This window comes from Arenibacter algicola (assembly GCF_018860365.1).
In the GTDB taxonomy this organism is placed as follows: domain Bacteria; phylum Bacteroidota; class Bacteroidia; order Flavobacteriales; family Flavobacteriaceae; genus Arenibacter; species Arenibacter algicola_B.
This window is the reverse complement of record NZ_JAHKPO010000016.1, coordinates 57,945-111,133: the sequence shown is the minus strand read 5'-3', so window position 1 is coordinate 111,133 and position 53,189 is coordinate 57,945. Positions and strand designations below refer to the sequence as shown.

Below are 53,189 nucleotides of genomic sequence, written 5' to 3'. Positions count from 1 at the left end.
GCTACCACTTCACCGTTTATTGTATCGTTGCCGAGCACGTTGCTACCTGGTATAACACCACTCACACCGGTTTCTACGCCATAAGTGTCGTCCACCGCATCGATTACATTGTCCATATCGGGGCCTACCTGAATAGTTACGGTACCTGTATCACAATTGTCCGTATTGGCCACTTCACAGATCGTATATTCTATAGTGTAGGTGCCATCGGCAGTACCGGGGGCAACGCTAACACTGCCATCCTCGTTTATAGTAAGTTCGTCCGTTGGCGTAGAAGTAAGCACTACGTCCGTGGCGGCTACCACTTCACCGTTTATGGTATCGTTGCCGAGCACGTTGCTATCAGGGATTACACCACTCACACCGGTTTCCACGCCATAAGTGTCGTCCACCGCATCGATCACATTGTCCATATCGGGACCTACCTGAATAGTTACCGTAGCCGATGCACAAACATTGGGATCAGGAATAACGTTACACACCTGATAAATAATAGTAACAGTTGTATTGGATTCCGATTCAACAGGAGTATAGTTCAAGAAACCAGTTTCTTCATCAAAAAGAACAGTTCCTAAGGCGCTGCCACCAATCATGGATAAAGACGTAATACCCAAATTGTCAGGGTGATTATTAGGCAAATAATCATCATTTTCCAAAATATTGATCGCCACTTCTGTCAAGGCAGGGGTTGACCCAGAGTCATCCCTCGCAGTTGCAACAAGTGGATCAGGATCTGTTCCATTTGGATTACCGTCATTGTCACAATCAAGAACCTCCCAATCTACACTAGGTGTTAGGGTTACACTTTCGGGAAGGTAATCACATGGATCTAAAGGATCTGTACCATCAGTTTTCTCATCCTCATTGGTTACCCCATCCCCATCACAGTCAGTATCGTTCCATGTAATGGAAGGAGCTACAGTTTGGTGGGCCAAAACAAAATCGCAGGAATCCAACGGATCTGTACCGTCTTCTTTCTCGTCCTCGTTAGTTACCCCATCACCATCACAATCGGCTGTTAAATAGGCCCCATTTTGAGTTAAGGTCACACTCTCTGGATTATAATCGCAGGGATCAAGTGGATTAGTATCGTCCTCTTTTTCCTTTACCGTAGTTACCCCATCTCCATCATCATCAATATCACGATAATTTACATCATCAACGCCGTCAGTATTTGGAAGGTCGCTAGCTGGATTATCAATTTCATCATTTACGTCAAAGCCATCATTAATGTCCTCTCCCTCATAACCATCATCCAAGCCATCCCCATCACTATCAGTTCCTGTAAAAATTTGATCAGGAGTACCATCAAAATTGAAGTCATTCCCCTCTATATTATCAGGAACCAAATCGTTGTCCGTATCCAAGTCCAAATAATCTGGCATATCAGTACCGTCCGTATTCACAGGAATCAAGCCTTGGTTAACGGGTCCATCATAGGCATTATCCAAACCATCATTGTCACTATCCAAACCGGTTGGTGGAATATATCCGTCCGTTGTTTGGGCCTCCACATTATCAGGAATACCGTCATTGTCGGAATCTATATCTACCCTATCAGGGTAACTATCACCATCAGAATCTATATCCTTACTAAAGGTAATTGTTTGTGGATCAACAAAGTTATCCAGGCAAGAAAATTGAATTCCAGATTGCCTAGGAACATTGGTTGTAAAGTTCTCATTGGTTGACGCTTGTATCCCGAACCGGAAGACAAAAGTACTTATATTAACAAATTCGACCGCTACATTAACTGAAGGATGGGTATTGGATATTCCGTCATATTCCTTAACACCCCCATTTATTAACAATCCCCCAGCGGTATAGTTAACTCCTACCTCAGTAGGATTGTCATAGGTATAACTTACCGGGGTATCGAACCTATTGAATTCCTGATATTGACTATTACCATCTACGTCGATAAAATTGGCGATAAGCTCATCAAGTACTGCAGTTTCATTAGTTCCTGTTTTGACCATGGAGATCCGTAAATCCACATAAGGCCTTCTTACATCATCAGTTGTTGTAAACTCAATCTCGGGTTTAAAAAATTCAGAGTCGACCGAATTTTGATCCAAAGTGCTAATCCGGCCATTTACCACACTCTCGATAGTTACCAGAGCATCCAGTTCATCTGTAATATTAGAAAATCTATATACCGCACCTTCAGATAGGGCATCCCCAGATTCCAAGGTAGGGGCATTACTGAAATTTAAATTTGGTACTGTCTCACAATCAAAATCGGTACTCAGAACGCTGGATTCAAGACTATCGAGTATTCCATCATTATCAGAGTCCAAATCCAAATAATCTGGAACACCGTCACCATCGGTATCTACAGGAATAAGGCCACCACCATTACCAGGTGTGAGCTCATAAGCGTCATCCAGTCCGTTCTTATCACTATCCACTTTAGAAGGGGAAATATAATTTCTAGAAGCCTGCGCCTCAATATTATCCAGAATTCCATCATTATCCGAATCCACATCCAAATAATTCGCAATACCATCTCCATCGGAATCGATATCGCCCTCAATTGAATCTAATATCCCGTCACCATCAGAATCAATATCCAAAGAATCCGAAACCCCATCCCCATCGGAATCCAAATAAACCTGGCCTAATGATACAAATGAAGGAATATTGTCAAAGGAAGAAGTAAATAGCAACGCCAAAATCGCCAAAGCTAAACCTAAGGCGCCTCTTACTTTTTCCTTAATATTAAAGAAAGTAATTTTTTCCATAAATGATAGTTTTATATCAACTGATCACCATGGCATAATAGGTCATAAACAAATGTAAGAAGTTGGGGCCAACTCCAATATTACATGCAAGATATATCTAAAAAATCAATACTCATAAGGTTTTCAAGCCATAAATTATATAAAATCTGCCAATAACCGTATTACTCGACAAAGTGTTAATTATTTACAAAAACGACCTTGAAAAGGTTGTGATTATCAAGTAAAAATAGTGTGTAAAACAATATTACATTGTAGGTTTTTACTTATAAAAAAGTAAGTGGAAAGTTATAGCACAACAATGACCAACAGATAATTTCATCCATAATATCCAAAACCACCCTGCATTAAATCCGGAAAAGTGGTCTGCATAAATTCGGGATCTACCTAAAATAAACCCCGAAAAACAATTTCCCAACACCTAACAGTATAGGACGAAAAAAGCAAGCTTAAACATACCCCAAAATACACCCCAAACTGAAATGAACTAAAGCCAAGTATGTATGGAATACCCCGTCTAATCCAGAATATCCACCAATTAATATTTCTTTGCCTTATTTACGGGCATTTGCTGGTTGAAAAAAATTAATTTGACTTATTTTTGCCGAAATCAAATAATCAATGAGTTTTAGTGAACAAATTGAAAGAAGAAGGACTTTCGGAATAATATCGCATCCCGATGCGGGAAAAACAACACTAACAGAAAAACTACTGCTTTTTGGAGGTGCTATTCAGGAAGCAGGAGCCGTGAAAAACAACAAGATAAAGAAAACTGCTACCAGTGACTTTATGGAAATTGAAAAACAAAGAGGTATTTCGGTAGCCACCTCTGTTCTTGCCTTTCTATACAAAGACAAAAAAATAAATATCCTGGATACCCCTGGACACAAGGATTTTGCGGAAGATACCTTTAGGACCCTGACTGCTGTTGATAGCGTAATTGTTGTTGTTGATGTTGCTAAAGGTGTGGAGGAGCAAACTGAAAAATTGGTAGAAGTTTGTAGAATGCGCAACATCCCGATGATCGTATTCATCAACAAATTGGACCGGGAAGGGAAGGACGCCTTCGATTTATTGGACGAAGTAGAACAGAAATTGGGCCTTTCCGTAACTCCTTTAAGTTTCCCCATTGGTATGGGTTATGATTTTAAGGGAATCTATAATATTTACGAAAAAAACATTAATCTTTTTAGCGGGGACAGTAAAAAGAATATTGAAGACACTATTGCTTTCGATGATATAAACAACCCACAGCTTGAAAAAATCATAGGAACAAAAGCAGCCACAGAACTAAGGGACAATCTAGAACTAGTGAATGGAGTATATCCACCATTTGACAAGGAAAGTTATCTTAAAGGAACACAGCAACCCGTATTTTTTGGTTCTGCCCTGAACAATTTTGGTGTAAGGGAACTGTTGGACTGTTTTATAGATATTGCACCATCACCACGGGCCAAAATGGCCGAAGAGCGCTTGGTCCAAGCCAATGAAAAGGAATTAACCGGCTTTGTATTTAAGATACACGCCAATATGGACCCCAAGCACAGGGATCGTCTTGCATTCATAAAAATAGTTTCTGGTACTTTTGAAAGAAACAAACCCTATTTACACGTACGTCAAAACAAAAATTTAAAATTCTCCAGTCCCAATGCATTTTTCGCAGAGAAAAAAGAAATTGTGGATATTTCCTATCCTGGGGATATTGTTGGATTACATGATACCGGTAATTTCAAAATTGGGGACACTTTAACAGAGGGCGAAATACTGCATTACAAAGGAATTCCCAGTTTTTCTCCGGAACATTTTAGATATATCAACAATGCCGATCCCATGAAAGCGAAACAGCTAAACAAAGGGATTGATCAATTGATGGATGAAGGGGTTGCCCAGTTATTCACCCTGGAAATGAACAACAGAAAAGTAATAGGAACCGTGGGTGCCCTACAGTTTGAAGTAATACAATACCGTTTGGAGCACGAATATGCCGCCAAATGTACTTATGAAAACTTTCCGGTTTACAAAGCTTGCTGGGTAGACCCAAAAGATAAGAACAGTGAGGAATTTAAGGAATTTAAACGCGTAAAACAGAAGTTTTTGGCCAAGGACAAGAGAAAACAACTAGTCTTTCTTGCGGATTCCCAATTTTCGCTGCAAATGACACAGCAAAAATATCCCAATGTAAAACTACATTTTACTTCAGAATTCGACTAAATCACATCTCGATTCCCATAAAACTAAAAAACCTTCTGTAGATACAGAAGGTTTTTTAATTTTTAAGCCTCACCCGTTGGTCCAAAATTTAATGGAATTGGGGGCTGCTCATAATCCTTTATGGTTCCATGAGCTTTTTCGAAGCGACTAACATTATCGCCAAGCGCCTTTAAGAATTTCTTGGCATGCTGCGGGGTAAGCACAATTCTACTTTTAACCTTTGCTTTTGGAGCCCCAGGCATCATACTAATAAAATCTACTACAAACTCTGAAACAGAATGATTGATTATGGCTAAATTGGAATATATTCCCTCGGCCGTTTTCTCGTCCAATTCTATATTGATCTGTTTTTGGTTTTGATCTTTATCACTCATTACAAAAAATGATTATCTATTACTATTTGACTAAACGGTAATGAACAAAGAACAATTTAATTGCCAATTGTCCAAAAAAAAACCTCGGTGAATAACACCGAGGTTCTAATTATTTAGAATTTCAATTCCTCTTTTCGGGCCATGATTTCATCGTATTCCTCTTTGGAACCTACAATGATATTTTCATAATCCCTCATTCCCGTACCTGCTGGTATTTTATGACCAACAATTACGTTTTCTTTCAATCCTTCCAGAGTATCTACCTTACCGCTTACCGCAGCTTCGTTAAGTACTTTAGTCGTTTCCTGGAATGAAGCAGCCGAGATAAATGATTTCGTCTGTAAGGAAGCACGTGTAATTCCTTGTAGAATAGGAGTAGCAGTTGCTGCTACAGCATCCCTTGCAGTAACCAAATTCTTATCATTTCGTTTAAGAATAGAGTTTTCATCCCTTAATTCACGGGCACTTACAATCTGACCCGGTTTTAAGTTTTCGGAATCACCAGCATCTTCTACCACTTTCTGTCCAAAAATCTCATCATTCTCTTGGATGAAATCATCCTTGTGAACCAATTGATTTTCTAAGAAGATAGTATCTCCCGGATCCTCTATACGTACTTTACGCATCATTTGACGAACTACTACCTCAAAGTGCTTGTCATTGATCTTCACCCCTTGTAAACGATATACTTCCTGAACTTCGTTCACCAAGTATTGTTGTACAGCTGAAGGCCCTTTGATTGCCAAGATATCTTCAGGAGTAATTGACCCGTCGGATAATGGCATCCCGGCACGTACATAATCATTTTCTTGAACAAGAATCTGATTCGACAATTTAACCAAGTATTTCTTAACCTCACCCAATTTGGATTCGATGATTATTTCTCGGTTACCTCTCTTTATCTTACCAAAGGAAACAACACCATCAATCTCGGAAACAACAGCAGGGTTAGATGGGTTACGAGCTTCGAACAATTCGGTAACTCTTGGAAGACCACCGGTAATATCCCCAGCCTTAGCTGATTTACGCGGTATCTTAACCAAAATTTTACCTTCGTTGATCTTGTCTCCGTCATCTACCATAATGTGCGATCCAACCGGAAGGTTATAAGAACGCAATACTTCATCCTTATTGTTTTTGATCAATAGGGTAGGTATCAATTTCTTGTTCCTTGATTCCGAAATTACTTTCTCTTGGAATCCTGTTTGTTCATCGATCTCTACTTGGTAAGTAATACCTTGTTCTATATTTTCATATGCAATCTGTCCAGGGAATTCTGAAACAATAACCCCGTTATAAGGATCCCAAGAACAAATAACCTGACCTTTTTCGATTTTTTCACCATTCTTAATGAACAACTGTGAACCGTAAGGAATGTTATTGGTACTTAGTGTTATTCCAGATTTTGCATCTACAACTTTAATCTCTGATGTCCTAGAAATTACAATTTCAGATTTTTTACCTTCTCCATCCTGACTAGTAACTGTCCTTAAATCTTCAATCTCAGCAACACCAGCAAATCTGGCCTCCAATTTATTTTCTTCGGAGATGTTACCTGCAATACCTCCCACGTGGAAAGTACGCAATGTTAACTGTGTTCCTGGCTCACCGATAGACTGTGCAGCTACTACACCAACAGCCTCTCCTCGTTGTACCATTTTATTGGTAGACAAGTTTCTTCCGTAACATTTACCACAGATACCTTTCTGGGCCTCACATGTCAAGGCAGAACGCACCTCTACTTTTTCAACTGGGGATGCTTCTATTTTCTTCACATCCGATTCCATAATTTCCTGGCCTGCCTTTAAAAGCAATTCTTCAGAAATAGGATCATAAACATCATGTAAAGAAACCCTTCCAAGGATACGCTCCCCTAAAGTTTCAACAATCTCTTCATTTTTCTTAAGAGCTTCAACTTGAACCCCTCTTAGTGTTTCACAATCCTCAATATTGATAATTACATCCTGTGAAACATCCACCAAACGACGTGTTAGATAACCTGCATCCGCCGTTTTCAACGCCGTATCCGCAAGACCCTTACGCGCACCGTGAGTAGATATAAAGTATTCAAGAATGGATAGACCCTCTTTAAAGTTGGACAAAATAGGGTTTTCAATAATTTCCCCACCTCCGGCAGTAGATTTCTTTGGTTTTGCCATTAATCCACGCATACCGGTCAACTGGCGAATCTGCTCCTTGGAGCCCCTTGCACCAGAATCCAACATCATATACACAGAGTTAAATCCTTGCTGATCCTCACGAATACGCTTCATTGCCAATTCTGTCAACATAGCATTGGTCGATGTCCAAACGTCAATTACCTGATTGTAACGTTCGTTATTGGTTATAAGACCCATGTTATAGTTGGCCATAATACCATCTACCTGTGTATTGGCATCCGCAATCATTTCATGTTTCTCCGGCGGAATAATAATATCCCCCAAGCTAAAGGACAATCCACCTTTAAAAGCGAATTCATATCCCATAGTTTTTATTTTATCCAAGAAATCGGCTGTTGTTGGAACATCGGTAACATTTAATATATTACCAATAATATCCCTAAGCGATTTTTTGTTCAGTACCTCATTAATGTATCCTGCCTCCTCTGGAACTACCATGTTAAACAATACCCTACCAACTGTTGTTGGAATGATCTGATTAACCAATTCACCAGCCTCATTAAAATCTTTGGCACGTACCTTGATACCAGCGTTAAGATCCAATCTACCCTCATTAAAGGCGATAACCACCTCTTCATAGGAATAGAACGTTAAACCTTCCCCTTTTACTGCTACTTCTGGAGTGGATTTTCTTTCCTTGGTCATATAATATAGACCCAAGACCATATCCTGAGATGGTACAGTAATAGGCGAACCGTTTGCAGGGTTCAAGATATTATGTGATGCCAACATTAAAAGTTGTGCCTCCAAAATAGCCTCAGGTCCCAAAGGCAAGTGAACTGCCATTTGATCCCCATCAAAATCCGCATTAAATGCAGTACATACCAATGGGTGCAAACGTATAGCCTTACCTTCAATAAGCTTTGGCTGGAATGCCTGTATACCTAGTCTGTGCAATGTAGGTGCACGGTTTAACAATACTGGATGCCCTTTTAAAACATTTTCAAGAATATCCCAAACAACTGGTTCTTTCTTATCTATGATCTTCTTGGCAGATTTCACCGTTTTTACAATACCCCTCTCGATCAATTTACGGATTACAAAAGGTTTGTATAGTTCAGCAGCCATATCTTTAGGCAAACCACATTCGAACAACTGCATTTCAGGTCCAACGACGATTACCGAACGAGCCGAATAATCCACACGTTTACCCAAAAGGTTTTGACGGAAACGACCTTGCTTTCCTTTCAATGAATCTGAAAGTGATTTTAGCGGCCTATTGGATTCGGTCTTAACTGCAGATGCCTTACGTGTGTTATCAAATAAAGAATCCACTGCCTCCTGAAGCATACGTTTCTCATTTCTAAGAATTACCTCTGGAGCCTTAATTTCGACCAATCTCTTAAGACGGTTGTTTCTTATAATAACCCTTCTATAAAGATCATTCAAATCCGAGGTGGCAAAACGACCACCATCCAATGGAACCAAAGGACGTAATTCAGGTGGAATAACAGGAATTACCTTCATGATCATCCAATCCGGTCTGTTCTCCCTATTTTCTTGGGATTCCCTTAAGGCTTCAACTACTTGAAGTCTTTTCAAGGCCTCGGTCTTACGTTGTTTGGAAGTTTCAGTATTGGCTTTATGTCTCAATTCATAAGACAATTGGCTCAAGTCTATTCTTGCCAAAAGGTCAATAAGACATTCCGCACCCATTTTAGCGATAAACTTATTTGGGTCAGTATCTTCCAAGTACTGATTCTCTTGTGGAATAGAATCCAATATATTCAAATACTCCTCTTCGCTCAAGAAATCCATTTTTTGGATTTCCTCACCGTCTGGTCCCTTGGCAATACCTGGCTGAATTACTACATAACGCTCGTAGTAAATAATCATATCCAATTTCTTGGAAGGCAAACCTAATAGGTAACCAATCTTATTGGGCAGGGAACGGAAATACCAGATATGGGCAACAGGAACCACCAAATTAATGTGTCCTACCCTATCTCTACGTACCTTTTTCTCTGTTACCTCTACCCCACAACGATCACAAACAATACCACGGTAACGGATTCTTTTATACTTTCCACAGGCACATTCATAATCCTTTACAGGACCAAAAATACGCTCACAGAATAGACCGTCCCGCTCAGGCTTGTGCGTTCTATAGTTAATAGTTTCAGGTTTTAAAACCTCACCTCTTGACTCTGCCAAAATAGCTTCTGGAGATGCCAAACCGATTGAAATTTTATCGAACCTTTTAATGGTATTATTATCTTTTAGTCTAGCCATAACTATATTCTGATACTAATTTAATTCTTGTTATTAGGAATAGTGTTCAAAACCAATCCTTGTTATTCTTCCAATCTAATATCCAAACCTAATCCCTTAAGTTCGTGCATTAATACGTTGAAAGATTCTGGCAAACCAGGTTCTGGCATGGTCTCTCCTTTTACGATCGCCTCGTAAGTCTTGGCCCTACCTATAACATCATCCGATTTAACGGTCAATATTTCACGTAATGTAGCAGAGGCACCATATGCTTCGAGCGCCCAAACTTCCATCTCTCCAAAACGCTGTCCACCAAATTGTGCTTTACCACCCAATGGCTGTTGTGTAATAAGTGAGTATGGCCCAATTGAACGAGCGTGCATCTTATCATCTACCATATGTCCAAGTTTCAACATATAGATAACCCCAACTGTCGCTGGCTGATCAAAACGCTGACCAGTACCACCATCGTGAAGATAAGTATGACCAAATCTCGGAATTCCAGCTTCATCGGTATAGGCATTGATTTCATCCAAGGTAGCTCCGTCAAAAATTGGGGTCGCATATTTCTTCCCTAATTTTAATCCGGCCCATCCTAAAACAGTTTCATATATCTGTCCAATGTTCATACGCGAAGGTACCCCTAACGGATTCAATACGATATCCACAGGTGTTCCATCCTCTAGGAACGGCATATCCTCATGACGTACGATTCTTGAAACGATACCTTTGTTTCCGTGACGACCCGCCATTTTATCACCAACCTTTAGTTTACGCTTTTTAGCAATATAAACTTTGGCCAATTTCATAATACCGGCAGGCAATTCATCTCCTACAGAAATAGTGAACTTGTCCCTTCTAAGGTTACCTTGAAGGTCGTTCAACTTAATCTTATAGTTGTGCAAAAGATCGGTTACCATGGTATTGCTTTCCTTATCCGTAGTCCAACTTCCCCCAACCAAATGGGCAAAATCATCAACGGCGTTCAACATTTTCATGGTATATTTCTTCCCTTTTGGCAACACTTCTTCCCCAAGGTCGTTCAATACCCCTTGAGAAGTTTTGCCGTTGACCAATGTAAATAGCTTTTCAACCAATACATCTTTCAACTGTTGGAATTTTACTTCGTATTCCAACTCCAATTTGGAAAGTTCTTCCTTGTCCTCGGAACGCTTACGCTTATCCTTAACAGATCTTGAGAACAATTTCTTATCAATAACAACCCCTCTAAGAGATGGGGATGCCTTTAAGGACGCATCTTTTACATCACCGGCTTTGTCACCAAAAATGGCACGTAATAATTTTTCTTCCGGAGTAGGATCGGACTCACCTTTTGGAGTGATCTTACCGATCAAAATATCGCCAGGCTTAACTTCCGCTCCAATACGGATCATACCGTATTCATCCAAATCCTTGGTAGCTTCTTCAGAAACGTTAGGAATATCATTGGTCAACTCTTCAGCTCCCAATTTGGTATCCCTTACCTCCAATGCGTACTCATCAACGTGGATGGACGTAAAGATATCCTCACGAACCACTTTTTCAGAAATTACGATCGCATCCTCAAAGTTATAACCTTTCCAAGGCATGAAAGCCACTACCAAGTTTCTTCCCAAGGCCAATTCACCGCTTTCAGTAGCATAACCTTCACAAAGAACTTGTCCTTTTTTAACCTTGTAACCCTTTTTAACAATTGGTTTAAGGTTAATACTTGTTCCTTGGTTAGTTTTTCTAAACTTGACCAATTCATAAGTCTTGGAATCCTCCTCGAAGCTTACCAATCTTTGCTCTTCGGTACGGTCGTACTTAATTGTAATTTTTTGGGAATCAACATATTCTATAACCCCATCTCCTTCTGCATTGATCAATACCCTTGAATCCGACGCCACTTGACGCTCCAAACCTGTACCTACGATAGGTGATTCCGGCTTTAATAATGGAACTGCCTGACGCATCATGTTAGAACCCATCAAGGCCCTGTTGGCATCATCATGTTCCAAAAATGGAATCAAAGATGCCGAAATAGATGCTATCTGGTTTGGCGCAACATCGGTATACTGAATTTCCGCAGGATCTACTACTGGGAAATCCCCTTCTTCCCTTGCAATTACCTTCTCCGCAGTAATGGTTCCTTTTTCATCCATAGGAATGTTTGCCTGGGCAATTTTCATTCCTTCTTCCTCTTCTGCACTTAGGTAAGTAAAGTCATTAATATTTACAGTACCGTTATCTACCTTGCGGTATGGTGTTTCCAAGAAGCCCATTGGGTTCACCTTGGCAAATACCGAAAGTGAAGATATTAATCCAATGTTTGGTCCTTCAGGAGTTTCAATAGGACAAAGTCTTCCGTAGTGGGTATAGTGAACATCACGTACCTCAAACCCTGCTCTTTCCCTAGAAAGTCCACCTGGCCCCAATGCCGATAATCTTCTTTTGTGCGTAATCTCTGCCAATGGATTTGTTTGATCCATAAACTGCGATAACTGGTTGGTACCAAAGAACGAATTGATTACCGAAGACAAGGTCTTGGCATTGATCAAATCGATCGGGGTAAACACCTCATTATCACGTACGTTCATACGCTCCCGAATTGTTCTGGCCATACGCGCCAGACCAACACCAAATTGCTGGGATAATTGCTCACCCACAGTCCTTACCCTACGGTTGGAAAGGTGATCAATATCATCGATCTCAGCTTTTGAGTTGATCAACTCGATCAAATATTTTATAATTGTAATGATATCTTCTTTGGTCAAGACCTGCTTGTCCATTCCAATATCCAATCCCAATTTTTTGTTCATTCTATAACGCCCAACCTCACCAAGGTTATAACGCTGATCAGAGAAGAACAATTTATCTATAATACCACGTGCTGTTTCCTCATCTGGCGGTTCTGCATTACGCAATTGACGATAAATATGTTCAACAGCCTCTTTTTCAGAGTTTGTTGGATCCTTTTGAAGGGTGTTATGGATAATGGCATAATCGCTCTGTGCGTTATTCTCTTTATGCAAAAGAATAGTTTTCACATCAGCTTCCAATATCTCATTAATATGATCCTTTTCTAAAATAGTATCACGGTCAAGGATAATCTCATTTCTTTCAATAGATACCACTTCGCCAGTATCCTCATCCACAAAATCCTCGTGCCATGTGTTCAACACTCTAGCCGCCAATTTACGGCCCAATACTTTTTTCAAGCCGGCATTGGAAACCTTAACCTCTTCAGAAAGGTCAAATATCTCCAAAATATCCTTATCCCTTTCAAAGCCAATGGCCCTGAACAAGGTGGTAACCGGTAATTTTTTCTTTCTATCAATATAGGCGTACATAACACCATTGATATCTGTTGCAAATTCTATCCAAGAACCTTTAAAAGGAATAACCCTAGCAGAATACAACTTAGTTCCGTTAGCATGGAAAGATTGACCAAAGAAAACCCCTGGAGAACGGTGCAACTGAGAAACAACAACACGTTCCGCACCATTGATAACAAAGGTACCACTTGGCGTCATATAAGGAATAGTTCCTAAGTACACATCTTGTACAATAGTCTCGAAATCCTCATGCTCGGGATCTGTACAATATAATTTTAATCTTGCTTTTAATGGAACACTATAAGTAAGTCCACGCTCTATACATTCTTGAATGGAATATCTCGGTGGATCAATGAAGTAATCTAAAAATTCTAATACGAACTGGTTCCTCGTGTCTGTAATGGGAAAGTTTTCCATGAAGGTGTTATACAACCCTTCATTGCCCCTCTCGTCAGATTTAGTTTCAAGCTGAAAAAAATCTTGAAATGATTTAATCTGAATGTCCAAGAAATCCGGATAGTTCGGAGTGTTCTTAGCGGATGCGAAACTTATTCTTTCAGTCTGATTTGTGAACATCTATGGACAAAATTTTGAACGTGAATATTTTAATTGGGTAGTGTACTACAATATACACGGTATGTATAAAAAGGCTTAGGTCTAGCCACAAAAAGCGGAAAGACCTAAACCAAAATAATAATGGTTGTTGTTACTATTATTTAAGCTCAACTTCCGCTCCTGCTTCTTCCAAAGATTTTTTAATTCCTTCAGCTTCGTCTTTAGAAACACCTTCCTTAACGGCTTTTGGTGCGCTATCAACGATATCTTTAGCATCTTTCAATCCTAAACCAGTTAATTCCTTAACCAATTTAACAACTGCCAATTTAGAAGCACCGGCTGCTTTCAATATAACATCAAATTCAGTTTGAGCTTCAGCAGCATCACCACCTTCAGCAGCACCGCCACCAGCAGCAACAGCAACTGCAGCAGCTGCAGGCTCTATACCGTACTCATCTTTTAATATATTAGCCAACTCATTTACTTCCTTTACTGTAAGGTTAACCAATTGTTCTGCGAAATCTTTTAAATCTGCCATTTTTCTATCGTTTAATAAAATTTTAAAATATAATTGTTTTTAGTGCGTACGTATTATCTTTCTGATAATGTCTTAAGGATTCCAGCAAGTTTACCACCACCAGATTTAAGTCCAGAAATAACATTTTTAGCTGGGGATTGTAACAATCCAATAATTTCTCCAACCATTTCTTCTTTAGACTTAATGCTTTCTAGAGCATCCAATTGATCATCACCAACATAAATTGCTTCGGCAATATATGCTCCTTTCAACAAAGGCTTGTTAGACTTTTTTCTAAAAGTCTTGATCAGCTTTGCAGGTGCATTTCCGGTTTCCGAAAACATTAAAGAGGTATTCCCCTTCAATACTGTTGGAAGTTCACCGAAATCCTTATCCGAAGCCTCCATTGCTTTTGCAAGCAAGGTATTCTTAACTACAGCAAGTTTTATATCAGCCTTGTAACAAGCCCTTCTTAAAGCTGAAGTAGTTTCAGCATTTAATCCGGAAATATCGGCTAAATATATAGTGGAGCTATCCCCTAACTGCGCAGTTAAATCTTGTATAACATTTAATTTCTCTTCTCTTGTCATAATAAAAATTTTTAACTACCAGTTAAACTGCTTTTGGATCCAATGCAACACTAGGACTCATGGTACTGGACATATATATAGTTTTTACATATACTCCTTTGGCTGCAGTTGGCTTTAATTTTACCAATGTATCCAACAGTTCGTTGGCATTATCCGCAATTTTATCAGCTGAGAAAGAAACTTTCCCAATTGCAGCATGCACAATTCCTGTTTTATCCACTTTAAAATCGATCTTACCGGCTTTTACCTCAGCTACTGCTTTGGCAACATCCATTGTAACCGTACCTGTTTTTGGGTTCGGCATAAGACCTCTTGGTCCCAAGACCCTACCTAAAGGACCTAGCTTACCCATAACACTTGGCATTGTGATGATTACATCAACATCGGTCCAACCGTTTTTAATTTTATCCAAATATTCGTCCAATCCTACGAAATCAGCTCCAGCTTCTTTAGCCTCAGCTTCTTTGTCCGGTGTTACCAAAGCCAAAACCTTAACATCTTTACCAGTACCGTGGGGAAGTGTAACAACACCACGAACCATTTGATTGGCTTTTCTTGGATCAACGCCCAAACGTACCGCCAATTCAACAGATGCATCGAATTTTGTATTGGTTATTTCTTTTACTAAAGCAGATGCCTCTTCAACAGAATAGAGTTTGTTCTTATCTATTTTGCTGTGGGCTTCTTTTTGCTTCTTTGTTAATTTTGCCATTCTAAATTGCTTTTAAGATTTTAAAAAGGTCTGTTGCCTGCAACTTTTAAACCCATAGATCTTGCTGTACCCGCAACCATACTCATTGCTGATTCTACCGTAAAGGCATTAAGATCTACCATTTTGTCTTCAGCGATCAACTTGATCTGGTCCCAAGATACACTTGCAACCTTGTTTCTGTTAGGCTCGCCAGATCCTTTTTTAATCTTAGCCGCTTCCATTAATTGAACTGCCGCCGGCGGTGTCTTTACAACGAAGTCGAACGACTTGTCTTTATAAACCGTGATCGCAACTGGCAATACTTTGCCTGGCTTGTCCTGCGTACGAGCATTGAATTGCTTACAGAACTCCATAATGTTGACCCCGGCAGCACCTAAAGCGGGTCCAACCGGTGGCGATGGATTCGCTGCACCTCCCCTAACTTGTAGTTTAACTACTTTACTTACTTCTTTTGCCATTGTTTAAAATTAAATTTAAAGAGTGTTAATTTGGAAGCAACACTTCTTTTATCTATGTAACAGTTCTTATTAAACTTTTTCTACTTGCATATAGCTGAGTTCCAATGGTGTTTTTCTTCCAAAAATCTTCACCATTACCTCCAGCTTGCGTTTTTCTTCATTAATTTTTTCTACGGTTCCGTTAAAACCATTGAAAGGCCCGTCAATAACCTTTACAGTTTCACCAAACACAAATGGTATGGCAACACTATCGGTCTTAACAGCCAATTCATCCACTTTCCCAAGCATTCTATTCACTTCGGATTTCCTCAAGGGAACAGGATCCCCACCTTTGGTCTCACCCAAAAATCCAATAACATTGGTAATAGAACGGATAATATGAATCATTTCCCCTCCAAGGTTGGCTTTGATCATAATATATCCAGGAAAGTAAACACGTTCCTTATTTATCTTTTTCCCGTTCCTTATTTGCACCACTTTTTCAGTAGGAACAAGAACTTCTTCCAAATAGTCTTCAAAACCAAGCCTAGCAATTTCTGCCTCTATATAGCCTTTAATTTTGTTCTCCTGACCACTTACAGCTCTTACAACATACCATTTCTTATCCAATACTTCTGACATACAGTGCTTCTTAATTGATTATGTTATTGAAATACAGTTGTATCAATTTACCAAACAAACTATCAACACCCCAAGTCGCAAGCGCAAAAATTATAGAAAACACCGCTACGATCACCATCAAGTTGGAAGACTCCGCCCTTGTAGGCAAAGTAACGTTATTCCTAAGTTCGTCTATAGATTCTCTTATATATGTAATCATGCTGCGAAATATTTATTTTCTAAACTATAAAACAAGGCCTTAAAAAAATACTGACGACATCATCCCAATCAGAAAAGAACCCATTGTATTTTGCACGGGCGGAGAGGCTCGAACTCCCGACACCTGGTTTTGGAGACCAGTGCTCTACCAACTGAGCTACACCCGTTTATATTTACATTGAAAGGTATCCCGCTTTAGCAAGACACCCTCAATGTAAACAATACTATACTAAATATTAATCTAATATCTTGGTAACCTGACCTGCACCAACTGTTCTACCACCTTCACGGATAGCAAAACGCAAACCTTCACTAAGTGCAATTGGAGACAACAAGTCAACAATAATAGTAAGGTTATCACCAGGCATAACCATCTCAACTCCACTAGGAAGATTGATAGTACCAGTAACATCTGTAGTTCTTACATAGAACTGAGGACGGTAGTTGTTATGAAATGGAGTGTGACGTCCACCTTCTTCTTTTTTAAGGATATAAACCTCAGCTTCAAATTTAGCGTGTGGCTTAACAGAACCTGGCTTACAGATTACCATCCCTCTTTTTATTTGAGATTTTTCAATACCTCTCAAAAGGATACCAACGTTATCTCCAGCTTCACCTCTGTCCAATATCTTACGGAACATCTCAACCCCAGTAATGGTAGAGTTCAATTTCTCAGCACCCATACCGATGATCTCAACAGGATCTCCTGTGTTTGCAACTCCTGTTTCAATACGTCCAGTAGCAACAGTTCCACGACCAGTAATAGTAAATACATCTTCAACAGGCATCAAGAAAGGCTTATCAACATCCCTTGTTGGCAATTCGATCCAGCTATCAACAGCTTCCATCAATTCCATTACAGTATCAACCCATTTTTGCTCACCGTTAAGTGCACCTAAAGCCGATCCAGAAATAACAGGTCCATTGTCTCCATCATACTCGTAGAAAGAAAGCAACTCCCTTACTTCCATTTCAACCAATTCCAAAAGCTCCTCATCATCAACCATATCAACCTTGTTCAAGAAAACAACGATTCTTGGAATACCAACCTGACGTCCTAAAAGGATGTGCTCACGAGTCTGTGGCATAGGACCATCAGTAGCAGCAACAACCAAAATAGCACCGTCCATTTGAGCAGCACCAGTAACCATGTTCTTTACGTAATCCGCGTGACCTGGACAATCCACGTGAGCATAGTGACGGTTCGCGGTAGAATATTCTACGTGTGAAGTATTAATTGTAATACCTCTTTCCTTTTCTTCAGGAGCGTTATCGATAGAATCGAAACTTCTCATTTCAGAAAGTCCTGCGTTTGCCAATACTGTAGTAATCGCAGCAGTCAATGTAGTTTTACCGTGATCCACGTGTCCAATAGTACCTATATTTAAATGCGGTTTGGAACGATCAAATGTTGCCTTTGCCATGTTTGTTAATTTTAATTCTTAGTTTATATTAGTGTACAAATAATGCCTTAATTGAGCCAATGATGAGATTTGAACTCATGACCTCTTCCTTACCAAGGAAACGCTCTACCCCTGAGCTACACCGGCATCTTTAATTTTAACCATTGGGCCAGGCCCAATCTAAAACTATACCCTATACCCAAAGTTTAAGAGCGTTGACGAAGTTTACCCTCGGCGTCGCTCTGGACAGGATCTTAAAATCTAGTCCATTTAATTTTAATTGCGCAAAGCCCCATCAAAGGAGCTTTTGCTTTTAAAATTTAGAGCGGGAGACCGGGTTCGAACCGGCGACATTCAGCTTGGAAGGCTGACGCTCTACCAACTGAGCTACTCCCGCTTTTATAATTTTTAGGCAAACCTAAAAATTAATTTCATCATTTCAAAAAAAACTTTCTGTATTTTCATACAAAGACTAATTAAAGCCTTTTGTGGGGAGAGCAGGATTCGAACCTGCGAAGACGTAGTCAGCAGATTTACAGTCTGCCCTCGTTGGCCGCTTGAGTATCTCCCCAAACCATATTTTAAAGAACCTAAGAAAATATAAATTTTCTTTTTTTTGAGCCGATAGAGGGATTCCCCTCGACTACGCTCGGGATAAACTTCTCGTCCCAATCGCTTTTCAACCCTATTTCAAAATTTCAAACAAAAATAATACTATTTCTGTTTTTTTTGAGCCGATAGAGGGACTCGAACCCACGACCTGCTGATTACAAATCAGCTGCTCTAGCCAGCTGAGCTACATCGGCTTTTGTTACTTTTTTCGTCAAAAAAAAGTCCGCTATTTCTAACGGACTGCAAATGTAGATATTTATTTATTTAATCAAAACATTTTTTGATAATTTTTTTAAGCATTTAATCTTATTTTTTCTTTTCGCTTAACCAACTTCCTTTCCAAGGAACTACATGCCGTGTCCACAGCCTCTTCAAAGGACTTACATTGCTTTTTTACCACAAACTTATCTTTAGGTACCAACACCTTGATTTCCACGATTTTATTCTCCTTGGCACTTGTGTTTTCAACCTTTAGGTAGACATCGGAACTAATTACCTTGTCATAAAACAGTTCCATTTTATTCAATCTTGCCTGAATAAAGTCAATAAGCTTTCCGTCTGCAGTGAAATTCACCGATTGTGCATTTACTTTCATAGAATGAAGTTTTAAAAGAATTAAACAATAAATTAAGACTGTACTATTTCTTACTTCTAGGATGAGCCGCCAAATGTACCTTCTTTAATTCCGCAATACTATTATGGGTATAAACCTGTGTTGATGCCAAACTGGAATGCCCCAATAATTCCTTTACGGAATTTAAATCCGCCCCCTTATTTAGCAAATGTGTGGCAAAGGTATGCCTTAAAATATGCGGACTCTTTTTTACCTTGGCCGACACTAAACTAAAGTACTTATTTATAATTCTATAAACAAGCGTTTCGTACATTTTATTGCCTTTGCCCGAGAGAAAAATAAACGCTTCATCCTGGATTACTTGCAACGCATTGCGTTCATGATTATATTCCAAAAACAAATCCTTGGTAGCCTCCAAAAGCGGAATAATCCTTTCCTTATTTCGCTTTCCCAATACCTTTATTGTCATAGCCCCATAATCCACATCCTTAACCTTAAGACCTATCAGTTCAGCTCGTCTTATACCCGTCGTATACAGCAATTCGATAATCAACTTGTCGCGCTTACCTTCAAAATTATCTTCGAAAGGAATTTGGGAAAGAACATCTTCCATCTCCATTTCGGAAAAAGGAATCTCAATTTTCTTTGAAGTCTTAAGGGCTTTATGTTTTGCCAAAGGGTTAATGGTCAAAATCCCTACTCCCAAAAGAAACTTATAATAAGCCTTTAACGATGCAATTTTGCGATTTACAGACCGGTTGGATACCCCTGATTCCACCAAGGAAATTACCCAACTCCTAATCAAGCTGTAAGATACTTGGACTATATCCTCAAGATCAAACTCCTCCCTACAAAAATTTTTAAATTCGATTATATCGTTCTGATATGCTTTTGTAGTATGCGGAGAATAGTTCTTCTCCAAAGACAAATATGAAATAAATGATTCTATGGACATATCCCAAAGTTACAAAAGATAATCCCCGATAAGAATAGGGCACAAAAAAAAAGTCCCACATTAAGTGGAACTTTTAATACTATTATAAATTCAAGCAGATCTAGATTTCTTCTTTATCCCTTAGACCTTGAATATATTGAGCTTTCTGAATCTTCGCTCTGTTCTCTACAGATGGCTTAGTAAACTGCTGACGTTTTCTCAACTGTCGCATTGTACCTGTCTTGTCGAACTTACGCTTGAAACGCTTTAAAGCTCTATCGATGTTTTCTCCTTCTTTTATTGGTATTATTAACATGGGCAATAACCTCCTCTCTTTTGTGATTAAGGCTGCAAATATATACCTTAAAAATGAATTACAAATAATTATTTTAAAATTTTTCTAGCAATGACCACTTTCTGTATCTCGGTAGTACCTTCCCCAATAGTGCACAACTTGGAATCCCTATAGAATTTTTCTACGGGAAAATCCTTGGTAAACCCATATCCACCGTGTATTTGCACTGCTTCATTAGCTACTTTTACACATACTTCCGAGGCATACATTTTGGCCATAGCCCCCAATTTGGTAACATTACGCCCTTCATTTTTAAGGAAAGCTGCTTTGTGCAAAAGCAATTCCGAAGCCTCAATTTCTGTGGCCATGTCCGCAAGTTTAAAGGAAATACCTTGAAATTGGCTAATTGGCTTTCCAAACTGCACCCTCTCCTTGGAATATTTCAAGGCAGCTTCATAAGCCCCTTTGGAAATTCCCAAGGACAAAGCTCCTATGGAAATTCTTCCACCGTCCAAGATCTTCATGGACTGCACAAATCCTTCCCCTACTCCCCCCAATCTATTTGAGTCTGGAATCTTACAATTATCAAATACCAATTCAGCCGTTTCACTGGCCCGCATTCCCAATTTGTTTTCTTTCTTTCCACTGCTAAAACCAGGTGTTCCCTTTTCCACTACAAAGGCAGTCATGCCATGACTATCCCCTTTCTCCCCTGTTCTTACCACCACCACTGCAATGTCCCCACTCTTTCCATGGGTAATAAAATTCTTGGCTCCATTCAAAACCCAGGTGTCACCCTCCTTGACCGCTGTGGTACTCATACCTGCGGCATCGGAACCAGTATTGTGCTCCGTAAGGCCCCAGGCCCCAATCCATTCGGCAGTAGCCAATTTTGGAATCCATTTTTTCTTTTGAACCTCATTCCCAAAAGTAAGAATATGATTGGTACACAATGAATTATGTGCTGCTACCGATAATCCTATGGAAGGATCTACCTTGGAAATCTCTTCAATGATAGCCACATATTCATGATAACCCAAGCCGGAACCCCCAAGTTCTACAGGAACCAAAACCCCCATAAAACCCATTTCCCCAGCTTTCTTAAAAACCTCAACAGGAAAGGTTTGGGCCTCATCCCACTCCATTACATAGGGCCTAATATATTGTTCAGCAAACTCCTTGGCAGAGGCAGCCACCATTTGTTGAGTTTCAGAGTAATCAAAACTCATTGTAGAAGGGGTATCCATAACCATTATTAGCAATTTTTTTATAATTGCAAATATAACTTAATTATATCTAATTTTTCCGAAGGGAAATCTTCGATTTCCATTAATTCATCAAATGAAGTTATACCTCCATTCGCTTCCCTGAAAGCCACAATACGTGCCGCCACTTCATATTTTATGTAAACCAGTTTTGAGATATCCCTTGAAGACACTTGGTTTATATTGATTTTCGTTATGTCCGGACTTTCCAAAATCCCATAGTCGTTCAAAATTCTCTTCACCACTTCAGGCTGCAGGCCATAAACATGACCTAATTGCTCTTCAACCAAAAAACCTCCCAAGAGGTCCCTAAATTTTACAATGCGCTGGGAAAGCTTATCCCCTATTCCATTAATAGACCTTAATTCTTCTGCCGTGGCATTATTAAGATCCTTGATCTTGGCCTTTTTAATGGTATCCGGAACTGACACGGCTTTCAAACTTTTGAAAGAAGGAGACCTACTTCCATCTACCGACTCCACAGATCCTCTACGAGTCCATTCGGGAAACTTAAAATACGGGCGCAAACTTTCCAACAGGGAATCCGATATCAATGTTACCTTTTGAAATTCCTTCCCGGAATTAACAAATTGGTTCTTAGCCCTAAACACATATAGACGGTCTATTTCCTCTGTGGACATCCCCAAAATGTAGCCTTTATAATCTGTTATAAAATTAGGATTAAATGGATAGACAGTGACCGAATCCTTCTTTTGGTTTCGACTTCTCAGTTCATCAATTTTGGCCTGGTATTCTTCATCTAGGGTTAGGGAATTGGTCTTTTCCGTTACAGGATACGATTTAACAACAAAATATACCGTCTGGAAAATAACTATAAGAAGCAACAAAAAGAAAATCCCACTCCGCTCCTGTTTATTGAATTTAAAGTGGGATTTAAACGGTTTTCTGTTCACGACTCAAACTTTTTGTCTTAAAAACACTTTTACATTACTCGGATGATGCAGCAAAAAAGATTACATATCCCCATATCAAAAGCATCGCTATAAAAGCGGCTAAGTTCAAAATGTCACCTTTCCCAAATCTAGGTTGGCTATAAGCTAAATATAATAAAATAAGACCGTATTACTTAAATGTATTAAAAAGAAAATCCCACCTCATTCCGGATTATGGAATTTAAGATGGGATTAATACTTATTATCCTAAGTCTTTAATTACGCCTTTCCCTTTTTTTTGTAAAGCATATTTGCCTTAAGTTTTACCAAATAGTCATCAAGATCTCTTTTCACCTCACCGGACATCAGATAAAGTCCAATAATGTTTGGAAAGGACATGGCCAAAATCATCATATCCGAAAAATCCAATACTGCTCCCAAACTCACCGATGCACCTACCACCACAAAAACTAGGAACAACATCTTATATACAAACTCTACTTTCTTACTTTTTCCAAAAAGATAGGTCCAGGCCCTCATCCCATAGTAGGACCAGGAAATCATGGTTGAAAATGCAAACAAGAATACCGCTAAGGCCAAAACATATGGAAACCATGAAAGCACACTTCCGAAAGCATCAGACGTTAATTGGGCACCTGCCATCCCCTCTACTTCGTGCATTCCTGTAAATATTAAAACCAAGGCAGTCAAGGTACAAACCACAACCGTATCTATAAATGGCTCCATGAGCGCTACAAAACCTTCTGAAGGCGGATGATTTGTCTTCGCCGTACTATGTGCTATTGCAGCGGAACCAACTCCTGCTTCATTGGAGAACGCGGCCCGCTGAAAACCAACGATCAAAACCCCTATAACACCACCTTTGAGTGCACTTGGGCTAAAAGCCCCATCTACTATGGCCGCGAATGCAGGACCAATATTTTCTATATTGATGATGATTACCGTTAATGCGGCCAAAATATAAATAGAAGCCATAATAGGCACTACTCTACCTGTAACATTGGCTATACTATTAATTCCACCAATTATAACCACACCAACAAGAATAGCCGTAATTATTCCAAACCAAAACCCATTGCCCTGTAAGGCTGGGAATTGTCCGGAAAGCTGCTCAAAAGATTGATTGGCCTGAAACATATTTCCACCTCCAAAGGAAGCGCCCACTGCCAATACGGCAAACAGACCGGCAAGCGCCTTACCTAAACCTTTTAGATTCCTTTTCTCCAGACCATAGCGCAAATAGTTCATTGGACCTCCAAAAACACGGCCATCAGGAAGTATATTACGGTATTTAACTCCTAATGTACACTCCACAAATTTGGAGGACATTCCCAAAAGACCGCAGACAATCATCCAAAATGTTGCACCTGCACCTCCTAAGGAAACGGCCACCCCTACCCCTGCAATATTTCCAAGTCCCACCGTACCGGAAACGGCTGTCGCCAAGGCTTGAAAATGGGTCACCTGTCCCGGGGCATCCGGATCGTCATATTTACCTTTGGCCAAATCAATGGAATGTCTAAATCCCCTGAAATTGATAAAGCCCATTCTCAAAGTAAAGAAAATGGCTCCGATTACCAACCAAATTACGATAAATGGTATCGCCTTTTGCTGTGGATCTCCATTGGGATGGGTTATAATAACTGGTTCATCATATTTAACCTCTGCCAAAAAATGAGCTCCTTGCTCAATTACGTGCTCAGAGTTCTCGGAATTGTATATTACCCCACCTTCCTTGGCCAAATATTTTAATTGGCCGCTGACGGGAGACGTTATTGTTTCTGTGGTTCCATTACTTTTAGAAATAATTGCAATATCATCCCCTTTTTTTACTTTTTGTCCTTCTGGCTTCAACCACTCTTTAAGAATAAACTTATCTTTAGTTTCTGGAGACCAACCGGGAATTCCAATACGTTTCACATCGGCATAAACCACGGGATCATAAATACCAATGGCAGCAAAAGGATCCCAAAAAAGAACAGATCCCAAAGCACTTACGGCAGGCGTCATAACTCCATTAAAAAATTCGGTAATTGCCTCGGTAGGTACTTTGTACTCCTTGGTAACCTGCACCCCCTTTGCATCGGTAATAGTAACTGTATACGGAAGCCCTTCGATAAGGTTAGTGGCCTGATTGGCGGTCAATGGGGTATTTTGATTACTCCATTTATATTGATAAGGTGGAGTACCTCCGTCAACCTCCAACTTTATAACCCCGTCATTGATGTTGTTCGACGGATTGTAAATAGACTCCTTTACAACAAGTTCTTGGGAAAATAATACAAACGAAAACAGTAAAAAAATGGAAGATATATATTTCTTCATAAGTAGCTTGAAAAGTTAAATTTTGTTGGTTTAGCTTCAAATATCCCGGCAATATCCTAAAAATAATGCTTGGAATCAAATATAATTGTTTCTATACTCAATCTATATGGAACATCTCATTTAATTTTTTAATTTGTTCCGGTCTCCCCAATACTATTACTTTCCCCTGTGGCTGCAATTTTAAATCGGCCTCTGGGTTAATTATATAATTGCCATTGGGCTCAATATATCCAATTATAGTACAGCCTGTCTTTCTTCTCAAATCCAGATCGCGCAAGGAATGGTTGTCTATCTTGGTCATAAAACTTTCTATGGTCACCTCTTCCAAATTGGTAGTATTTTCCCCATCCGTTGAAAGTTTGTCCATAAAGGTTATAAGGTCGGGTATAACCACTAAGGACGCCATATGATCCCCTCCTATCTTATCGGGCATAATTACCTTGTCCGCCCCCGCTAACCTTAACTTCTTTTGGGAAGTGATTTGGGAAGCCCTACTGATAATAAATAGGTTTTTGTTCAATTGCCTGGCAGAGAGCACCACAAACAGGTTGGCTGCATCATCGGGCATGGCCGTAATTAGGTATTGGGCCCTATCTATCCCTGCTTCTATCAAAGTATCATCTTCATTGGCATCACCTTCAATAAACAGGATCTCTTCCTCAAACTTCTCTATGACTTCCCTATTTTTTTCAATGACCACAAAGGGCCGGTTATAAGCCTTTAATCTTTCCGCGGCCTGATTTCCATTTCTGCCAAAACCACAAATAATTACATGTTTGCTTAAACTATTGATTTTGTTTTTCACCTTTTTTTTCTTTAGAAGTTGAAGCGCATTTCGACTTAGGATATATTCGGTTATTACTGAAATTGCGAACGCAAATATAAATACACTTGTTACAATTAAAACGACTGTAAATATTTTTGCCTCGGCATCCAACGGACGTACCTCAGAAAAACCAACGGTGGTAACCGTAATAATGGTCATATAAAAGGCGTCTATCCAGGTATAGTCCGATAGGAACCTATATCCGAGTACTCCGAACAACAAGACCATGACCAATAAAGCCAATGCCAAATACATTCGGGAGCGAAAAAGTCTTATCATACTTAAAGATCAAATACAGAGGTTCTTTTGGTGTATACCAAGTCCTTTATCCTTAGCCAAAAGGCCATAAACAAATAAAGGGCAAATCCAAAGCCCAGGGTAACGAAAGTAAGATATATAAAGGATGTACGAACTACTCTGGTACGTATACCCAAACGCTCGGCTATTCGTCTACAAACCTCAAATCCCCTTTTCTGAAAGTAATAAAGTACCGTATAGAAAATGTTCATGCCTTAAAATTAGGGTTTTCTATTTAATAATTGATGGCCCACAGCACATTGCAAACATTTATTTTTTGTACAGTATTCATTATACAACTGTATTACGGCCTGACTTTCTTTGGCTGAGGGAAATTGCAATTTAAGTGACTTAAACTTAGAAATAACCGTATTACTTTCTGATATTATACCCGAAATAATATTTATTATCTCGTCTGGCACATCCCTTCCCATATGTTTTGCATAGCTTAATTTTATGGGAAGCACAGTATTGACAATCAATAAATCTACAAATTTCCTAGTGAGAATCTTGACATGTTTCTTGGATACTTTTCCAAAAGTATAATGGTTGTTCCAATATTCGCTGGCGGAAACTTTAAAAACCAAATAAATTTCCTCAACACTTTTGGCATTGATAACCCTACTAAATAGGTTGTGGTGCAACACATACAAATTAGCCAATTGGGAAAGTCTGATGGTGGGGAAATTAGATGGGCGCAGTTTAAAAAACTCCGGTTTTTGATGTGGCAGGTCCAAAAAATGGAACTTGGCTTTTAGAAAAGTAAATTCCTTTTTTAAACTATCATAGTAATTATCGCCGATAATATCATCATCCAAGAATCCGGCAAAGCCGTATAGCAAACTCTCCATTTGAAGCGTATTATCCTGTATTTTGCGCACCAGAGGGAAAGGCAGCCGTTTGGCAATTTCAAAAAAGGGTTCACTATTTATTTTAAGTCCAAAATTCTTGGAAAGCAAAACAAAAAACACGCGCTCCCAATCATTGTTCGAATCTTTTAAAAGTTTGGTAACCAAATCGGTTTTCCTTTCCAAACGTTCAAAATAGAGAACCTCCAACCAATTCTGCAAAACAAAATCAGAAGTATGGCCTATCTCATTTCCACAATTTATTAATGAACGCTCTTTGTGGTAAAACAATTTTTGATACTCCTGCAAAAGACTGGATGGAATATAGTCCCTGAGCACCAAAGTGGGAATAACCGTATTATCCTTCCTGAACACATCACAATCGTCCTCCCAAACTACATGTAATATTACGTTTTGATAATTGGGATCTGTTTCGTGATTGTGGGCGTACCAATCGGAAGATTTAATATGCATCTCTACCGTACCGGCCCACAACTGTTCATCTATTTGAATCTTGGCATTAAAAAAATCGGGCCCTGACAAAAGATTATGCGAACCTACATCCAATATTTGGATAGCTTCATTATTGGAACTTTTTAAATTCCCCAATTGAAGTTTTTTATACTTCCAAATAAAATGCAAAATATCTTCCCGCATAATCCAATGTAAAGAAAAAACCAATACTCCACAAGGTTACGGGAAAGTAAGATAATTTGTGCAAGAAGCCTGTTAGACCTTAATTATAACACGGCTGCCCATCAATTATATTATTCCGCTACATCACCTTCCCAGTTCATAAACCCTCCTACCAAATTGTAAGCGTTTTCAAAGCCCAACTTGTTCATGATGGCACATGCCTGACCACTTCGTTGGCCAGACCTACAATAGACGTAGTAGTTTTTGGTTTTATCCAATTTTTCCAGTTCGGCAACAAACTCTTGCCCTAAATAAATATCTATATTGGTTGCGTTTGGGATATAACCTTCCTCAACCTCTTCCGGAGTCCTAACATCCAACAAGAAGGCGTTCTCGTCGTTTTCAAATTGTTCACTCCACTCCTCTTGTGATAAATCTGCCATTTGTGTTATTCTTTAATCCCCAAAAATAATGCTTTTAAAAAAAATCATCCAACATTTAAAGCACAAATATATAAGGAAGCACTTTGCCAAAAATAAAGCAACCCTATTTTACTCATTTAAATATGCATATTACAATTTAACAAATTTTTATCACCAACCATGTTGGAGAACCTAATTAAATCCATACATTTGTATATACAATTGTTGTAGCAACATGAATGTAGAAAAAATTATTAAAACAGACAAGCAAATCCCTATAGCAAGTAGGACCATTATACACTTGAGCCTTGTTGAAACCAAGATCAATGAGATAATGACAGCGGCACTAAAGCCGCATGGGGTATCATTGCAGCAGTTTAACGTACTAAGGATTCTAAGGGGCCAAAAAGGAAAACCCGCCAATCTCTCTACCTTAAACGAAAGAATGGTTACGAAGATGAGCAATACTACTAGGTTGGTAGACAAATTGATCCTTAAGGGCTATGTAGAACGAATGGTCTGCCCAAGTAACCGCAGGAAAGTTGAAATAAATATAACTCCTGCAGGTGAAAGCGCCTTGTCCCTAATGGATCTGGCCATGAAAGAATCCGAGGTAAAATTGTTGGAAAATTTTTCTACCGACGATTTATCGTCCTTAAATGAATTACTGGATAAATTTTAAAAGCAATATAAACAGGTATAAATAATTATTAAATTCAAAACATGAATTCTTATATAGAAAATTTAAATTGGCGCTATGCCACCAAAAAGTTTGACGCTTCCAAAAAAGTGTCCCAAAAAGATCTAGAAAATTTATTGGAAGCTACCTCCTTGAGTGCATCCTCCTACGGATTGCAACCTTATGAAATATTGGTTGTAGAAGATGCTGCATTGAGAAGTAAATTACAACCAGCAGCCTGGGGACAATCCCAAATAACAGAAGCCTCCCACTTAATAGTTTTGGCCAACCAGTCCACTTTCGGGGAGGAATTGGTAGACAATTATTTAGACAATGTAAGTGAAACACGTGGTATTCCTTCCAATGATCTTGAAGGATACTCAGATTTTATGAAGTCCAAATTAATGCCGCTATCCGAATCGGCCAAGGCTACTTGGACTGCTAGACAAACCTATATAGCATTGGGCAATTTACTGTCCGCAGCTGCCGATTTAAAAATAGATACCTGTCCCATGGAAGGTTTTGATAGTGCCCAATTCAACGAAATGCTTGGACTATCCAAAAAAGGACTTAACGCTGCCGTACTTGTAGCAATAGGTTATAGGTCTGAGGAAGATAAAACACAACATTATAAAAAAGTACGTAAAACCAAAGAGAATTTAATTACATATATATAAACAGGAACATTAACAAACATTATCTTAAAATTGAAATTATGAAAAAAAGCGCATTAAGTTTAGTATTGTCCGTATTTACAGGTTTAACAGCCATGGCAACCACTCCAGTGGACAACGAAGTAAAACAAGTAAAAACAACCGAAAGTACAGTTACCTGGAAAGGATACAAGGTTACAGGATCCCATCATGGAACAATTGCCATTAAAGAAGGGTCCTTAATTTTTAACGGGGACAAACTAACTGGGGGAGAATTTGTAGTAGATATGCCTACTTTGGTTTCAAACGACCTACAGGGTGAATACAAAGGAAAGCTGGAAGGGCACTTAAAGTCAGATGACTTTTTTGGTGTCGAGGCACATCCTACTTCCAAATTGGTATTTACCAATGTAAAGTCTACAGGTAAAAATTCATATGAAGTAATTGGAAATCTTACGGTAAAGGGAAAAACCAATCCTGTTACCTTTGACATCTCCATATATGGAAACAAGGCAACGGCCACTATGAAGGTAGACCGTTCCCTTTACGACGTTAAGTACGGATCAGGTAGTTTCTTCGACAATTTAGGGGATAAAACCATATATGACGAATTTGATCTAGTGGTGGATCTGGTATTCTAAACGTTTCCAAATAACGCTGTTTAAAACCTCACAATTGTGGGGTTTTTTATTTTTTACGTAACACAGGTTTGTAAATTTGAAATTCCTTCTTATATTTGGCCTGCAATGAAGAACATGGTATCAAATACTTGGTGGTGGAGTAACTTACGAAAAACATCGTGAGCAAAGCATCATTGTAGTATAACTATATAAAAGGCTTGTCATCACGACAAGCCTTTTTTTCGTTTATCATAGAATTCAAAGAACCAATTGGCAGAGAGTAGCAATTAAAAGAATTATCATGAAATACCAGTTAGTATCACATCACAAGAAAATACTTGCGGACACCATTACCCCAGTAAGTGTTTATTTAAAAATTAGAGATCGTTTCCCCAATAGTATTCTTTTGGAAAGTAGTGACTACCATGCCAACGACAATAGTTTTTCCTATATATGCTGCAACCCCATAGCTTCCATAAAAGTAGAAAACGAGACGGTCAACAAACAATTCCCGGACGGTTCCATAGAGGAAATCAGCATTGACGAACATACTGACATCCCAGGCATTTTGCATGATTTTAGTCAAAAATTTGAATCCCAGAACAATAACTTTAAGTTTATCAACAATGGTTTGTTCGGATATATGGCCTATGATGCAGTGCGATATTTTGAAGACATAGACATTTCCAAAAAAAATAACAGTATCTCCATTCCGGACATCTATTATGCCGTTTATCAAAATATAGTGGCCATAAACCATTTTAAAAACGAAGCCTATATTTTTGCTCACTGCTATGAATCCGAAAATAATATTGGGGAAATAGAACAAATTCTCAGAGCCAAAAACTTTGCCTCCTACAATTTTTCCAAAGACGGAAATCCAATATCCAATCTTAAGGACGAGGAATATAAGGAGCATGTAGAACTGGCAAAAAAACATTGTAACAGAGGCGATGTTTTCCAACTGGTATTATCCAGAAGGTTCTCGCAAGAATTTAAAGGCGACGAATTTAATGTATATAGGGCGCTGCGATCTATAAACCCGTCTCCGTATTTGTTCTATTTTGATTATGGGGATTTCAAAATTTTTGGAAGCTCTCCCGAAGCCCAACTAATAGTAAAGGATGGCAAGGCTGAAATTCATCCCATTGCAGGAACCTTCAAAAGAACAGGAAATGATGAACAGGATGCGGAATTGGCCAAAAAATTAAAGATAGACGACAAGGAGAACAGCGAACACGTTATGTTGGTCGATCTTGCTAGAAACGACTTAAGTAGAAACGGCACCATGGTAAAGGTGGAAAACTATAGAGAGGTTCAATTCTTTTCACATGTAATACATTTGGTCTCCAAAGTAACCGGACTAAAGAAAAAAGACATCCCAACCATGAAAGTTGTCGCCGACACCTTTCCTGCCGGCACCTTAAGCGGTGCCCCAAAACACATGGCCATGCAACTTATTGAAAAATACGAAAAAACCAGTAGGGGCTATTACGGTGGAGCTATAGGGTTTATGGATTTTAACGGAAACTTTAACCATGCCATTATGATCAGAACCTTTTTAAGTAAAAATCATCAATTGCATTACCAGGCCGGAGCCGGTTTAGTGGCCGCTTCAAATCCTGAAAACGAACTTCAGGAAACCTACAACAAATTGGGAGCCCTGACCAAAGCCTTGGAAATAGCCGAAACTATATAATAGCACCAATTAATTTCCTCGTTGTTTCTTATCGGGGTATATGGATAGATCAATATAAAATGTTCATTAGAGAACATCAATAGTATGAAAGAGAATACAGATAATAAAACAAACACCAAATCCGTGGGCAAAGGACAAGGCAAGTCCATATTGGTAATAGATAATTACGACAGTTTCACCTACAACCTGGTCCATTATTTGGAGGATTTGGATTGTACCGTAACCGTTAAAAGAAATGACCAAATTGGTCTTGATGAAATTGAGGCCTTTGATAAGATCGTTCTTTCTCCAGGCCCGGGCATCCCAGATGAAGCTGGCCTTCTCAAAGAAATTATAGCCATGTACGCACCTACAAAAAGTATCTTTGGGGTGTGCTTGGGACAGCAGGCCATTGCTGAAGTGTTTGGAGGTTCATTGGTAAACATAGACCAGGTCTACCACGGTATAGCCACCAAAATAGATATTGTAAAGGATGATATTTTGTTTGATGGATTGCCAAAAGAAATTGAGGTGGGGCGCTATCACTCTTGGGTAGTTGACCCTGCACTTCCAGAAGTATTGGAAGCTACCTCTTTTGACGAAAATGGACAGGTGATGTCCTTGCGTCACAAGGTATTTGATGTAAGTGCCGTACAGTTTCATCCCGAATCTGTATTGACTCCTTATGGCAAAAAAATATTGGAGAACTGGGTAGCCTCCCCTAACCGCTCATAAGGTGTAGAGCCAATTAAGAGCTTTTAGACAAAAAATAATTATAACCAAAAAAACCCTTGCATTTTAAGAGGGTTGGAGAGAGACTTATGAAAGATATTTTAAACAAACTGATCAATCACGATGTACTTCCAAAAGAGGATGCAAAACAGGTTTTGGTAAATATTGCCAAAGGAGATTACAATACAAGCCAGATTGCCGCCTTTTTAACGGTTTACATGATGCGTAGTGTTACTATAGAAGAATTGGAAGGCTTTAGGGACGCCTTGCTGGAGCTTTGTCTGGCGGTAGACCTTTCGCAATACAACCCCATAGATCTATGTGGTACGGGTGGTGACGGCAAGGACACCTTTAACATCTCTACTTTGGCCAGTTTTGTTACGGCAGGAGCAGATGTTAAGGTTACCAAACACGGCAACTATGGCGTTTCTTCAAAGTGCGGTAGCAGCAATGTTATGGAATTCCTGGGCATCAAATTCAGTAATGAGGCCGGATTTCTTGAAAAATGTATAGACGAGGCAGGAATTTGTGTATTGCATGCACCACTATTTCATCCAGCCATGAAAAATGTAGCCCCTATACGTAGGGAATTGGGCGTAAAAACTTTCTTTAATATGTTGGGACCAATGGTGAACCCAGCCTTCCCCAAAAACCAAATGGTCGGGGTTTTTAATTTGGAATTGGCAAGAATGTACGGTTATCTATATCAAAAGACCGATAAGAACTTCACGGTATTGCATGCTTTGGATGGTTACGATGAAATTTCATTGACCGGAAACACCAAAACCATTACCAACAAATCCGAGGGGATGTTAAAGCCTTCCGATTTTGGAGTGGAAGCCATTTTGGCGTCGGAAATAGTGGGTGGAGATAGTATTGAAGAATCTGCACAGGTTTTTCTCAATGTTTTACAGGGAAAAGGTACTATACCACAAAATAATGTGGTCTGTGCCAATGCCGGTATTGCCATAGCCACGGTAAAAGGAATTAGCCCAAGGGAAGGCTTTGAAGAAGCCAAGGAATCCCTATTGAGCGGAAAAGGGCTTGCGGCATTAAAAAAATTACAGGCCTTGAGTCAATAGATATAAACGGCTATACCTAAGCCAACTTTATAGTATCATGAATATACTGGACAAAATAGTTTTGGATAAAAGAAAGGAAGTGGATTTAAAAAAATCCATAATCCCGGTTTCCCAGTTGGAAGCCTCCGTATTATTTCACAGACCCACCGTTTCCTTGGCCAATGCCCTCAGAAATAGCAACAGTGGAATAATAGCGGAACACAAACGGAGATCTCCGTCCAAGTCGGTCATCAATCAAAACAACAGTTTAGCCGATGTGGCCGTAGGTTATGAAAAAGCTGGCGCCTGTGGCATGTCTGTCCTAACGGATGGGAAATATTTTGGCGGATCATTGGACGACCTGTTGTTGGCCAGGGCATCCGTACAAATGCCGTTGCTTCGCAAGGAATTTATTATTGACGAATACCAATTGTTGGAGGCCAAGGCCCATGGCGCAGATGTGATATTGTTGATTGCAGCCATATTGACCAGGGCGGAAATTAAGGCTTTATCCGAATTTGCAAAACAATTGCACTTGGATGTATTGCTGGAGGTCCATGACGAAGAGGAGTTACACAAATCCATTATGCCCAGTTTGGACATGTTGGGAGTGAACAATAGAAATTTAAAGACTTTTGAAGTAAGCTTGGATACCAGTAAAGCTTTATCCAAAATAATTCCGGACGATTTTGTGAAGGTTTCAGAGAGCGGTATAAGTTCTACAGAGGCCATTCAGGAATTAAAACCTTACGGCTATCAAGGGTTCCTTATTGGGGAGAATTTTATGAAAACGGATAATCCCGGACTAAGCGCATTGCAATTTATTAAATCGATTAAATAACAAAGCGGCCATGAAACTGAAAGTGTGCGGAATGAAATTGAATACCTTGGAGGTCGCCACCCTTAATCCGGATTATCTTGGTTTTATATTTTGGGAACCCTCCAAAAGGTTTTTTGAAGGAAGTATTCCCGAATTGCCCGCCTCCATTAAAAAAGTAGGTGTTTTTGTGGATGCTACCCTTGAAGATATTGTTGAAAAAGTCAACACTTATGGTTTACGGGCAGTGCAATTGCATGGAAAGGAAAGTCCGGAGTTCTGTAGCGACCTTAAAAAGTTTACTATTGACCGTTCAAAAGCTTTAGGGGAGACAAATCTAAAAATAATAAAAGTCTTTTCTATAAAGGACGATTTCGACTTCCGCGTTTTGACCCCCTATGAAAATGTATGTGATTTTTTTCTTTTTGATACCAAGGGCAAATTACCTGGAGGCAATGGTTTCACCTTCAGTTGGGAAGTGCTAGGAAACTATCCCTCCACCAAACCCTATTTTCTAAGTGGAGGCATTGGACTGGACGAAGTTGAAAAAATAAGGGAATTTCAACAAAGACCGGAATCAAAATATTGCCACGCTATTGATGTCAATAGTAAGTTTGAATCGGAACCAGGATTTAAGGATATTAAAAAATTGAAGGAATTTAAAGAAGTATTGAGCAATGAGTAGTGGTAATCCCATACTTAATACTTAATACTCAGTACTGAATACTATACTATAAAACCATGAATTACAACGTAGACGAAAAGGGATATTATGGAGAATTTGGAGGAGCTTTTATTCCTGAAATGCTCTATCCCAATGTTGAAAACCTTAGACAGCAGTATCTTAAAATAATGGCAGAACCATCCTTTAAAAAGGAATTCGATCAATTATTGAAGGATTATGTAGGCAGACCTTCGCCCCTTTATTTTGCCAAACGTTTATCAGAAAAGTACAACACCAAGGTATATTTAAAGCGTGAAGATCTCAATCATACCGGTGCACATAAGGTCAACAATACCATTGGACAGATCTTAATGGCCAAACGTCTGGGCAAGACCAGGATCATTGCCGAAACCGGTGCCGGTCAACATGGCGTTGCAACGGCTACGGTATGTGCCCTTATGGGAATGGAGTGCATTGTATACATGGGCGAAATAGATATTGCCAGACAAGCTCCCAATGTTGCCCGAATGAAAATGCTCGGAGCTGAAGTAAGGCCAGCACTCTCCGGAAGTAGAACCCTAAAGGATGCTACCAATGAGGCCATAAGGGATTGGATCAACAACCCTGTGGACACCCATTATATTATTGGGTCGGCTATTGGCCCCCACCCCTACCCCGATATGGTAACCAGATTTCAGTCCATTATTTCCGAAGAAATAAAATGGCAGTTAAAAGAAAAAGAAGGCAGGGAAAATCCAGATTACGTTGTAGCATGTATAGGCGGTGGCAGTAATGCTGCTGGCACCTTCTATCATTTTCTACACGAAAAGGAAGTGGGCATTATTGCTGTAGAAGCGGCAGGACTGGGCGTGGATAGCGGTGAAAGTGCTGCAACCTCCGTCTTGGGAAAAATGGGAATAATACATGGCTGCAAAACCTTATTGATGCAAACTGCCGATGGGCAGATTACAGAACCTTATTCCATTTCCGCAGGACTTGATTATCCAGGGGTTGGACCCATGCACGCGCATCTATACAAAACGGGCAGGGCCGAATTTATTGCCGTTACGGACGATGAAGCTATGCAGGCGGGGATGGTACTATCCAAATTGGAAGGGATTATCCCAGCCATTGAATCCTCACATGCGTTTGCTATTCTGGAAACCAGAAAATTCCGACCAGAGGATGTCGTAGTCTTTAATCTCTCGGGACGTGGTGATAAAGATTTGGACACCTATATAAAATATTTTAAGCTGTAAGCTACATATACATGACCGCCCTGGTGGAATGCAAAAAAATAATTTTAGAATGAACAGAATACATCAAAAATTACAAGAAGATAAAAAAATATTGTCCATTTATTTTACCGCGGGCTACCCTTCTTTAAACGATACGGTAAAAATTATTCAAGATCTTGAAAAAAATGGTGTGGACATGATTGAGATCGGATTGCCCTTCAGCGATCCTTTGGCCGATGGTCCTACTATTCAGGCCAGTTCTACCCAGGCATTGAAGAATGGAATGACCACATCGTTATTATTTCAGCAGTTAAAAGATATCCGGAAATCAGTCTCCATACCCTTAATCCTTATGGGATATTTCAATCCTGTTCTACAATTTGGAGTAGAGGAATTCTGCAAAAAATGTCAGGAAATAGGAATAGACGGACTTATTCTGCCCGATCTGCCATTGGACGTATACCAAGAAGATTATGAAGCAATATTTAAAAAATATGGGCTTGTGAATGTTTTCTTGATAACCCCACAAACCAGTGATGCCCGTATCCGTCAAATTGATGCGGCCTCCGACGGATTTATTTATATGGTAAGTTCCGCCAGTGTTACCGGTTCCCAGGATGGTTTCGGAAATAATCAAGAAACCTACTTTGAGCGTATTGCGGATATGAAATTGAAAAACCCACAGGTCGTTGGCTTTGGAATAAGCAATTCCGAAACCTTTCTGCAAGCTACCAAACAGGCGAAGGGAGCCATTATTGGATCGGCCTTTATTAAATTTCTGACACAACATGGTGTTGACAAAATTGGCGATTTCGTTACGGGAATTCGAAAATAAACTACAGCGATGGACATTATAAATAATTGGAAAATAGTTCTGCTTTTGTGCCTTACCCTTGGTCTGGCACCTTATTTTCCGGAACCCCATATCCTAGGTAAGGTAAAATGGATATTGGGCGGGGCTGCCGGAATGAAACCCATGGACTGGTTCGATGTTCTTTTACACGGATTTCCATTTGTTCTGCTAATAAGGTTATTGGTCATAAAAGTCCTTAAAAAGTAAGTTTCTACTGCATTTACACCACCATGTTGGATTCCTGCCTGCGCAGGAATCCAATAGACTGGCATACCCTTTTTATCAATTCTTTATTGTTTACTAAAAACGACCTATGAATCGAAATTGGAAACTTCCCTCAATTTCAGCTATACTCCAATAACTACATGATCGGATATTAGAATGCCTTTATTCACGCAATGTCATTCCTGCGCAGGCAGGAATCCATTATTGAGGGCGCCAATCAATTGCAAGATCTTGCCATTGAGGATTATCTTTTATAATTAAGTTAATTTTCCAGTCGCGTTTCCATTTTTTAAGATTTTTTTCCCTCTTTATGGCATCATCAACAAATTGATGATTTTCAAAATAGACAAGTCTATCCAAGTTGTATTTTTTGGTGAAGCCATCATTTAATTTGTTTTTGTGCTCATAAATTCTTCGCTGTAAATCATTGGTCATTCCGATGTACAGGGTTCCATTCTTTTTATTTGTTAGAATATAGACGTAGTATTGATGAATGGTTTTGTGCATTTTACCTCCTTTTCTCCACTTCGTAAGATAATTATTAGGCAGACATTTGAAATTGTACATTTAAGATAATACAAAATTGGCAAAGAATGATTTGGTTGTGTTCCAATATTAGAGTGGATTCCTGCCTGCGCAGGAATGACAACTAAATCTGCTAGGCAGACAGCCAATAAAAGGCATCACTATATACCCTGAGCCACACTATCAAGAAATTTCACTCTCAAATAAAACACAGTAATATCCGGATTCCTGCCTGTGCAGGAATACATTAAAAAAACACTTAATTCCCTTCAACAATAATTAAACAGATTGAAAAGGGCAAACTTCCTTAATATCAGCTATACTCCAATAACTACATGATCGGATATTAGAATGCCTTTATTCATGCAATGTCATTCCTGCGCAGGCAGGAATCCAATGGTCCAGAATTATTTTTGAACCGTCTATTTTATTTAACCATAAAGCAGATTGTTTATCCAGATTTAACATCTAACTTTAATAGCATAAACAAATAATTATCCGCTCTTTGAATACCTTAAAAAAGTAATTGCCTCCTGAATTAGATGAATATCTTAATTGTCATTAATATAAATGTCATGAGAACAATTCGCTTACTTCTTGCATTACTACTTGTCAGTTCTATTTTAGTAGGACAGACTAAAGAATTCTCCAAAGATTATTTTTTACAGAAAAGCAAAAAACAAAAAACCACTGCCTGGATTTTGTTAGGTGGAGGAACGGCAATGGCCGTTGGAGGATTCGCTAAATTTGATTCCAGCTGGGATAGTGGATCGGCCAGTACCACGGACATAGCTGGCATTATCGGCACGGTCGGATTTTTGACCGGTTTAGCCAGTATTCCCTATTTTATCAGTGCCGGCAAAAATAAGAGGACAGCCATGTCCATTACATTTGACTATCAACCGATTTATTTATCCACAGATAATTTGGTTGCAGCAAAGGCACATCCAACGCTTTCCTTGAAAATTAAACTTTAGCCCTTAACATTCCATAACAAAGGTTTATAAAGGCTTTAACGGAATTATACAGGTCTTTTTATTAAGTTGGGAAGGAACCTTAAAACTTAAACAGAATGGGAATTATAAATGATAAGAGAAAGTTTAAAAGAAAAGTGGAACAATCCAATCCTACGAACCCTACCGGGAATACCAATGTTGACACCAATAACTTTGACATTGAGAAGGATACTATAAAGGATCAACAGAACAAGCATTAAAAGATGCTAAGTAAATCCACGAGCTGGAATATAATGGAATTCTTCTAAAAAAATTCTTTATACTGTAAAACCCTGAAATCGATCGTATTGAATTCAGGGTTTTCATCTTTCATCTTCTTATATAACTTCAAGCTTCCAACTGCCCTGTTGGCTGCTCCGGAAGGTGCTGTTAAGGATACTGTTTTAATTATTCTCTCCTTGTTGTCTTTTAACTTTACTGGGGTTTTGGACGAAATGTCCAAATTGGTACATGGAAGAACAAACTTGTGTACACGGGGTACCTCATTGGAAACCGGTTCCAGGATAAACCCTTGTTCCTTGAGATACTTTCTAAAAAAATACTCGGGTCCATTTTTACTATTTCCCCCTGTAAACAATAAGGTATCCACTTTGGGACATTGTTGAATATAAGTAAACATATCCCTCAATACAATGTTCTCCATCCCCAGGTCCGAAGCATCGATCTTGGAACGTTCTGCACTTTGCACTATATCACATATCCCTATTTTTCGTTCCTTTAGAAAATCCATACGTTGTCTTATAGCCTTTTCTGTAGTTTCAAAATCTAAATTGAGTCCAAAAATTCGATCTAAAATGGGCCACAATTGGCCATCCCGGCTTCCGTAACAAAAATCTACATCCCCCTCCTTTAAATCACCTGTAGTAAATCTGGGCGGTGGCAGGGTCCCTACTATCAGTTTCGAAGCATCCTCGAATAAGAAGGGTTCGTAAGGATGTGTATGCAAGAACATATTGGAAGACTTCATGAATATAAATGGCTTTGCGCTTACAAAGGTAAACGGACAAAAAAAGTTGCAGGGATAAGCCCAACAATTTAGGAGTTCCCTGCAACCATAATATTTATTAAGCTGTACTATTTATTTTAATACCACTACCAAATCCTCGGAATTCACCAAGGAGCCTCCAGTTAGTTGTACCCTATCTACAATACCCTCTTCCGTGGCAGTAACCGTTGTTTCCATTTTCATGGCTTCTATAACAAATAAGGGTTGGTTCTTTTTCACTTCTTGGTTTTTCTTTACCAAAACACTGGACAACAATCCCTGTAATGGGGCACCTATCTGCTTAGGATCGGAACTATCCGCTTTAACATTTTCAACCTTATCTACCTTAACGGATTTATCCTTAATAATCACGTTTCGCAATTGACCATTTACCTTAAAGTATATGCTAACGTTACCAGCTTCATCTGGTTCGCCCTTCAGCATAAGAGAAACAAGTATGTTTTTACCCCGGTCCAACTCCACAATGATCTCTTCCCCAATTTCCATTCCATAAAAGAAATTCTTGGTCGGGATGTTAACCACATTGCCATATTTTACATGGTGGTTATAGGCATCCGTGAAAACTTTTGGATATAATTTATAGGAAAGGAAATCGGTTATAAGTAGCTCGCGTCCCATTCCTGAACTGAATTTTCTTTTGAAGGCATTAAATTCCTTATCAAAATCTATAGGCTCCAAATGTGCATTGGGTCTATCCGTAAACGGTTTTTCATCCTTCAGTACAATTTTCTGTAGCTTAGCGGGGAAACCACCAACTGGTTGGCCCAGATCCCCTTTAAAGAACCCTATAACAGATTGGGGAAAATTAATGCTATCCCCTCTTTCAAGAACATCCTCCACTGTAAGTCCATTACTGATCATATATTGCGCCATATCCCCAACCACTTTGGAACTAGGGGTTACTTTTACAATATCGCCGAACAGTTTATTTACTTCGCCGTACATTTTGGTAACATCGGGAAATTTATCCTCCAATCCCAATGCTATGGCCTGTCCTTTTAGGTTGGAATACTGTCCGCCCGGTATTTCATGATTGTATACCTCTCCGGTACCCGACTTTAATCCGGACTCAAAGGTATAATAGTAATTACGGACCGTTTCCCAATAATTGGAATATTCGGCCAATTTATCGGTATTCAAAATATTCTGGCGCTCGTTAAAACGTAACATCTCCACCACCGAATTAAAATTGGGCTGGGAAGTAAGCCCGGACAATCCGCCCAGGGCAACATCCACAACGTCCACTCCGGCCTCTATAGCTTTTAAATACATGGCTGATTGGGTAGAAGAGGTATCGTGAGTATGTAAATGAATAGGGATATTAATTTCCGATTTTAAGGCGGAAATCAATTCATAAGCGGCATATGGTTTTAACAAACCTGCCATATCCTTAACTCCTAAAATATGCGCGCCAGCATTCTCTATATCCTTCGCCAATTGCACGTAATATTTTAGGTCGTACTTGGTTTTGGAAGGATCTAAAATATCTCCAGTATAGCAAATTGACCCTTCTGCCAGGCCACCTGTTTTGGTACGCACATAATCAATACATGGCCCCATGGATTTCATCCAGTTCAGCGAATCAAATATTCGAAATACATCTACTCCGGACTTATAGGATTCCTCAACGAACCGTTCTATCAAATTATCGGGATAAGCGGTATAACCAACACCGTTGGAGCCCCTTATCAACATTTGCAATAAAACATTGGGCATGGCCTTGCGCAATAGTTCCAAACGCTCCCAGGGATTTTCCTGTAAAAACCGAAGGCAGACATCAAATGTGGCTCCTCCCCAGACTTCCATACTAAAAATTTCCGGGTGGTTCTTGGCATAACCCTCAGCCACTTTTAACATATCTATAGTTCGCATACGTGTGGCCAACAAACTCTGATGGGCATCGCGCATGGTAGTATCCGTAAAATGGACCTTTTTTTCATTCTTAAGCCACTGTGCAAATTGTTCCGGACCCAATTCCGTTAGAAGATCCTTTGTACCCTTTGGATAAGCTTCGAACTTCGCGAAAGAAGGAACTTTTGGTTTGGAAAAAATATGATCCTTATCCAATTTTTTCACATCGGGATTCCCGTTAACAATAGTTTCCCCTAGAAACTCGACCAATTTATTGGCACGGTTCCTCGGTTCCACAAACTTGAAGAGTTCTGGTTCGTTCTTTATAAAATTTACGGTAACCTTACCTTCCCTAAAAGTAGGATGCTTTAGAATGTTATCCAGGAAGGCCATATTGGTCTTAACACCACGGATACGAAACTCTGCCAATGCCCTGCGCATTTTTCTACACGATCCGTCCAATGTTCTACTGATAGCAGATACCTTGACCAGCATGGAATCGAAAAATGGCGATATGGCCACCCCCTGATAAATACTACCGGCATCCAGCCTAATACCTAATCCGGAGGCACTTCTATAGGTGGTAACCACGCCATAATCAGGCTTAAAATCGTTTCCTGGATCCTCTGTGGTTATCCTACACTGAAGGGCATAGCCCGTAACTACTACTGAAGCTTGATCCTGTATCTTAATTTGTTTATCGGAAAGTTTATATCCTCCTGCTATAAATAGTTGGGCCTTGACCAGGTCGATATTGGTGATCATTTCGGTCACCGTATGCTCCACCTGAATCCTGGGGTTTACTTCTATAAAGTAGATACTACCATCATCATCTACCAAAAATTCTACCGTTCCAATATTGTTATAGTCTACGGCCCTACAAATGTCTATAGCATACTTGTATAGGTTATCCTTTGTTTCCTGTGGTAGTCCAATGGAAGGTGCAAACTCTATAACCTTCTGGTAGCGCCGTTGCACGGAACAATCACGTTCAAACAAGTGCACTATATTGCCATGGGTATCCGCAACGATCTGAATTTCTATATGCTTGGGGTTTTCAACAAATTTTTCCAGGAAAACAGTATCGTCACCAAATGCGTTAAGCGATTCCCTCCTTGCCTCAGGAAATCCTTTTTTAAGCTCATCTTCGGTACGGATCACTCTCATTCCCCGTCCACCTCCACCTGAAGCAGCTTTGAGCATTAAGGGATAACCTATCTCTTTAGCTTCTTCAAGGGCGATATTTATATCGGTCAAATCCTTATCACTACTTCGTATGATAGGTATATTATTGGCTACAGCAACATCCTTGGCAGTTATCTTATCCCCTAAAGCCTTTAGAACCGAAACCTTAGGGCCGACGAAAATAATCCCGTTGTCGTCGCATTTTTGGGCAAATTTGGCATTTTCTGACAGGAATCCATATCCTGGATGTATGGCATCCACATTATTGTCCTTAGCAACCTTGATAAGGGCGTCCATATCCAAATAGGGCTTTAAGGGCTCATTGTCCTCCCCTATCTGATAGCTTTCATCGGCTTTATAACGGTGCAGGGAATAGCGGTCCTCGTAAGTATATACCCCTACCGTTTTAATTCCTATTTCTACACATGCCCTAAATATACGAATGGCGATCTCGCCCCTGTTTGCTACTAAAACCTTTTTTATTTTCAATCTATTACGTTTTTAGAATTACTCAATTTAACATAATTTTATAATTCTACAAACTTAGCATATTAGGGCTAGGTCGCCAATATGTTAAAAGCATATCTTTTAAGAAATTTGTTACAAATCAAAATTATGGATCAAAAGTGTTTCTATTCGAAACTTGCCTATAAGGTATTAATATTTTAACTTTAAAAGGATAAAATATAGACAAAATGGGAAAAGGCGATAAAAAATCGAAAAGAGGAAAAATTATTAACGGTACATACGGCACAAGGCGTAAACGAAAAATTAAAAAAAGACCCAGTGTGGAAGAAAAAATAAGTCCCGGTAAGAAAAAATAAAGGCAAAATTTTATTGTAGGCTAATCCACCATAAAATTCAAGATAACATCCCCCTCCTCGGAGATACTTAGCCCATAGGTGTAAAATCCATTTTCCAATGGCGTTTCACCTACAAAATCTATTGGCTGCGAAACGAAATTCTCCTCGCCTACCATTATATTTATATATGCATAAGAATAAGCCGTTTCATATTCTAGATAGCTGGAATATTCTTCGGGACCAATATTTTCGTGAATCATTTCGTCGCTACCCACCTGCACGGTATCAAAAGTAACGTTGCTTTCATTTTTAATCCTGATATTCACCCCTTCCAGATTGTCATCCCTGTCCGAACAACCAATAAACACAGTAGCAATCAAAAACAATAAAGCGAGTCGTTTCATATCAATCTCAATTAAGTAGTAGGACTTATTTGAAAATAACGCTTTTTTTCTGGAAATATTCTATCGGATAAACACTGGTTGATTTTCCTTCAGGGTATGTTCCTTACTGTACAGATAGCCATCCCTGTCGAACCCCTTAACATCCTCCAAGGTTTTGGCATCGGTATCCAAAATATAACGCACCATGGTTCCCCTAGCTTTTTTGGCAAAAAAACTAATTATCTTTAAATTATCATTCTTCCAATCCTTGAATATTGGGGTAATTACCGGCACTTTAAGATGCTTTTCGTCTACCGCACTAAAATATTCATTGCTGGCCAGGTTAAGGAAAAGCTCCTTGTCCTGCAATTCAGAATTTAGATAATCGGTAATCTGTTTTTTCCAGAACTCGTATAGATTCTTTTTACGCCCTATCTTTAATGGTGTCCCCATTTCCAAGCGATAGGGCTGCATGAGATCCAAAGGTTTTAAAACACCGTACAAACCCGATAATATCCTTAGTTTCCCCTGAAGACTTTCCAATTTATCCGTTGCAAGGGTATAGGCGTCCAGACCTTGGTAAACATCCCCGTTGAAAGCATAAATTGCAGGCCTGGCATTTGCTTCCGTAAAGGGAACCGTAAACTGCTGGTTCCTTTCCCAATTCAGTTCTGCAAGATTGGCCGAAATGCCCATTAACTCGGATAAGGCCTTAGGCTTTTTCTTTGCCAGAACCTTGTTCAACTGTTCGGCTTCCTTTAAAAAATAGGGTTGTGAAAATTCCTTGGTAGGCAATTTACTTTCGAAATCCAAAGATTTTGCAGGTGATATAACTATTTTCATACTTGTTGGGATCTTATTAAGAATTAAGCCAAAAATAATAGCTGACCATTAAATTACCTAACTCTTTAAAATCTTGTTATCAATATCGGTATAAACGAAACCTATTCTGCTTGACTATGCTTGGCATATTGCCTCCATTTTTCAATGCAGTTGGCCATGTCCTCAGGTATTTCGGAGTCGAACCTCATGAATTTGCCGGAAACGGGATGCACAAACCCCAAGGTCTTTGCATGTAGTGCCTGTCTAGGTAAGATTTTAAAGGCGTTATCTACAAATTGCTTGTATTTTGTAAAAGTGGTTCCCTTCAAAACTTTTTCCCCACCATACCGCTCATCGTTGAACAAGGTATGGCCAATATGTCTTAAATGCACCCGGATCTGATGCGTTCTTCCTGTTTCCAAAGTACAGGAAAGCATGGTTACATATCCAAAGCGTTCCAGAACCTTGTAGTGGGTAACCGCCTCCTTGCCCTGCTCTCCTTCAGGAAAAACATGCATCTGCAATCGGTTTTTAGGATTACGGCCAATATGCCCCTCTATAGTTCCTTCATCCTCTTCCACATTTCCCCAGACCAATGCTATATATTCACGTTCGCTCGATTTTTCAAAAAACTGCTTGGCCAAATGCGTCATTGCAGCTTCCGTTTTTGCCACCACCAAGAGGCCAGAGGTATCCTTATCTATTCTATGCACCAGACCGGGACGTTCATCACTGTTCTTTGGCAAATTGTCGAAATGATAGATCAAGGCATTGATCAAGGTTCCTGAATAATTTCCGTGCCCGGGATGCACCACCATCCCAGCAGGTTTGTTCACTACCAAAAGAACATCATCCTCATAGACAATATTTAAAGGTATGTTCTCTGGCGTAAGTAAGTTTTCGTGGGGTGGATGCGCAAACATGACCCGAATATGGTCACCTGCCTTTACCTTGTAATTTTGTTTTACCGTTGCCCCGTTTACCCAGACATTTCCATCCCTTGCGGCCTGCTGGATTTTATTTCTTGTTGCATTTTCAATGAAATTCATTAAAAACTTATCGATCCTTAACGGATCCTGACCTTTGGAAGCCTTAAAACTATGATGCTCAAAAAGTTCCTCCTCATTTAATTCAAACTCATCCTGTGCTTCCATAATTATTCAGACTCTGCCTTTACTTCTGCTCTTGCGGTAATATTACCGTTGCCGCATATCAACTCTATCTTCGAGGTTTTTGGCAGCTTGTCCCCAGGGACAATATATTTTCCTTTATACTTAATGTTGTAGACCATATCCTTTCCCAATTCGTCCACATAGGTAACCCTTTCCACTTCCAAACCAACTGCCTTGAGCATTGAGCTTGCATTTCTTTGGGTAACCTGAATAATATTCGGAATGGTGACTTTTTTATATCCGGATGGATTAACGGTAATGTAAATTTTCCTGTTCTCCTTAACCTTGCTCCCGGCGCGGGGAGTTTGGTCTATAATGGAAAACCTAGGATAGGTTGGATTATAGTTGGCCGAATCCAACACCTCATATCTCAATTGTGATTGATCAATAATCGACCTCATCTCCGTCACCGATAATTTGGATAGGTCGGGAACCTCTACAAACTTACCGTGATTGGTAGTGGCCTTTAAATACTGCATAGCCCCAACTACCAACAAAACAGAAACCACTAATGCCAGCACCAACTGAATCAAAAAAGATTTACTCGTTAAAAAATTAAAAAAATTTCGCATGGTATATTTTCTTGTGCCACAAAGATAGAAAACCGGACGCTTTTTCTTTACTTTGAACGCATGTTATTTGATTATTGATTTTAGCTATCAGATAGCTTTAAAAATAGCCTGAATAATTATGGCCTTTTTAAAGCATGCTTGCTTACAATAACTCACTTTGACTGGCTGTTATTACCAATTTTTAAATTTAGTTTTATCCAATGAAGAAAAATATTGCAATTATAATGGGTGGCTACTCCAGCGAGTATAAGATTTCCTTAACTAGCGGAGGTGTAGTATATGATTATTTGGACAAAGAAAAATTCAACGCCTATAGAATACATATTTTTAAGAACAAATGGGTCTATGTAGATGCTGACCAAAAAGAACACCCTGTTAATAGGCATGATTTTACAGTTGATACAGCCACCGAAATTATAAAATTCGATTGCGTATTTAATGCAATTCACGGTTCACCCGGGGAGGATGGCCTTATGCAGGCCTATTTTGAACTGATTGGAATACCGCAAACTTCCTGCGATTACTACCAAGCCTCCTTGACCTTTAACAAACGTGACCTGCTGAGCGTTCTAAAACCATATGGCATAAAGTCGGCACCTTCATACTATATTAATTTTGGAGACCCTATTGACGAAGATGGGATAATAGCAAAAGTAGGATTGCCCTGTTTTGTAAAAGCCAATAAGGCCGGAAGCAGTTTTGGCATTTCCAAAGTCTACAAAAAAGAAGAATTGCTCAATGCCATTGACAATGCCTTTAAAGAGGACAATGAAATACTTATAGAATCCTTTTTAAACGGAACCGAGGTTTCGGTCGGGGTTATCAAATACAAAGGGGAGACAAAAGTATTGCCGATCACCGAAATTGTATCTGAAAACGATTTTTTTGATTACGAAGCCAAATACGAAGGCAAATCCCAAGAAATAACACCGGCAAGAATAACAAAGGAACAAGAGAAAAAGGTGAGCCAAATAGCGCAAAAAGCCTATGAAGTCTTAAAAATGAAAGGGTTTTCTAGAAGTGAATTCATTTTTGTGAATGATGAGCCTTTTATGCTGGAAATGAATACCACACCCGGCCTTACCACAGAAAGTATATTGCCCCAGCAGGCCAAAATAGCAGGTATTTCCCTTTCTGAACTCTTTGAAAGTGCCGTTTGGGAAGCTTTGGGAGAAAATAAGTAATTTTAAAACCATACCCGCTTACAATAGAATGGGTATTTTAGAGAATCCTTTATTTCCGGCTTTATGTTAGGCCACTGGAAATAGACAACCTTAATTTTGCAAAAATGAAGAAAAGACGTGCCATCTTTCCAGGTTCTTTTGATCCCTTGACCTTAGGGCATTATGACATTATAAAAAGGGGAATAACCCTTTTTGATGAACTGATCATAGCCATAGGGGTAAATACCGATAAAAAATACATGTTCACGCTCGAAGAGCGCAAAAGATTTATTTCCGAGGCTTTTAAGGATGAACCACAAATAACCGTTCTAACTTATCAGGGGCTAACGGTTGACTTTTGCAAGAAAGTTAACGCAAGCTTTATACTAAGAGGCCTTAGAAATCCAGGAGATTTCGAATTTGAAAAGGCAATAGCCCATACCAATCGTAAGCTTTCCGAAATAGAAACCGTATTCTTGCTGACCTCCTCGGGCAAATCCTACATTAGTTCTTCCATTGTTAGGGATGTAATTAGAAACGGTGGTGACTATTCTGGCTTGGTTCCAGATTCGGTCAGGACAAAATAAAATAAACCCTTGTATTAATCCTTCAAGGAACCCAATGCATATTCGGCGTAGTCATTTGACTATTACCGTGAGAAGACTACATTTTCCAGATTCCCACGGAACTGAAAACAATGGAAAATGGCTATAAATTTCTTCATATTACCGTTACACAACTAATTTCGTCCAATTCACAACAATCTATTCGCTGTATTAAATAATCGGACTACTATTGTAGGAAAATGCGACAGATGATTATGAATACCCCCATCGTATCAAACCAATTCCTAATAAAACAGTTGCCAAAACCAACTGCCTTTATTAATAGGGAGTTTAAGGTTGTACTCGCGTCGGATAAATGGGCCGAAGAATTTGGATTCCAAGGCAAGGACTATATTGGAAAATCCATTTATGAACTGTTCGGAAATACGAGCAAGAAATGGTCCAATAATTTGTTGGCATGTTTCGATGGGAAATTTCCAGAGTCGGATATAGAGGCCTATCTAGATAATAGCTCTAAAGAAAAGTGGTTCGAATGGACAAATATTCCTTGGTACGATGAACAGGAAAACATAATTGGCGCAATCGTGCAAACCATAGATGTTACGGATAAGGTTAAGAACGAATTAAGAATAGAGAAACTGGAATTCCTGCAAAAGGAGACAGGAGAGCATGGAAAAATAGGTAATTGGGAATACCAAAAATCTAAGGATAAGTTTACATGCTGTGAAATGATAAGACGTATTTTCGAGGTCGATGATGATTTTGAAATCAATATAGACAACTCTGTAAATTTTTATAAGACCGGCTATAGCAGGAACACCATTTCCATGGCCATCTATTCTGCCAACCAGAAAAAATCCCCTTGGAACGAAAAATTGCAGATCATTACCGCTAAAGGAAATGAAAAGTGGGTGAATGTTTCCGGAAAGCCATTATATAAGAATGGCGAATACGTGGGACTCATAGGAATTGTTCAGGACATAACGGATTTTGTACAGAAAGAACAAAAAACCAAAGACAATGAACATTTATTAAAAACACTAATAAACAATCTACCATTACAGATTTATATTAAGGATACCCAATCAAAAAAGTTACTGGCAAATAAATCTGAACTGCAATTTCTTGGAATTGAAAATGAGAGCGATATTATCGGGAAGGATGATTTTGACCTGTACGACAGGGCTACGGCTCAAAAATTCAGGGATGAGGACATTGAAGTCATGATTTCGCAAATTCCTATGTTGAACAAGGAATTAACACGTACCGGCCCTGATGGTTCCGTTATTACCTTTCTATCTTCCAAAATTCCATTAATAGGGGAAAATGGCGAAGTTACCGGACTTGTAGGGATCAGCATGGATATTTCAGAACAAAAACAAAAACAGAAAGAACTCAAAAGCCTAATATCCGTAACCTCTTCCCAAAATAAAAAGCTAATTAATTTTGCCCATATTGTTTCGCACAATTTAAGATCCCATTCTGCCAATTTTGCTATGCTATTGGATTTCTTGGGCCACGAGGATGATGAAAAGGAAAGACATAAAATTATGGAGATGCTTACGGACTCCTCCAAAAACCTAATGGAAACTCTTCATAATTTAAATGATATTGTTGCCATTAATACCGAGTCCAACATAATTAAGAAAGAGGTCAACTTCAATAAAAAGTTAAACACTGTACTTAAACAAGTCAATAATCAGCTAAACAAGGCCAAAGCCACTGTAATAAGTGAAGTATCAGATGATGTAAACATAAGCGTAGTACCCTCTTACTTAAAAAACATTTTGACAAATATTATTACCAATGCCCTGAAATATAAAAAACCAAATGTTGACCCAATAATTAAGTTAAGCGTTAATTATGTTCAAAATTATACGGTCATAAGTATTGAAGACAACGGTATTGGGCTGGATTTAAAAAAATACGGGAGCAAGTTATTTGGAATGTACAAAACCTTTCACGGCAATTCGGACGCAAAAGGTTTGGGACTTTACATTACAAAAAATCAAATTGAAGCGATGCATGGTAAAATTAGTGCCACGAGCCAAGTAGGTGTTGGAAGCACTTTTAATTTATATTTTAATGACAAAAATTAATTCAATTTTCATTGTCGATGATGACACCATAACAATCTACGGAATTAAAAAAATATTAAATTCTGTTGCTACTTGTAAGGATATTTTTGAATTCAAAAATGGACAAGTCGCAATTGATTGTATAAAGGAAATGATTATCGAAAAATCGGAACTGCCCGATTTAATTTTTTTGGACATCAACATGCCAATAATGGATGGCTGGGAATTCCTGGAAGAGTTCATAAAATTACCCATAAACAAAAAGGTCAATATAAATATTGTAACCTCCTCCATTGACCAATTTGACATGGACAAGGCCGAAAATTTTAGGTCCTTGACACACCACAACGTTATTTACAATAGTAAACCTATCCGAAGGTCTGAAATAGAAAAAATTACCGCTACCATTTCCGATTAATACCCAAGTTTTAGCTAACTTTGAATTCTTGAAGATTATTTTGGACTTCTTTTATTAAAGATTAAAATCCATCAATTACCTAATTTTTCAATTGAACTTCAAAGTCTTTTTTTTTGAGTTTTAAACAAATTATAACGTAGCATGAAACTTCTGGTAAGACTTTTTTTACTGCTTTGTCTTATTTCTTGCGAGACCAAAAAAGAAAGAAAAATTGAAAATATTAAAACTGTTTTTGAGCGCAGTAACGGAGAAGAAACGGCTACTTATCTTCAAATCATAGACTTCTATATTCAACTTGCCAAGGAGTTCCCCGAAATAAACATACAGATCATTGGCACTACCGACAGCGGCAATCCTTTGCATGTGGTAACTTACAACCCGGATGCCGATTTTAATTTTCAAAAAATAGGGCGGGATAAGAGTATCCTATTTATAAATAATGGCATACATCCGGGAGAAAGCGATGGTATAGATGCAACAATGCTATTATTCAGGGATTTGGCACTAAAAAATATGGATGCTCCCGAGAATACAGTGGTGGTCACCATACCCGTATACAATGTTGGTGGCGCCTTAAACAGGAATTCTACATCCAGGGTAAATCAAAACGGCCCTAAATCCCATGGTTTTAGAGGCAACGCAAAAAATTACGACCTTAATCGCGATTTTATTAAAGTAGATTCTAAAAACGCCCACACTTTTGCCAAAATTTTTCATTTAATAAAACCGGATATATTTATAGACAACCATGTTAGCAATGGGGCGGACTATCAATACACACTTACCCACCTATTTACCCAACATAATAAATTGGGAGGTGAATTGGGCAATTACCTTCATGAAGAGATGGTGCCCACACTTGAAAATTCGCTTGCGGAGGCGGATTGGGACATTACGCCCTATGTAAATGTTTTTAACCAAGTACCTGAAAAAGGCTTTTCCCAATTTATGGATTATCCCAGATATTCTACAGGCTATACCACTCTTTGGAACACCTTGGGCCTAATGGTTGAAACACATATGCTTAAACCATACAAACAAAGAGTAGAGGGCGTCTATGCATTAATGACAAAAATCTTGGAAATTTCGGAGAAAGATTACAAGAAAATTAAAAACTTAAGGGAAAATGCTTTTGAAGTATATCTAGAGAAACAAAACTACCCGTTGCAATGGGCCATCGATACTACCAAAAGTACCACCCTGGAATTCAAGGGATATGAAGCCGATGAATTTAACAGTGAAATAACTGGCCTGCCAAGGCTTAAATACGATAGAAATAGACCTTTTGTAAAAGATGTTGAATACCAAAACTTTTATCATCCGACCCATGAGGTGGAAATTCCCAAGGCATATGTTATAAAGAAAGGATGGGACAAAATTATAGATCTATTAACGGTAAACCAAATAAGCTTTAAGACCTTAAAACAAGATACCTCCATATTGGTAGAGTCATATAAAATTGACAGCTACAGTACTGCTGAAAATTCATATGAGGGGCACTACCCACATTACAATACCAAAGTGCTGCGCAGCAACCAAAAAGTTAATTTTACGGCCGGGGACATCTTGGTCCCAACCAATCAGAAAGGCTTGCGCTATTTATTGGAGACCCTGGAGCCGGAGGCTACGGATTCTTTCTTTAATTGGAATTTCTTTGATGCTATTTTACAACAAAAGGAAGGTTTTTCTCCTTATGTGTTCGAAGATATTGCCTTGGAGATCCTTCAAGAGAACCAAGAAATGAAAACCCAATTTAATCTAAAAAAGGAAATCGACAGTACTTTTTCCGGTGACTGGTATGCTCAATTGGATTGGATATACAAAAGGTCCAAATACTATGAACCGGAACATAATCAATATCCCATTTATCGAATTCTAAAGGAATAATCCGTTAATCTTCAAACAGAATTCTAATGTTGGCATAAGAATTTTCCAATGCTTTTTTAATTTTATCAGGGCCTTTCCATTTTACTTTTTCTATTCCCTCAGAGGCTTCGCCCACCAAAATTCCTTTATAATTGGTCTTCATGGCAAACCAATGCACTTCCTTTAATTTGTAGGATCCATTCCTCTTAAAAAGGTGATAGGTGGTCCTCAGAAAATTCTCGATTTTCAACCCCTTTACCCCTGTCTCCTCCTCTACTTCGCGCAATGCACATTCCTCAATGGTCTCACCCTTGTCCAACTTCCCCTTTGGAAGGTCCCATTTATCGTTTCTGTAAATAAAAAGTACTTTCCCCTCCTTGTTGGTTACCACACCACCAGCTGCGACCACCAACGGTATTTTCTTCGAAAATTTCTTTAATATCTCCTCATTATTAGGGTGATAAATAAAAGCTTCATTAAGTTTTTTGCTAGCCAAGGAGTCTATTG

The 53,189-nt window shown here is 39.1% G+C and carries 49 protein-coding genes and 5 tRNA genes (1 of these 54 only partly in view); 20 read left to right on the top strand and 34 right to left on the bottom strand.

Going from position 1 to position 53,189, the window contains the following annotated elements; genetic code table 11:
* Positions 1–2,744: thrombospondin type 3 repeat-containing protein (locus KO529_RS15390; protein ID WP_215948754.1), on the bottom strand; the 2,744-nt coding region annotated here is incomplete at its 3' end.
* Between the two features lie 618 nt (positions 2,745–3,362).
* On the opposite strand from KO529_RS15390, the gene KO529_RS15385 reads away from it, so the two are divergent.
* Entirely contained in the window at positions 3,363–4,952 is a 1,590-nt protein-coding gene (locus KO529_RS15385; protein WP_215948753.1) for a peptide chain release factor 3, read from the top strand.
* A gap of 62 nt (positions 4,953–5,014) precedes the next feature.
* Here KO529_RS15385 and KO529_RS15380 read toward each other — a convergent pair whose 3' ends face one another.
* The 25 genes from KO529_RS15380 to KO529_RS15260 form a co-directional block, all read right to left on the bottom strand.
* A complete protein-coding gene (locus KO529_RS15380) occupies positions 5,015–5,326 on the bottom strand; it encodes a DUF3467 domain-containing protein (RefSeq protein WP_072863284.1) in 312 nt (103 codons plus the stop codon).
* A 113-nt stretch (positions 5,327–5,439) separates the two neighbouring features.
* Positions 5,440–9,738, bottom strand: a complete 4,299-nt coding sequence (rpoC, locus tag KO529_RS15375) for a DNA-directed RNA polymerase subunit beta' (protein ID WP_215948752.1) — start codon at positions 9,736–9,738, stop codon at positions 5,440–5,442.
* 62 nt (positions 9,739–9,800) lie between these two features.
* Positions 9,801–13,610 carry a DNA-directed RNA polymerase subunit beta gene (gene rpoB / locus KO529_RS15370; RefSeq protein ID WP_031444826.1) on the bottom strand — a complete coding sequence of 1,270 codons (3,810 nt, stop codon included), beginning with the start codon at positions 13,608–13,610 and terminating at the stop codon, positions 9,801–9,803.
* 136 nt (positions 13,611–13,746) lie between these two features.
* On the bottom strand, positions 13,747–14,127 hold the full coding sequence (rplL, locus tag KO529_RS15365) for a 50S ribosomal protein L7/L12 (protein WP_215948751.1): 381 nt from the start codon (positions 14,125–14,127) through the stop codon (positions 13,747–13,749).
* A 53-nt stretch (positions 14,128–14,180) separates the two neighbouring features.
* Positions 14,181–14,696, bottom strand: coding sequence for a 50S ribosomal protein L10 (rplJ, locus tag KO529_RS15360; protein ID WP_103477258.1), 516 nt, complete (start codon positions 14,694–14,696; stop codon positions 14,181–14,183).
* A 22-nt stretch (positions 14,697–14,718) separates the two neighbouring features.
* The gene (rplA, locus tag KO529_RS15355; RefSeq protein WP_031444829.1) at positions 14,719–15,408 is read right to left on the bottom strand and encodes a 50S ribosomal protein L1; all 690 of its coding nucleotides are present in this window, start codon (positions 15,406–15,408) and stop codon (positions 14,719–14,721) included.
* A 20-nt stretch (positions 15,409–15,428) separates the two neighbouring features.
* Positions 15,429–15,866 (bottom strand): 50S ribosomal protein L11, encoded by a 438-nt coding sequence (rplK, locus tag KO529_RS15350; RefSeq protein WP_031444830.1) that lies wholly within the window; start codon positions 15,864–15,866, stop codon positions 15,429–15,431.
* Positions 15,867–15,935: 69 nt separating this feature from the next.
* Complete coding sequence (gene nusG / locus KO529_RS15345; RefSeq protein ID WP_103442761.1) at positions 15,936–16,487, bottom strand: transcription termination/antitermination protein NusG; 552 nt, start codon at positions 16,485–16,487, stop codon at positions 15,936–15,938.
* 10 nt (positions 16,488–16,497) lie between these two features.
* Positions 16,498–16,686 carry a preprotein translocase subunit SecE gene (secE, locus tag KO529_RS15340; RefSeq protein ID WP_215948750.1) on the bottom strand — a complete coding sequence of 63 codons (189 nt, stop codon included), beginning with the start codon at positions 16,684–16,686 and terminating at the stop codon, positions 16,498–16,500.
* Between the two features lie 93 nt (positions 16,687–16,779).
* A tRNA-Trp gene (locus KO529_RS15335) sits at positions 16,780–16,852 on the bottom strand.
* A gap of 69 nt (positions 16,853–16,921) precedes the next feature.
* The gene (gene tuf / locus KO529_RS15330; RefSeq protein ID WP_031444833.1) at positions 16,922–18,109 is read right to left on the bottom strand and encodes an elongation factor Tu; all 1,188 of its coding nucleotides are present in this window, start codon (positions 18,107–18,109) and stop codon (positions 16,922–16,924) included.
* A gap of 54 nt (positions 18,110–18,163) precedes the next feature.
* Positions 18,164–18,235: transfer RNA gene (locus KO529_RS15325), tRNA-Thr, on the bottom strand.
* A gap of 177 nt (positions 18,236–18,412) precedes the next feature.
* Positions 18,413–18,485: transfer RNA gene (locus KO529_RS15320), tRNA-Gly, on the bottom strand.
* A 92-nt stretch (positions 18,486–18,577) separates the two neighbouring features.
* Positions 18,578–18,659 (bottom strand) — tRNA-Tyr (locus tag KO529_RS15315).
* Between the two features lie 161 nt (positions 18,660–18,820).
* Positions 18,821–18,894 (bottom strand) — tRNA-Thr (locus KO529_RS15310).
* 98 nt (positions 18,895–18,992) lie between these two features.
* On the bottom strand, positions 18,993–19,295 hold the full coding sequence (hpf, locus tag KO529_RS15305; RefSeq protein ID WP_031444834.1) for a ribosome hibernation-promoting factor, HPF/YfiA family: 303 nt from the start codon (positions 19,293–19,295) through the stop codon (positions 18,993–18,995).
* Positions 19,296–19,338: 43 nt separating this feature from the next.
* Positions 19,339–20,229: a tyrosine-type recombinase/integrase gene (locus tag KO529_RS15300; RefSeq protein ID WP_215948749.1), complete on the bottom strand. Its 891-nt coding sequence runs from the start codon at positions 20,227–20,229 to the stop codon at positions 19,339–19,341.
* Positions 20,230–20,329: 100 nt separating this feature from the next.
* The gene (rpsU, locus tag KO529_RS15295; RefSeq protein ID WP_031444836.1) at positions 20,330–20,524 is read right to left on the bottom strand and encodes a 30S ribosomal protein S21; all 195 of its coding nucleotides are present in this window, start codon (positions 20,522–20,524) and stop codon (positions 20,330–20,332) included.
* A 68-nt stretch (positions 20,525–20,592) separates the two neighbouring features.
* Positions 20,593–21,732 (bottom strand): acyl-CoA dehydrogenase family protein, encoded by a 1,140-nt coding sequence (locus KO529_RS15290; RefSeq protein WP_215948756.1) that lies wholly within the window; start codon positions 21,730–21,732, stop codon positions 20,593–20,595.
* 38 nt (positions 21,733–21,770) lie between these two features.
* A complete protein-coding gene (locus KO529_RS15285; RefSeq protein WP_215948748.1) occupies positions 21,771–22,682 on the bottom strand; it encodes a ComEA family DNA-binding protein in 912 nt (303 codons plus the stop codon).
* Between the two features lie 258 nt (positions 22,683–22,940).
* Positions 22,941–25,007, bottom strand: a complete 2,067-nt coding sequence (locus tag KO529_RS15280) for an amino acid carrier protein (protein ID WP_215948747.1) — start codon at positions 25,005–25,007, stop codon at positions 22,941–22,943.
* Positions 25,008–25,104: 97 nt separating this feature from the next.
* Positions 25,105–26,112, bottom strand: coding sequence for a potassium channel family protein (locus KO529_RS15275; protein ID WP_215948746.1), 1,008 nt, complete (start codon positions 26,110–26,112; stop codon positions 25,105–25,107).
* Between the two features lie 2 nt (positions 26,113–26,114).
* A complete protein-coding gene (locus KO529_RS15270; RefSeq protein WP_215948745.1) occupies positions 26,115–26,342 on the bottom strand; it encodes a PspC domain-containing protein in 228 nt (75 codons plus the stop codon).
* A 9-nt stretch (positions 26,343–26,351) separates the two neighbouring features.
* Entirely contained in the window at positions 26,352–27,635 is a 1,284-nt protein-coding gene (locus KO529_RS15265; protein WP_215948744.1) for a DUF2851 family protein, read from the bottom strand.
* Positions 27,636–27,745: 110 nt separating this feature from the next.
* Entirely contained in the window at positions 27,746–28,057 is a 312-nt protein-coding gene (locus KO529_RS15260) for a rhodanese-like domain-containing protein (RefSeq protein ID WP_215948743.1), read from the bottom strand.
* Positions 28,058–28,271: 214 nt separating this feature from the next.
* Between KO529_RS15260 and KO529_RS15255 the strand changes: the two genes are divergently transcribed.
* From KO529_RS15255 to KO529_RS15205, 11 genes are all read left to right on the top strand, one after another.
* Positions 28,272–28,718, top strand: coding sequence for a MarR family winged helix-turn-helix transcriptional regulator (locus tag KO529_RS15255; RefSeq protein WP_215948742.1), 447 nt, complete (start codon positions 28,272–28,274; stop codon positions 28,716–28,718).
* Between the two features lie 41 nt (positions 28,719–28,759).
* Positions 28,760–29,392, top strand: a complete 633-nt coding sequence (locus tag KO529_RS15250) for an NAD(P)H-dependent oxidoreductase (protein WP_215948741.1) — start codon at positions 28,760–28,762, stop codon at positions 29,390–29,392.
* 38 nt (positions 29,393–29,430) lie between these two features.
* On the top strand, positions 29,431–30,009 hold the full coding sequence (locus KO529_RS15245) for a YceI family protein (RefSeq protein WP_215948740.1): 579 nt from the start codon (positions 29,431–29,433) through the stop codon (positions 30,007–30,009).
* Positions 30,010–30,289: 280 nt separating this feature from the next.
* Positions 30,290–31,687 carry an anthranilate synthase component I family protein gene (locus tag KO529_RS15240; RefSeq protein ID WP_215948739.1) on the top strand — a complete coding sequence of 466 codons (1,398 nt, stop codon included), beginning with the start codon at positions 30,290–30,292 and terminating at the stop codon, positions 31,685–31,687.
* 84 nt (positions 31,688–31,771) lie between these two features.
* On the top strand, positions 31,772–32,401 hold the full coding sequence (locus KO529_RS15235) for an anthranilate synthase component II (protein WP_215948738.1): 630 nt from the start codon (positions 31,772–31,774) through the stop codon (positions 32,399–32,401).
* A gap of 86 nt (positions 32,402–32,487) precedes the next feature.
* Positions 32,488–33,480, top strand: a complete 993-nt coding sequence (gene trpD, locus KO529_RS15230; RefSeq protein WP_215948737.1) for an anthranilate phosphoribosyltransferase — start codon at positions 32,488–32,490, stop codon at positions 33,478–33,480.
* Positions 33,481–33,517: 37 nt separating this feature from the next.
* Positions 33,518–34,300 carry an indole-3-glycerol phosphate synthase TrpC gene (gene trpC, locus KO529_RS15225; protein WP_215948736.1) on the top strand — a complete coding sequence of 261 codons (783 nt, stop codon included), beginning with the start codon at positions 33,518–33,520 and terminating at the stop codon, positions 34,298–34,300.
* 10 nt (positions 34,301–34,310) lie between these two features.
* Complete coding sequence (locus KO529_RS15220) at positions 34,311–34,961, top strand: phosphoribosylanthranilate isomerase (RefSeq protein WP_215948735.1); 651 nt, start codon at positions 34,311–34,313, stop codon at positions 34,959–34,961.
* A 56-nt stretch (positions 34,962–35,017) separates the two neighbouring features.
* A complete protein-coding gene (trpB, locus tag KO529_RS15215) occupies positions 35,018–36,199 on the top strand; it encodes a tryptophan synthase subunit beta (protein WP_215948734.1) in 1,182 nt (393 codons plus the stop codon).
* Positions 36,200–36,248: 49 nt separating this feature from the next.
* On the top strand, positions 36,249–37,013 hold the full coding sequence (gene trpA, locus KO529_RS15210; protein ID WP_215948733.1) for a tryptophan synthase subunit alpha: 765 nt from the start codon (positions 36,249–36,251) through the stop codon (positions 37,011–37,013).
* Positions 37,014–37,022: 9 nt separating this feature from the next.
* On the top strand, positions 37,023–37,238 hold the full coding sequence (locus tag KO529_RS15205) for a hypothetical protein (RefSeq protein WP_215948732.1): 216 nt from the start codon (positions 37,023–37,025) through the stop codon (positions 37,236–37,238).
* A gap of 219 nt (positions 37,239–37,457) precedes the next feature.
* On the opposite strand, the gene KO529_RS15200 is transcribed toward KO529_RS15205, so the two are convergent.
* The gene (locus tag KO529_RS15200) at positions 37,458–37,763 is read right to left on the bottom strand and encodes a GIY-YIG nuclease family protein (protein WP_215948731.1); all 306 of its coding nucleotides are present in this window, start codon (positions 37,761–37,763) and stop codon (positions 37,458–37,460) included.
* Between the two features lie 593 nt (positions 37,764–38,356).
* Between KO529_RS15200 and KO529_RS15195 the strand changes: the two genes are divergently transcribed.
* Together KO529_RS15195 and KO529_RS15190 are read left to right on the top strand one after the other, a co-directional pair.
* Entirely contained in the window at positions 38,357–38,758 is a 402-nt protein-coding gene (locus KO529_RS15195; RefSeq protein ID WP_215948730.1) for a hypothetical protein, read from the top strand.
* A 95-nt stretch (positions 38,759–38,853) separates the two neighbouring features.
* Complete coding sequence (locus tag KO529_RS15190; protein WP_178347011.1) at positions 38,854–38,997, top strand: hypothetical protein; 144 nt, start codon at positions 38,854–38,856, stop codon at positions 38,995–38,997.
* A 44-nt stretch (positions 38,998–39,041) separates the two neighbouring features.
* On the opposite strand, the gene KO529_RS15185 is transcribed toward KO529_RS15190, so the two are convergent.
* Together KO529_RS15185 and KO529_RS15180 are read right to left on the bottom strand one after the other, a co-directional pair.
* Positions 39,042–39,749, bottom strand: coding sequence for a uracil-DNA glycosylase family protein (locus KO529_RS15185; protein ID WP_215948755.1), 708 nt, complete (start codon positions 39,747–39,749; stop codon positions 39,042–39,044).
* Between the two features lie 126 nt (positions 39,750–39,875).
* Positions 39,876–43,328 (bottom strand): pyruvate carboxylase, encoded by a 3,453-nt coding sequence (locus tag KO529_RS15180; protein WP_215948729.1) that lies wholly within the window; start codon positions 43,326–43,328, stop codon positions 39,876–39,878.
* Between the two features lie 206 nt (positions 43,329–43,534).
* On the opposite strand from KO529_RS15180, the gene KO529_RS15175 reads away from it, so the two are divergent.
* Positions 43,535–43,663 (top strand): 30S ribosomal protein THX, encoded by a 129-nt coding sequence (locus KO529_RS15175; RefSeq protein ID WP_215948728.1) that lies wholly within the window; start codon positions 43,535–43,537, stop codon positions 43,661–43,663.
* A gap of 20 nt (positions 43,664–43,683) precedes the next feature.
* Here the strand turns inward: KO529_RS15175 and KO529_RS15170 are convergent, their stop codons facing one another.
* The 4 genes from KO529_RS15170 to KO529_RS15155 all read right to left on the bottom strand — a co-directional run bounded on the left by KO529_RS15170 (position 43,684) and on the right by KO529_RS15155 (position 46,591).
* Entirely contained in the window at positions 43,684–44,046 is a 363-nt protein-coding gene (locus tag KO529_RS15170; RefSeq protein WP_215948727.1) for a hypothetical protein, read from the bottom strand.
* Between the two features lie 60 nt (positions 44,047–44,106).
* Positions 44,107–44,868, bottom strand: a complete 762-nt coding sequence (yaaA, locus tag KO529_RS15165; protein WP_215948726.1) for a peroxide stress protein YaaA — start codon at positions 44,866–44,868, stop codon at positions 44,107–44,109.
* A 101-nt stretch (positions 44,869–44,969) separates the two neighbouring features.
* On the bottom strand, positions 44,970–46,001 hold the full coding sequence (locus tag KO529_RS15160) for an RluA family pseudouridine synthase (protein WP_215948725.1): 1,032 nt from the start codon (positions 45,999–46,001) through the stop codon (positions 44,970–44,972).
* 2 nt (positions 46,002–46,003) lie between these two features.
* Positions 46,004–46,591 carry a PASTA domain-containing protein gene (locus KO529_RS15155; protein ID WP_215948724.1) on the bottom strand — a complete coding sequence of 196 codons (588 nt, stop codon included), beginning with the start codon at positions 46,589–46,591 and terminating at the stop codon, positions 46,004–46,006.
* A 200-nt stretch (positions 46,592–46,791) separates the two neighbouring features.
* Here KO529_RS15155 and KO529_RS15150 point away from each other — a divergent pair, with 200 nt between their 5' ends.
* From KO529_RS15150 to KO529_RS15130, 5 genes are all read left to right on the top strand, one after another.
* Positions 46,792–47,775, top strand: a complete 984-nt coding sequence (locus KO529_RS15150) for a D-alanine--D-alanine ligase (RefSeq protein WP_215948723.1) — start codon at positions 46,792–46,794, stop codon at positions 47,773–47,775.
* A 104-nt stretch (positions 47,776–47,879) separates the two neighbouring features.
* Positions 47,880–48,341, top strand: coding sequence for a pantetheine-phosphate adenylyltransferase (gene coaD, locus KO529_RS15145; protein WP_215948722.1), 462 nt, complete (start codon positions 47,880–47,882; stop codon positions 48,339–48,341).
* 227 nt (positions 48,342–48,568) lie between these two features.
* Positions 48,569–50,419, top strand: coding sequence for a PAS domain-containing sensor histidine kinase (locus tag KO529_RS15140; protein WP_215948721.1), 1,851 nt, complete (start codon positions 48,569–48,571; stop codon positions 50,417–50,419).
* Positions 50,406–50,816: a response regulator transcription factor gene (locus KO529_RS15135; RefSeq protein WP_215948720.1), complete on the top strand. Its 411-nt coding sequence runs from the start codon at positions 50,406–50,408 to the stop codon at positions 50,814–50,816. Before KO529_RS15140 ends, KO529_RS15135 begins: the two co-directional genes overlap by 14 nt.
* Positions 50,817–50,957: 141 nt before the next feature.
* Positions 50,958–52,703: a M14 family metallopeptidase gene (locus KO529_RS15130; RefSeq protein WP_215948719.1), complete on the top strand. Its 1,746-nt coding sequence runs from the start codon at positions 50,958–50,960 to the stop codon at positions 52,701–52,703.
* A gap of 4 nt (positions 52,704–52,707) precedes the next feature.
* Here the strand turns inward: KO529_RS15130 and KO529_RS15125 are convergent, their stop codons facing one another.
* Positions 52,708–53,189: the 3' portion of an NUDIX hydrolase gene (locus KO529_RS15125; protein WP_215948718.1), read on the bottom strand. Its footprint extends 106 nt past the window's final position; 482 of the gene's 588 nt are visible here — the last part of the coding sequence; its start codon lies off the right edge, out of view; it ends in the stop codon at positions 52,708–52,710.

Coding starts and splice junctions, on each gene's coding strand:
- KO529_RS15385 (WP_215948753.1), top strand. CDS start 3,363: ATGAGTTTTAGTGAACAAATTGAAAGAAGAAGGACTTTCGGAATAATA.
- KO529_RS15380 (WP_072863284.1), bottom strand. CDS start 5,326: ATGAGTGATAAAGATCAAAACCAAAAACAGATCAATATAGAATTGGAC.
- rpoC (WP_215948752.1), bottom strand. CDS start 9,738: ATGGCTAGACTAAAAGATAATAATACCATTAAAAGGTTCGATAAAATT.
- rpoB (WP_031444826.1), bottom strand. CDS start 13,610: ATGTTCACAAATCAGACTGAAAGAATAAGTTTCGCATCCGCTAAGAAC.
- rplL (WP_215948751.1), bottom strand. CDS start 14,127: ATGGCAGATTTAAAAGATTTCGCAGAACAATTGGTTAACCTTACAGTA.
- rplJ (WP_103477258.1), bottom strand. CDS start 14,696: ATGACAAGAGAAGAGAAATTAAATGTTATACAAGATTTAACTGCGCAG.
- rplA (WP_031444829.1), bottom strand. CDS start 15,408: ATGGCAAAATTAACAAAGAAGCAAAAAGAAGCCCACAGCAAAATAGAT.
- rplK (WP_031444830.1), bottom strand. CDS start 15,866: ATGGCAAAAGAAGTAAGTAAAGTAGTTAAACTACAAGTTAGGGGAGGT.
- nusG (WP_103442761.1), bottom strand. CDS start 16,487: ATGTCAGAAGTATTGGATAAGAAATGGTATGTTGTAAGAGCTGTAAGT.
- secE (WP_215948750.1), bottom strand. CDS start 16,686: ATGATTACATATATAAGAGAATCTATAGACGAACTTAGGAATAACGTT.
- tuf (WP_031444833.1), bottom strand. CDS start 18,109: ATGGCAAAGGCAACATTTGATCGTTCCAAACCGCATTTAAATATAGGT.
- hpf (WP_031444834.1), bottom strand. CDS start 19,295: ATGAAAGTAAATGCACAATCGGTGAATTTCACTGCAGACGGAAAGCTT.
- KO529_RS15300 (WP_215948749.1), bottom strand. CDS start 20,229: ATGTCCATAGAATCATTTATTTCATATTTGTCTTTGGAGAAGAACTAT.
- rpsU (WP_031444836.1), bottom strand. CDS start 20,524: ATGTTAATAATACCAATAAAAGAAGGAGAAAACATCGATAGAGCTTTA.
- KO529_RS15290 (WP_215948756.1), bottom strand. CDS start 21,732: ATGAGTTTTGATTACTCTGAAACTCAACAAATGGTGGCTGCCTCTGCC.
- KO529_RS15280 (WP_215948747.1), bottom strand. CDS start 25,007: ATGAAGAAATATATATCTTCCATTTTTTTACTGTTTTCGTTTGTATTA.
- KO529_RS15275 (WP_215948746.1), bottom strand. CDS start 26,112: ATGATAAGACTTTTTCGCTCCCGAATGTATTTGGCATTGGCTTTATTG.
- KO529_RS15270 (WP_215948745.1), bottom strand. CDS start 26,342: ATGAACATTTTCTATACGGTACTTTATTACTTTCAGAAAAGGGGATTT.
- KO529_RS15265 (WP_215948744.1), bottom strand. CDS start 27,635: ATGCGGGAAGATATTTTGCATTTTATTTGGAAGTATAAAAAACTTCAA.
- KO529_RS15260 (WP_215948743.1), bottom strand. CDS start 28,057: ATGGCAGATTTATCACAAGAGGAGTGGAGTGAACAATTTGAAAACGAC.
- KO529_RS15255 (WP_215948742.1), top strand. CDS start 28,272: ATGAATGTAGAAAAAATTATTAAAACAGACAAGCAAATCCCTATAGCA.
- KO529_RS15250 (WP_215948741.1), top strand. CDS start 28,760: ATGAATTCTTATATAGAAAATTTAAATTGGCGCTATGCCACCAAAAAG.
- KO529_RS15245 (WP_215948740.1), top strand. CDS start 29,431: ATGAAAAAAAGCGCATTAAGTTTAGTATTGTCCGTATTTACAGGTTTA.
- KO529_RS15240 (WP_215948739.1), top strand. CDS start 30,290: ATGAAATACCAGTTAGTATCACATCACAAGAAAATACTTGCGGACACC.
- KO529_RS15235 (WP_215948738.1), top strand. CDS start 31,772: ATGAAAGAGAATACAGATAATAAAACAAACACCAAATCCGTGGGCAAA.
- trpD (WP_215948737.1), top strand. CDS start 32,488: ATGAAAGATATTTTAAACAAACTGATCAATCACGATGTACTTCCAAAA.
- trpC (WP_215948736.1), top strand. CDS start 33,518: ATGAATATACTGGACAAAATAGTTTTGGATAAAAGAAAGGAAGTGGAT.
- KO529_RS15220 (WP_215948735.1), top strand. CDS start 34,311: ATGAAACTGAAAGTGTGCGGAATGAAATTGAATACCTTGGAGGTCGCC.
- trpB (WP_215948734.1), top strand. CDS start 35,018: ATGAATTACAACGTAGACGAAAAGGGATATTATGGAGAATTTGGAGGA.
- trpA (WP_215948733.1), top strand. CDS start 36,249: ATGAACAGAATACATCAAAAATTACAAGAAGATAAAAAAATATTGTCC.
- KO529_RS15205 (WP_215948732.1), top strand. CDS start 37,023: ATGGACATTATAAATAATTGGAAAATAGTTCTGCTTTTGTGCCTTACC.
- KO529_RS15200 (WP_215948731.1), bottom strand. CDS start 37,763: ATGCACAAAACCATTCATCAATACTACGTCTATATTCTAACAAATAAA.
- KO529_RS15195 (WP_215948730.1), top strand. CDS start 38,357: ATGAGAACAATTCGCTTACTTCTTGCATTACTACTTGTCAGTTCTATT.
- KO529_RS15190 (WP_178347011.1), top strand. CDS start 38,854: ATGGGAATTATAAATGATAAGAGAAAGTTTAAAAGAAAAGTGGAACAA.
- KO529_RS15185 (WP_215948755.1), bottom strand. CDS start 39,749: ATGTTCTTGCATACACATCCTTACGAACCCTTCTTATTCGAGGATGCT.
- KO529_RS15175 (WP_215948728.1), top strand. CDS start 43,535: ATGGGAAAAGGCGATAAAAAATCGAAAAGAGGAAAAATTATTAACGGT.
- KO529_RS15170 (WP_215948727.1), bottom strand. CDS start 44,046: ATGAAACGACTCGCTTTATTGTTTTTGATTGCTACTGTGTTTATTGGT.
- yaaA (WP_215948726.1), bottom strand. CDS start 44,868: ATGAAAATAGTTATATCACCTGCAAAATCTTTGGATTTCGAAAGTAAA.
- KO529_RS15160 (WP_215948725.1), bottom strand. CDS start 46,001: ATGGAAGCACAGGATGAGTTTGAATTAAATGAGGAGGAACTTTTTGAG.
- KO529_RS15155 (WP_215948724.1), bottom strand. CDS start 46,591: ATGCGAAATTTTTTTAATTTTTTAACGAGTAAATCTTTTTTGATTCAG.
- KO529_RS15150 (WP_215948723.1), top strand. CDS start 46,792: ATGAAGAAAAATATTGCAATTATAATGGGTGGCTACTCCAGCGAGTAT.
- coaD (WP_215948722.1), top strand. CDS start 47,880: ATGAAGAAAAGACGTGCCATCTTTCCAGGTTCTTTTGATCCCTTGACC.
- KO529_RS15140 (WP_215948721.1), top strand. CDS start 48,569: ATGATTATGAATACCCCCATCGTATCAAACCAATTCCTAATAAAACAG.
- KO529_RS15135 (WP_215948720.1), top strand. CDS start 50,406: ATGACAAAAATTAATTCAATTTTCATTGTCGATGATGACACCATAACA.
- KO529_RS15130 (WP_215948719.1), top strand. CDS start 50,958: ATGAAACTTCTGGTAAGACTTTTTTTACTGCTTTGTCTTATTTCTTGC.